This is a genomic window from Streptomyces triticirhizae (genome assembly GCF_003696235.1).
In the GTDB taxonomy this organism is placed as follows: Bacteria; Actinomycetota; Actinomycetes; order Streptomycetales; family Streptomycetaceae; genus Streptomyces; species Streptomyces triticirhizae.
This window is the reverse complement of the sequence record NZ_RFFJ01000018.1, coordinates 1-49822: the sequence shown is the minus strand read 5'-3', so window position 1 is coordinate 49822 and position 49822 is coordinate 1. Positions and strand designations below refer to the sequence as shown.

The following is a 49822-nucleotide window of genomic DNA, read 5'->3' as shown; positions in this document are numbered from 1 at the left end:
GGCTGGCCGCCAACTTCGCCGCCGTGGTGCGCGCCAGCGCGGGCGCCCGCGCGCGCTGAGCGACCCGCGCCCGCGCACGCCCCCGGCGCGGGCGCCCCAACGCCCGGCGATAGCCTTGCCGCCATGGAAGAGACGCGCGGTGACCTGCGAGGACCGGGTCCCGGGCCCGGCGTTCCGGCCGGCCGGCGATGACCGTCGAACTCGCCCTGACCGACGCCCTGGTGGCCGGGGGCAAGGGGGCCGCGATCCTCGCCGCCGGCTTCTGGGCCGGGATGATCAACGTCGTCGTCGGCTCGGGCACCCTGGTCTCGTTCCCCGTGCTGGTGCTGTGCGGCTACTCCCCGCTGGTCGCCAACATCTCCAACAACATCGGCCTGGTCGGCGGCGGCCTCTCCGGCACCATCGGCTACCGCAGCGAACTGCGCGAGAACGCCGCCCTGGCGCGCGTCCTGCTGCCCGCCTCCCTGGCCGGCGGCATCGCCGGCGCGCTGCTGCTGCTGGTCCTGCCGGACGAGGCGTTCGGCACCGTCGTCCCCGCGCTGATCGCCGTCGGGCTGCTGATGGTGGTCGCCGGCCCGTTCGTGCAACGGGCCGCCGCCCGCCGCGCGGCGGCCGCCCCCGAAGGCGCGGGGACGGGCACCGCCGCCCCGCCCGCGCGCCGCCTCGGCCTGCTGAGCGGGATCGCCGTCGTCGGCGTCTACGGCGGCTACTTCGGCGCGGCCCAGGGCATCCTCGTCGTCGGCCTGCTCTCCATCCTGACCGCCGAGTCCCTCCAGTCCGTCAACGCCGTCAAGAACCTGCTGGTGACCGGCGTCAACCTGGTCGCCGCCGTCGTCTTCATGGCGGTGGCCTGGGGCTCCATCGACTGGCCGGCCGTCGCGCTGATCGCCGTCGGCGCCACGCTCGGCGGCATGGTCGGCGCCCGCGTCGGCCGGCGCCTGCCCCCACGGCTGCTGCGCGCCCTGATCGTGGTCATCGGCGCGGTCGCCATCGTCAACCTGGTCTTCTTCTGACCGCTCCACGGGCGAGACGCCGCGCGGCCCCGGCCGCCGGCGTCGGTATTGTCCACGCGCAGCCCGGGATAGTGCCACCGCCTGCTCCTACGCTGACCTCCACGTGCCGGTCCCGGGCGGCGCGCTCCCCGCCCCGGACCGTGCGCCCGCCGGGGGCGACCCGTCAGGGAGCCGCTCGCCCCCGCCCGCGCGATGCCGTCGGACGCGCGCCCCCACCCCGGTCCGATGAGGAGATGACCGCATGTCCCTGCCCCGAGTCCCCGCCCGCCGCCGTCGCGTCGCCCTGGCGGTGACGCTCGCCGGCGCGACGACGGCCTGGCTGCTGTCCGGAGCCGTCGCCGGCGCCGACGAGGCGGAGCCGCCCGCCGAAGAGCCCCCCGCCCTGGCCGCCGACGCGCTCTACGCCGCGCCCGACGGCACCGAGGACGCGGCCGGCACCGAGGACGACCCGACGACGCTGACCGCCGCCGTGGACCGGGTCGCCGCCGGCGGAACGATCTACCTGCGGGACGGCACCTACGACCTCGCCGAGACCGTCACCATCGACCCGGGCAGCGACGGCACCGCCGACGCCCGCACCACCCTGACCGCCTACCCGGGCGAGACCCCGGTCCTCGACTTCTCCGCACAGGAGGAGGACCCCGCCAACCGGGGCCTGGCCCTCAACGCCGACTACTGGCACCTCTACGGCATCGTCGTCCAACACGCCGGCGACAACGGCATCTTCGTCAGCGGCAGCGACAACGTCATCGAGCGCACCGTCACCCGCCACAACCGCGACTCCGGCCTCCAGCTCTCCCGCGCCACCTCCGACACCCCGCAGAGCGAGTGGCCGGCCAACAACCTCGTCCTCAGCGCCGTCTCGCACGACAACGTCGACTCCGACGGCGAGGACGCCGACGGCTTCGCCCCCAAGCTGACCGTCGGCCCCGGCAACGTCTTCCGGCACACCGTCGCACACCACAACATCGACGACGGCTACGACCTCTACACCAAGTCCGACACCGGACCCATCGGCGCGGTGACCATCGAGAACTCCCTCGCCTACGCCAACGGCACCCTCTCCGACGGCTCCCAGGCCGGCAACGGGGACCGCAACGGCTTCAAGCTCGGCGGCGAGGACATCCCCGTCGACCATGTGCTGCGCGACAACCTCGCCGTCGACAACGGCAAGCATGGCTTCACCTACAACCGCAACACCGGCTCCCTGACCGTCTCCGGCAACGTCGGCCTCGGCAGCGCCGAGCGCAACTTCAACTTCGACGGCGGCTCCTCGGTCTTCCGCGACAACGTCTCCTGCGACAGCGGCTCCAACGACCGCACCATCGGCGACGTCGACGGCTCCAACGCGTTCTGGTCCGGCGAGAACGCGCCCGGGTGCGCCGCCTACGAGGGCGCGTTGGCCTGGTCCTTCGCCGAGGACGGCAGCCTCGTCGTGACCTTCGGCGGCACCGCGCTCACCGACTGACCCACGCGCCCCTCACCCCCCACCGCGCGAAAGGCACCCACCATGACCGGAACGACCACCAGAAGGACCGCCAGGACCAGGAGAAGGCTCGGGCCGCGGCTCGCGGTCGCCGCCACGCTGACCGCCGTCGTCGCCGCGACCGGCGTCACGCTCTCCACCACCGGCGCCTCGGCCGCCGCGACCGGCACCGCCACCGGCTACGCCAGCCAGAACGGCGGCACCACCGGCGGCGCGGGCGGCGCGACCGTCCGGGCCACCACCGGCACCCAGATCCACGAGGCCCTCTGTTCCCGCGCCAGCGACGACACCCCGATCACCATCGAGGTCGAGGGCACCATCAACCACGGCAACACCAGCAAGGTCTCCGGCGACAGCTGCAACACCGCCGACGGCGTCATCGAGCTGAAGCAGATCAGCAACGTCACCCTCGTCGGCGTGGGCGACGGCGCCGTCTTCGACCAACTGGGCATCCACATCCGGGAGTCCAGCAACATCATCATCCAGAACGTCACCGTCAGAAACGTCAAGAAGTCCGGCTCGCCCACCTCCAACGGCGGCGACGCCATCGGCATGGAGAAGGACGTCCGCAACGTCTGGGTGGACCACGTCACCCTGGAGGCGTCCGGCGGCGAGGACGAGGGCTACGACGGCCTGTTCGACATGAAGAACAACACGCGGTACGTCACGCTCTCCAACAGCATCCTGCGCGACTCCGGCCGGGGCGGGCTCGTCGGCTCCAGCGAGAGCGACACCTCCAACGGCTTCGTCACCTACCACCACAACCTGTACGAGAACATCGACTCCCGCACCCCGCTGCTGCGCGGCGGCGTCGGCCACGTCTTCAACAACCACTACGTGAGCATCAACGAGTCCGGGATCAACTCCCGCGCCGGCGCCCGCGTCCGGGTCGACAACAACTACTTCGAGGACTCCAAGGACGTGCTCGGCACGTTCTACACCGACGAGGCCGGCTACTGGCAGGTGTCGGGCAACGTCTTCGACAACGTGACCTGGTCCAGCCCCGGCGACGACACCAACCCCGCCGGCCCCGACCCGGAGTCGACCACCACGGTGGACATCCCCTACTCCTTCCCGCTCGACGACGCCAGCTGCGTCCCCGACGTCGTCAGCGACATCGCCGGCGCCGACAACGGCCTCCGCTTCTCCGACGGCAACTGCTAGCACGCCTCCGCCCGCCGGGAGCCGCACCCCCCTCGCTCACCCGCACGGGTGAGCGAGGGGGCGTTCCGGGGCTCCGCCGGGGCCGAACACCCTAGCCTCGGCTGGGCGGTTCGGGCTTCGAGAGGAAGGCGGGCCCACCCATGGCGGACTGGTCCCTGGCGATCGGCGTGCTCGGCGTCCTGATGATGGCGTACTTCCGCTTCGCGCCCGAGCGCTCCGTCGGCCCCGCCCGCAACCGCCTGGCCGGGATCGGCGCGGGCTTCGTCCTGTCCCAGTTCGCGGCCCAGGGCATCGTCCTGCCCGCGACCACGGCCGCCTGGTTCCCGCCCACCACCTACGTCATGTGCGTCCTCGTCGGCGCCACCGGCGTGCTCGGGCCGTGGTCCGACGACCGCGAGCGCGCCAGCGACCGCGCCGCCGACGGGCGCGAGGCGCTGGACCGCTACGCCGGCACCCGCGACCCGGCCACGCTCCAGACGGCCGTCGACCAACTGCGGGCCGCCGTCCGGGCCAACGCCGGACACGCCACCCACCCCGAGCACGCCGCCGACCTGATGCGCGCCCTGCGCACCCGGTACCAGCGGCTCGGGCACCTGCCCGACCTGGACGAGGCCATCGAGGTCGGGCAGCGGGCCCGGGCGACCCGGCTCGGCACCGAGGCCGCGCGCGGCCGGGTGCTGTCCCAGCTCAGCACCGCGCTGCGGCTCCGCCACGACCACATCGGCGCCGCCGCCGACCTGACGCTCGCCCTGGAGGCGGGCGGCGCCGCGCTCCGGCTGATCCCGCCGTCGAGCCCCCACTTCCCGGGCGCGAGCGCCCAGTTCGCCGCCGTGCTGCGCAGCGACCACGCGCGGAACGACGACCCCGAGCCGCTGCGCCGGGCCGTGGCCCTGGTGGGCGCCTCGGTCCGCTGGGCCGAGGGACGCGGCTACCGGCGGCCGGCCGACCAGACCACCCTCTGCCACCTGCTGGTGCTGCTGGCGCGGCGCACCGGCGACCGCGCCGCGATCGACCGGGCCGTGGAGCAGGGCCGGGCCGCCCTCACCCACACCGCCCCCGACGAGGCGCTCTTCGAGACCTGCCTCGGCAACCTCTCCCTCGCCCTGCGCACCCGCCACCGCCTGCGCACGGACGCCGGCGCGCCCACCCCCGACCTCGACGAGGCGATCGAGCTGTGCCGGCGCGCCCTGCGCACCACCCCGGCCGACGCCCCCGAACGCGCCGTCTACGCCGTCGCGTTGGCGCTGGCCCTCCACGACCGGCACGCGGCCGACCCGGCCCGCGCCGAGGACCTGGCCGCAGCGCTCGGCGCCGCCCGCGAGGCCGCCCGCCAGACCAACGCCGACGTGCCGACGCGGATGCGGGCCGGCCTGCTGTGGAGCGACATCGCCGCGTCCGGCGGCCGCTACCGGGAGGCGGTGGCCGCGTTCGAGGCCGTCATCGAGCTGCTGCCCAGGCTGGCCGCGCGCGAGCTGCGCCGCGCCGACCAGGAGGACCGGCTCGGCCGCTGGGGCGGCATCGCGCGGGACGCGGCCGCCCGCGCCCTCGCGGCCGGCGACCCCGAGCGGGCGCTCGCCCTGCTGGAACGCGGACGCGGCGTGCTGCTCTCCCGCGCGCTCGACCTGCGCGCCGACCTGAGCGCGCTGCGCGCCCACCACCCGGCGCTGGCCCGGGAGTTCGAGGAGCTGCGCCGCGCCCCCGACGCGCGCGAACCCCGGGACGAGGACTCCCCGGACCCCGACGCCACCCGCCTGCGGCGCCGCGCCCACGGCGAGCGCTGGGAGGCCCTGCTGCGGGAGATCCGCTCCCTCGACGGCTTCGCCGACCTCGCCGGCGGCCCCGCGCCCGTCCGGCTCCCCACCCGGGGTCCCGTCGTCTACCTCAACGTCAGCGCCCACCGCTCCGACGCCCTGATCGTCACCCCGGCCGGCGTCGACACGGTCCCGCTGCGCGTCACGCCCGACGAGGTGGAACGTCAACGCGCCACACTGCGCGCCGCGTTGACGCCGGAGCGCATCGCCAGCCCCGCGCGGCACGGGCCCGTGCCGCGCGGGGCTGGGCTGGCTGTGGGACGCGGTGGCCTCGCCTGTGCTGGACCGGCTGAAGGACCCCGACGGGCCCGGGCCGCCCCGCGTGTGGTGGGTGCCGACCGGGCCGCTGGCCTCGTTGCCCCTGCACGCCGCCGGCCACCACGACGGGACGGGCGCCTCGCTGCCCGAGCGTGCCGTCTCCTCCTACACGCCCGGGCTGCGCTCCCTGGCCGCCGCCGCGCGCGGCGCCCCCACCGGGCCGAGGAGGCCGCTGGTGGTCGCGCTCTCCGAGACGCCGGGCGCCGGGCGGCTCGGCCACGCGGCGGCGGAGTCCGCGACGCTGCGGCGACTCTTCCCCGACGCCGTCGAGCTGTCCGACGCCGAGGCCACCAGGGAACGGGTCCTGGCGCTTCTGCCACACCACTCCTGGGCGCACTTCGCCTGCCACGGAGTGATCGACCCGGACATCCCCTCGCGCAGCGGACTGCTCCTGGCCGACCACGGGCGGCGCCCGCTGACCATGGCCGACATCTCCGAACTCGACCTGGGGCGACCCGAGTTGGCGTATCTCTCGGCCTGCGAGACCGCCCACACCGGGCCGCGCCACGCGGACGAGGCGCTGCACCTGGCGTCCGCGTTCCAGCTGGCCGGCTACCGCAACGTCGTCGCCACGCTGTGGCGCGTCCCCGACGCCGCCGCCCGCCGGTTCGTCGAGGGCGTCTACGCCGAACTGGCCGCCACGAGCCGGCCCGACGCCCCCCTCGACGTGGCGGGCGCGGTGCGCCGCACGCTGCTGACGGCCCGCGCCGAGTACCCGCATCTGCCGCAGCTGTGGGCGAGCTTCGTCCACCTCGGCGGCTGACCGTTCCCCGGCCGGCGACGGGGCCTCACACCCCGCGCATCCCCTCCGACGGGTCCCGCGCCAACGCCTGCGCCCGCGAGGCCCGCACCCACAGCGTCACCAGCCCGACCGCCGCCGCGACCGCCACCCAGGGCCGCGCCGGCAGCAACCAGCCGTGCACCGCCTCCCGTTGCCCGTACAGGACGGCCAGCAGGCCGCCGCCCGCCACCCACAGCGCGTTGACCAGCCGGCTGGGGGCGCTCATCTCGGCGAGCAGCAGCAGGCCGCCCGCCAGCATCATCACCGCGACGACCAGTTCCGGCGGCTGCTGCCCGACCGCGAGCCGCAGCTCGCCGTAGCAGGTCAGGGCGAGCGCCGTCAGCTTCTTCCGCCCGTCAAAGCCGGTCCTGGGCATCGCCAGAACGGTCAGGCCCACCGCCAGAACGGCCATGTTCGTCTCCGCCACGGTCAGGCCCCCTCGGATCGCACGGACTCGTTCGCACGGAGTCGCCGGGCGCGGGGCGCGCGTTCCCGTGCCGCGAACAGGGGGACCCTAGCCGGGGCGGGGAGCGCCCGCCCGGGAAACGACGGAAGAGTACGCTGAAGAGAAGTTGAAGTTTCAAGGAGGCTTCCGTGGCCGGCTCCGGTTCCTTCGCCGCCCTCGCGCCCCACGCCCCCGCGCGGCCCGCCGCCGGCGGCGAGCGCCGCGCCACGGTGCTGGTCGTCGGCGCCGGCCAGGCCGGCCTCTCCGCCGGCTACCACCTGCGCCGGCGCGGCTTCGCCAGCGCCCTGACCGAGCCGGACGCCGAGCCGGCGGCCGGGCGCACCTTCGCCGTCCTGGACGCCGAGCCCGCCGCCGGCGGCGCCTGGCGGCACCGCTGGGAGTCGCTGCGGATGGCGACCGTCAACGGGATCTTCGACCTGCCCGACTTCCCCCAGCCCCCGATCGACCCCGCCGAACCCAGCAACACCGCCGTCCCCCGCTACTTCGCGGCCTTCGAGCGCGCCACCGGGCTGCCGATCCTCCGCCCCGTCCACGTCACCGCCGTCACCCGCGCCGACGCCGACCCGCACGGCGACCTCCTCGTCGACTCCGACGCCGGACGCTGGCGGACCCGGGCCGTCATCAACGCCACCGGCACCTGGAACAACCCCGTCCTGCCGCACTACCCGGGCCAGGAGACCTTCCTCGGCCGGCAGTCGCACACCCGCGACTACACCTCGGCCGAGGACCTGGCCGGGCTGCGCGTCGCGATCGTCGGCGGCGGGATCTCCGCGCTCCAACAGCTGGAGGAGATCTCCCGGGTCGCCACCACCTTCTGGTACACCCGCCGCGAACCCGCCTTCCGGGACGGCGAGTTCCGCCCCGAGGTCGAGGGCCGGGAGGTCATCGCGCGGGTCCTCGCCGACGTCACGGCGGGCAACCCCACCGGCAGCGTCGTCTCCTACACCGAGCTGCCCTGGACGCCCTACGCCCTCGCCGCCAGGGAACGCGGCGCGCTGGTGCGGCGCCCCATGTTCACCGCCATCGAGCCGAGGGGCGTCCGCGAGGCCGACGGCACCCTCACCGAGGTGGACGCCATCCTCTGGGCCACCGGCTTCAAGGCCGCGCTCCGCCACCTCGACCCGCTCGGGCTGCGCAACGAACGCGGCGGCATCGCCCTGCGCGGCACCCACGTCGCCGACGAGCCGCGCGTCCACCTCGTCGGCTTCGGCCCCTCCCAGTCCACCGTCGGCGCCAACCGCGCCGGCCGCGAGGCGGCCCGCGCCCTCGCCACCCTCACGGCCGGCTGAGCCGCCCAACGCCCGCCCCAGCGATCAGGGCGCCCTGACCACGAACGCCCGGATCGCCGCCACCGCCGCGCCCCGCGCCCACTCGGTGAACGTGTCGGGCTGGAGGGACACTTCGAGCGCCCCGTGGTCGCGGTGCCGGCGCTCGCGGATGCCGCGTGCCACCTCCTGCCGGGCGGCGCCGACCAGTTCGACGCCCTCGCCCGCGGCGATCACGGTCTTCACCCCGGTGAGGTTGGCGATGCTGCCGGCGACCGCGCCCAGCGCCCAGCCGGCCAGGCGGGCCACGCCCGCGCAGAGCGGGTCGCCGTCCCGCGCCAACGCGGCGACCTCGCCGAGGGTGACCCGCCGGCGCAGCCCCTGGGCCGCCGTGGCCAGCACCGAGGGGGTGGAGAGGTAGGCCGCGACGCAGCCCCGGTGCCCGTCGGGGCACAACGGCCCGCCGGGGTCGAGGACATGGTGGCTGAACTCCCCGAGGTCCACGGCGGACAGCGGGTGCGTGTGTCCGTCGAGAACGAGGGCGTAGCCGATGCCGGCGCCGACGGTGACCAGCGCGAAGTCGTGGTGACCGCGTCCCGCGCCGAACCAGTGGTGGGACCTGGCCAGCGCCGCGACGTCGTTGCTGACCACGGTCGGCAGCCCGGTGGCCCGCTGGACGACGCGCGTCACGGGGACGCCGCGCCAGCCGAGGAACGGGGCGTCCCACACCTCGCCCCCGGGCCCGTGCGCGCCGGACCCGTCGCCCGGCCGGGGATGGCCGCCCAGGCCGAGGCCGACGGCCTGGGGCCGGACGTCGTCAGCCCGCAGCCGCTCCAGCAGGTCGCGGGCGAGCGCGGCCACGGCCTCGGGGTCCCGCTCGCCCAGCGGCTCGTCGTGCTCCGCGAGCACCCGGGCCCGCAGGTCGGTCACGACGCCGTACAGGTGGTCGGCGGTGAGCTTGACGCCGAGAAACCGGTGGCCCTCGCCCGCGATGTCCAGCGGTCGGGTCGGCCGACCGTTGTCCGGGTCGTGCGCGACGTTCCGCTCCGCCACCAGCCCGGCCTCGACCAGGGGCTTGGTCAGCCGGGTGAGGCTGCCGCCGGACAGGCCGAGGGCGCGCGCCAGATGGGTGCGGGTCTGCGGCCCGTTGACCACCAGCTCGCGCACCACGGGCCGGGCGGCGGGGGTGACGGTGCCCCAGAGGTCGAGGTCAGGTCGCGGGCTGGCCTGGCGGGCTGCGGACATCCCGGCAGCATAGAGGACCGGACGCCAATCCGACCCCTTGCTTTTGGTGTGCAACCAACTTTCCGCTGCGCTGGGCGTCTTGGGCTGGGTATGTTCCTTTTTCTCCTGCGGCAGAGGGCGTGACAGGCTCGGCCCGGTGCCCTAGGTTGACTCCGGCACGAAAGCAACTGACCCGCCAGGGGCGGTCGTTCGCGCCTGTGTGTCACCGGCGACACGGCCGCGCGCGGTCGTTCCTCCGCGTGGGCACGCTCCACCGAACGCGGGAAGAGAGGGCCATGGCTGATCGACAGCGCACCCGTCGGCGGCTGCCCGCCGCGCTGGTCGGGGCGGCACTGCTCCTGGCCGGCTGCTTCGGGGGACCGGCCGGGGACGACGTGGTGACCCTGGACTACTGGTGCTGGAGCCAGGGACAGGCCGAGAAGGTGGCGGCGTTCAACGCCGCGCACCCGGGCATCCGGGTGCGGCACACCGACGCCGGCGGCGGCACCGACACCGCGACCAAGCTGCTGACCGCCAGCCGCGCCGGGAACGCGCCCGACATCGCGTGCGTGGAGTACCCGACGGTCCCGGCGATGGTGGTCTCCGACGTGCTGAGGGACATCGCGCCCTACACGGCGGAGGTGACCGACGCGTTCTCCCCGGAGATCTGGCGGATGACCCGGTTCGAGGGCGAGGTGTACGGCGTCCCGCAGGACATCGGCCCGATGGTCCTCCTCTACCACCGGGCCCGCTTCGAGGAGTTGGGCCTCGCGGTGCCCGCGACCTGGGAGGAGTTCGCCGAGGTCGCCGAGCAGGTGCGGGAGCGCGACCCGGACAGCCACCTGGCCACGTTCGCGCCCGCCGAGTTCGGCAACTTCGCCGGACTCGCCCAACAGGCTGGCGCCGCCTGGTGGTCGGTCGAGGACCGACGGTGGACGGTGGGCATCGACGACGGGCCGACCCTGCGGGTGGCCGCCTACTGGCAGGACCTGATCGACCGGGACCTGGTGCGGCCCGAGCCCCTGCTCACCCCCGAGTGGAACGCCCGCCTCAACCGGGGCGAGGTGCTCACCTGGCCCTCCGCGCTGTGGGCGCCCGGCGTGATCCACGGCATCGCCGAGGGACAGGCCGGGGACTGGGCCATCGCCCCGCTGCCGCACTGGGAGGGCGAGGGGCCCGAGGTCGCGTTGCAGGGCGGCACCGCCCTGACCGTGACGAAGAACTCCGAACACCCGCGCGAGGCCGCCGAGTTCGCGATGTGGATGAACACGGCACCGGAGGCCGTCGAACTCCAGATCGCCTCCGGCCAGTACCCCGCCTGCCGCAGCGGGCAGGAGACCGCCGCCCACAGCCCGCCGCCCCCGCTCACCGGCGAGCAGGCCGACTACTGGGAGGTGGCCGCCTTCGCCGCCGACCACACGGTGCCCTCCATCTCCTGGGGCCCCAACGTCAGCACGGCGGCCGACGCCTACAACGACGCGGTCTCCGCCGCCGTCCGCGACGGAACGCCGCTCCCGGACGCGCTGCGCGACGTCCACCGCACGGTGCTCGACGACATGACGCGCGTCGGCTTCGACGTCACCGACTGATCCGCTTCGACGTCACCGGCTGATCCGCCGTCACCGACCGACGTCCCGTCGCCACCCGGCTTCCGCCACCGACCGCACCCGGTCACCCCGCAACGGACAGGGCTCCCATGACCTCCACCACCCCCGCCGCCGACCCCGCCCCACCGCCCCGCGCCCCGCGCCGGCGGGCCACCCGCGCGCCGTTCGTCCTCCTGGCGCCGGCCCTGGCGCTCTTCGCCGCCTTCGTGCTCATACCCATCGGCTACGCCCTCTTCCTGAGCACCCAGGGCCTGCGCATCGTGGACGAGGGCGTCTTCGGCATCCGCGACGAGGTCTTCGTCGGCCTGGCCAACTACACCCAGGTACTCGGCGACGCCGACTTCCGGGCCGGCTTCGGGCGCCTGGCCCTCTACGGGCTGATCGCCGTCCCCCTCACCCTGGGCCTGGCGCTGCTGTTCGCGCTGCTCCTCGACAACGCCAGCTCCCGGGCCCGCCGCTTCTCCCGCGTCGCGATCTTCCTCCCCTACGCGGTGCCGGGCGTCGTCGCCTCACTGATGTGGGGCTTCATGTACCTGCCGTCCACCAGCCCGTTCAGCCATCTCACCGAGCGACTCGGGCTGGGCGGCATCCCGTTCCTGGACGGCGGGGCCATCTATCCCTCGCTGGCCAACATCGCCGTCTGGGGCGGCGTCGGCTTCAACATGATCATCATCTACACCTCCCTGCGCGGCATCCCCGGCGAGCTGTACGACGCGGCCCGCATCGACGGCTGCGGCGAGTGGCGGATCGCCTGGCGGATCAAGATCCCGCTGGTCGCCCCCGCCCTGGTGATCACCGGGCTGTTCGCCCTCATCGGCACCATCCAGGTCTATGGAGAGCCCACCATGCTCAGCCCCATGACGTCCGAGATCTCCCAGACCTGGGTCCCGCTCATGCGGATCTACCGGGACGGCTTCGTCCGCGACGACCTGCCGCTCGCGGCGGCCGGCTCGGTGATCCTGGCCGTGGGCACCCTGCTCGTCTCGCTGGCGCTGCTGAGGGTCACCCAGCGGCGGGCCTTCGGAGGTGTCCGATGAGCGGGGCCACCACGCCACGCCGCCCCAGGCTCCTGCCGCACCAGCGGGCCCGACTCCTGCCCACCGTGGTCCTGTTGATCGGCGCGTTCTACGCCCTCGTCCCGGTCGCCTGGATCGTCGTCGCGGCCACCAAGTCCAACGCGGAACTCTTCTCCACGTTCACCTTCCGGCCCGGCAGCGGCCTGTTCGACAACCTCGGCGACCTCTTCGCCTACGGCGACGGCCAGTTCGTCCGCTGGGCCGCCAACAGCCTGCTCTACGCGGGGCTCGGGGCCCTGCTGTGCACCGTGATCTCCACCATGGCCGGCTACGCCTTCGCCAAGTACGAGTTCCCCGGCCGCACCGGGCTGTTCTACGCCGTCCTCGCCGGCGTCCTGCTGCCCGGGATGACGCTGGCCATCCCGCAGTACCTCATCATGACCAAGACCGACCTGGTCGGCAGCTACTGGTCCGTCCTGCTGCCCGGGCTGATCTCGCCGTTCGGGATCTACCTCGCCCGGGTCTACGCCGACGCCTCCGTGCCCGACTCGACCATCGAGTCCGCGCGGCTGGACGGGGCCAGCGAGTACCGCGTCCTGACCTCCATCGGGCTGCCCATGATGTTCCCGGGCATGGTCACCATCTTCATGCTCCAGTTCGTCGGCAGCTGGAACAACTTCCTGCTGCCGTTCATCATGCTCTCCGACGAGGACAGATACCCGATCAACCTCGGGCTCTACACGCTGCTGGCCAAGGGCTCCGGCGAGCCCGCGCTCTACGGCATCGCCATCGTCGGCACCGCCGTCTCCGTGGTCCCCCTGATCTGCCTGCTGCTCTTCCTCCAGCGGTTCTGGCGGCTGGACATGATCAGCGGTGGCCTCAAGGGATGACGCCTCCGGCCCCGTCCGGACCCGGACCGGCCCCGTTCGGACCCGCGGTCAACTCCGGCCCGGCGCCCGGCCGATGACGCGGTCGAGATACGGGTTGGCGAAGACGCCGCCCGGGTCGAGGCGGTCGCGGACCGCCAGGAAGTCGTCGAAGCGCGGGTAGCGCCCGCGCAGCGCCGCCGCGTCCAGCCAGTGCAGCTTGCCCCAGTGCGGCCGGCCGCCGGCCGCGTCCGCGATCTCGGCGACGGCCCGGAAGTACCGCTCGTACGGCAGCCGGTGGTACTGGTGCACGGCCACATACGCGGTGTCCCGGCCGTGGGCGGTGGACAGCCACACGTCGTCGGCCGGGGCGAAGCGCACCTCCACCGGGAACGCGACCGGCTCGCCGCTCCGCGCGACCCAGCGGCGGACCGCCGACACCACCTCCGTCACCGCCTCGCGGGGCACCGCGTACTCCATCTCGCGGAAGACGACCCGGCGCGGGGAGACGAACACCCGGTGCGAGGCCGCGTCATAGGCGCGCGCCGACAGCGCCCGGCCGGCGAGCGCGTTCAGCCGGGGAACCGCCCGGGGCACCGCCGTGCCGAGCCGACACACCGCCTCGAACGCGGTGTTGGACAGGAACTCGTCCTCCCACCAGGCCCGCGCCCGGCCCAGCGGGCGCGGCCGCTCGCCCGGCGGCAGCCGGTTGTTCCGCTTGGTGAGGGTGCGGTCGGTGTGCGGGAACCAGTAGAACTCGAAGTGCTCGTTGGCCGCGAGCAGTTCGTCCAGCCCGCCGAGGACGTCGGCCAACGGCATCGGCCCCTCCTCGGCCCGCAGCACGAACGCCGGCTCGCACCGGAGGGTGACGCTCGCGACGATCCCCAGCGCGCCCAGGCCGACGCGGGCGGCCGCGAACACCTCAGGCTCCGTCTCCGCCGAGCACCGCAGCGACGAGCCGTCCGCCAGCACCAGTTCGAGCGCCCGCACCTGCGCGGCCAGGCTCCCCGAGCGGGCGCCCGTGCCGTGCGTCCCCGTCGAGATCGCGCCGGAGAGGGTCTGCCGGTCGATGTCGCCCAGGTTGGTCATGGCCAGGCCGTGCGCCGCCAGCACGGCGTTCAGCCGGTGCAGGGGAACGCCCGCCTCGACGGTGACCAGGCCCGAGCGGGCGTCCACCCGGATCGGCGCGTCCAGGGCGTCCATCCGCAGCAGCACCCCGTCGGTGACCGCTATCCCGGTGAACGAGTGGCCGCTGCCCACCGCCTTCACCCGCAGCCCCTCGCCAGCGGCCCGCCTGACCGACGCCGCCAACTCCTCGACGCTGGCCGGCCGTTCCACCCGCGCCGGGCGCGCGCTCGCCGTCCCCGCCCAGTTCCGCCACGCGGTCATCGCGTCCCCTCCCTCGCGCCGTCCCTTCGCCCCCACGCCGTCCCCGCGCCGTCCCCGCGCCGTCCCCGTCGTTCTCGCGCCGCCGCGCGGGGGCTTGCGCCGGGCGGCGGCCCCGTTACGGTGGTCGGCACCCGGCCGGCGGCGCCGGCGGACCGACGCACCAGGGGGTCACCGTGGGCGCACCCGTCACTATGGCGCAGCGCGCCGCCGACGACGAGACCCACGCACGGCTGGAACGGGCCACCGCCGCGCTCGACCCCCCGTTCGCCGTGGTCGACCTGGCCGCCTACGACGCCAACGCCGCCGACCTCGCCCGCCGGGCGCTCGGCAAGCCGCTGCGGGTGGCGAGCAAGTCGCTGCGCTGCCGCGCCCTCACCCGGCGGGTCCTGGCCCGGCGCGGCTTCGCCGGCGTCCTCGCCTACACCCTGCCCGAGGCGCTGTGGCTCGCCTCCGACGACATCGAGGACGTGGTCGTCGGCTACCCCACCGCCGACCGGGCCGCCCTGCGGCGCCTGGCCGACGACGAGCGGCTGGCCCGGCGGGTGACCCTGATGGTGGACTCCGTCGCCCACCTCGACCTGCTCCGCGAGGCCGCCCGCCCGTCCGCCGCCCGCCCGCTGCGGCTGTGCCTCGAACTCGACGCCTCGCTGCGGCTGTTCGGCGACCGCCTGCACATCGGCGCGCGCCGTTCCCCGGTCCGCAGCCCGGCCACCGCGCTGGCGCTGGCCCGGGCGGTGGCCGACCGACCGGAGTTCCGCCTCGTCGGGCTGATGGCCTACGAGTCGCAGACCGCCGGCGTCGGCGACGCCCCGCCCGGCGCGCCGCTGCGCGGCCTCGCGGTGCGCGCCACGCAGCGCGCCTCCGTCGCCGAACTGCGCGAACGCCGGGCCGAGGCGGTGGCCGCCGTGCGCGAGGTCGCCGACCTGGAGTTCGTCAACGGCGGCGGCACCGGCAGCGTCGAACGCACCGCCGCCGAGCCGGCCGTCACCGAGATAGCCGCCGGCTCCGGGCTCTACGGCCCGGTCCTCTTCGACGGCTACCGGTCCTTCCGGCCGCGCCCGGCGGCCTACTTCGCGCTGCCCGTGGTGCGCCGCCCGGCGCCCGACGTCGCCACCGTGCTCGGCGGCGGCTGGATCGCCTCCGGCCCGCCGGGCGCCGACCGGCAGCCGCGCCCGGTCTTCCCGCCGGGCCTGCGCCTGCGGGGCATGGAGGGCGCCGGCGAGGTGCAGACCCCGCTGCTCGGCCGCGCCGCCCACCGGCTGCGGATCGGCGACCGGGTGTGGTTCCGCCACGCGAAGGCGGGCGAACTCGCCGAACACGTCCGGACGTTCCACCTGGTGGACGGCGAGCGCGTCGTCGCCGAGGCCCCCACCTACCGGGGCGAGGGCCACGCGTTCCTCTGAACCAGCGAACGCCGGCCATGGCCGGGAACGCCGGCCGGCGAGTCGCGGAGCCCAGGCCGGCGAGTCGCGGAGCCCAGGCCGGCGGCGCCTCGTTCTCCAGGGCGGGCCGAAGGCACGCGCGAGAGGGCGGGGGAACCATGACGGGGCAGGACGACACCCCGCCGCCGCGGGCGGCCGGCCGGGGGCCCGGCTGGTACCGAGGCGACTGCCATGTGCACTCCACGCACTCCGACGGCGGCGAGCTGACGCTGGGGGAACTGGCCGCCGAGGCCCGCCGGTTGGGCCTCGACTTCCTCGCCACCACCGAGCACGCCTCCACCGCCACCCACGGCGCGTGGGGCCGGCACGCCGGCGACGACCTGCTGGTGATCCTCGGCGAGGAGGTCACCACCCGCGACGGGCACTGGCTCGCGCTCGGCCTGCGCCCCCACCAGACCATCGACGCGCGGTACGGCGCCGGCGACGCCGCGCACGACCGGCACCTCGCCGAGGTGCACGAGGCCGGCGGGCTGTGCGTGGCCGCCCACCCGCACGCGCCCTACCCCACCGGCACGCTCCGCCACCCGTACCGGGGCTTCGACGCCGTCGAGGTGTGGAACGGGCAGTGGGCCTCCGACCTGCCGTGGAACGCCGACAACGAGGCCGCCCTCGCCGACTGGGCGCGCGCCCTGGCCGCCGACGTTCCCCGAGGGCGGTGGCGGCCGGCGATCGGCGACAGCGACGTCCATCTCCGGGGCCAGCTCGGCACCCCGGCCACCGTCGTGTACGCCGACGAGTTGGGCGTCGACGCGGTCCTCGCCGGCCTGCGCGCCGGCCGCTGCTGGATCGCCGAATCGGCCGCCGTGGGACTGACGTTCACGGCGCGGGCCGGCGACGCCGAGGCCGGGGTGGGGGAGCGGCTGGCGACGCGGGGGCGGGTCGCCGTGGCCCGGGCCGAGGTCCACGGCGTGCCCTCGGGCACCGTCGGCCTCCACACCGAGGCGGGCCCGGTCCACCACGCGGCCCTGCCGGCCGAAGGCTCCGGCGCCGTCGAGTGGGCTGCCGACGCGCGCCGCCCGGGCGCCTTCGTCCGCGTCGAGGTGCGCCACGCCGACGGGCGGATGGCGGCGCTGAGCAACCCGATCGTCCTCGACTGACCCCCGCCACGCCACTTGGTAGGGCGCCGGCATGGAGATCGAGGTCGACAGAATCTAGCCACCGAACCGCCGGTGGCGCCCTCACTCACCCGGGCCACGCCCGCACCGACGAGTGACCAGTGACCCCCCGCACGCGGCGGCGTGCGTCCGCCTCCCCACGAGGCGTTGACACCTCCGCGTGAACTCCCGGCACGTTCGCACCGCACCGACCCCGGTTCTTCGCGCACCGCTGCCGCGTCTCGCGCCTCCCGCCACCCCGGCCCCACGCCCGGGTGGCCGGCGTCCGCCCGTGGTCGGGTCCCTCCCCGTCAACCCGGCCGGCGGCCACGAAGCCCCGCCGCGCCCCAGGTCACGCCGGAGAGCCCATCCCGGCTGACCGGAAGTGGAAGGAACCCCATGCCCACCCCCTCCGCCATCACCCTCCGCGACCTCGCCTTCGAATGGCCCGACGGCACCGTCGCGCTCGCCAACGTCAACGGCACCTTCCCCACCGGCCTCATCGGCCGCAACGGCACCGGAAAGTCGACCCTGCTCGAACACCTGGTCAACGGCACGGCGCCGCTGCCCGACCGGCCCCACGGACGGCTGCTGACCGAACGGGTCGGATACCTCCCGCAGCGCCTCGACGGCCTCGACGAGGACGCCAGCGCGATGGAGAACGTGCGGGCCGTCGCCCCCGACACGCCCCAGGGAACCGTCCGCAACCAGCTCGCCCGCCTCCTGCTGCGCGGCGCTGCCGCCGACCGCCCGGTGCGCACCCCCTCCGGCGGCGAACGGTTCCGCGTCTCCCTCGCTCGGCTCCTCCTCGCCCAACCGCCCGCCCACCTGCTGGTGTTGGACGAGCCGACCAACAACCTGGACATCGTCAGCGTCGAACAACTGGTGGAGGCCCTCGACGCCTACCGGGGAGCGCTCCTCGTCGTCAGCCACGACGCCGGCTTCCTCGACCGGATCGGCGTGGACACCGTCATCGCCCTCGACCCCGACGGCCGAATGCGCCAACGCCGCGACCTGTCCGCCTGACCCGGCGCGCCCCGCCCCGCGCGGCGGGCCGCACCCGGCTGGCCGCACCGGCGGTGGGCCTGTCGCGCGCCGGCGGAGACTCACGGGCTCGCATCAGACAAGGGCACCTCCCTTCGCGCCGACCGACGCCGCGACCGCCCCTCGGGCAGGCGGAGGACAGCGTGCAGCGGGGTGCCCAACTCGGCCCAGTGGCGCAGCCTTTCCCGGTCCAGCCAGTGCACCTGGTGCCGGTCGCCCCAGGCCTTGGCGTCCCGGGTGAGGTCCGCGTTGGTGACGACGACCGCCGTGTCGGCGCCGTGCACCGGACCCGCCGTGCCCTTCACCTGGTACATCACCGACGACCTGACCTTGTTCCCGACGCGTGTGTGCTTGGCCTGAAGCACGATCCGCCCGCGCCGCTCCTGGTCCGCGATCACATCCGCCGCCTGGTCCCCCTTTCGCCCGACGACCCGGGCCGCCCACCCGTCCCGGATCAACAGGTCGCGCAGCGCGAACTCGAAGGACTTGTCGCCCATCGCGTCCAGGTCGTCGAGACGTATGCGTAACGTGGCCAGCGCCGCCGCCCGTTCCCGTTCCGCTCTGGCACCGCGCCAGGCGCGCCAGCCTCCGCAGAGCGAGCCGCCGAGAGCCGCTGCCAGCGACACCGGCCAGCTACGCACCAGCAACTCGGCCGCCGCTGCCGCCAGTTCGACGAGGGCCGTCAGGAGCGCGACCGCCACCAGCGCCGCCGCCAGCCACTCGCCGCCACCGCGCGGCCAGCGCGGGCGCGGACCCTTCATCGCCGGTCCGCCGACTCGCTCACCGAGGTCTCCGACGTTGCCGGCTCCTCTGCCCCGGCGTCACCGAATCCGAAGACCTGTCCCCACAGCCACACGCCAGCGATGAGCGCGGCGATCGTCCAGCCGCTGAGTCCCCTTTTCGTGTTTCCGCCACCTCGCGCCGTCGGCAGGCGCCGAATGTGTGACCTGACGCGGACGAATCCGTCCGGTACGTGCTTTCCCTGCGGCATGTGCCGTGCCCTCTCCTCCGACGGTGGCACCACCCGGCGCGGCGCCACCTCGAGATCCGGTCTAACAAGCGGCACTGACAGTTCCCGGCCCACGGGCGCCGGTGGGCCGGCCGAGAAACCGCATATGGCCGGCGCCGGCGTGACAGCAGTGGCCGAATTCCACGGAGATCACACACCGAGGAACGCCGCCGAGTTGCCGAAATGAAAGAAGTAGACCGGCTGCGACCATTTGTTCAAGGGAACTGCCGCATGCTTATCGAATGCCCAACGGTCGAGGAGCGGATCAGGACATCCTCGTCTGGCTGAACGGCGGCCGGCCCGGACGTCCGCGTGGCGGGTCGGTGCGCACGCTCCAGCGGCTGTCGGCGCGGCTGAGGCGCGGCTCGGCGTCTCGCTGCGCACCAACCGCCGGCGGGTGGCCGAGCTGGTGGCCGCGCTCGACGCGGACTCCCGCTTCCAGACCGGACTCCGCGCCGGCTCCTGGGGCCTCTCCCGCTGAACGAACGCCTCGGCCCGGCCCGAGAGTCCAGGCCCGACGCCGACCCGAGGGCCCGATCTCCGACGCCGACCCGAGGCCCCGATCTCCGACGCCGACCCGAGGCCCCGGGTGCCGTCCGTCCGGGCCCCGACCGGGGTCCCGTCAGGGCGCCTCGTCCGGCGCCATGGCGAGCAGCGCGATGGCGGCGAGGACGCGCTGGGCGGCGTCGTTGGTGGCGACGGTCCGGCCGTTGGCCGTCCGGATCTCGTCGACGGGCGTGAGCACGGCGTCGCCCTCGACACGCACCGGCGCGCCCCAGGGTCGGCCCGCCGGGTCGTCGAGGAAGGCGCGCCAGGCGCGTGCGCGGAGGGTCGGGTCGTCGAGCTGTTCGCCGGCCCAGGCGGTCACCTTCGCGTAGATGGTGGGGAAGTGGTTCGGGTCGAAGTCGCGGCCGTAGCGTTCGATCCTCTCCTCGGCCGGCGCCTGGGCGAGCCGCGCGAAGTCGAGGAGCGCCCGGCGGAACTCGGGCACGTCGACCAGCTCGATCGTCTCGAACATGATCTGCTCCCCGAGGAAGGCCATGGCGAGGTTGCGGTCGCCGTCGAGGTCCGGCTGGTCGAGCCGGGGCAGATGCCCGTCGGCCGTGCTGTCCCAGCCGACGTGGCCGCCGCGCTCGCCGGTGTAGAGCCCGGCGGGGAAGGAGGCGATGTCCCGCATCCCGTTGACGATCCGGTCGCGCCACCGGGTGTCGCCGGTGCGTTCCCACTCGGTGAGCCAGTTGCTGACCAGGGCGAACCAGTCCGGCCCTATGCGCAACTCGCCGCGCTGGTCGAACGTCGCGTCCGCCTGGAGCGAGGCGCGCATCAGGTCGCCCAGCAGCTCGTCGGCGGTCAGGTAGTAGAGGAAGCGGCGGGTGTAGGACTCGGAGACGCGGGCCTCCTTCGCGCCGTCGCCCCAGTGCAGCACGTTGTGCCGGACGCCCCGGCCGGCGAACCGGCCCGCCACACAGGTGTCGGCCTCGCTCAGGTGCCGGGTCATCGCGGCGGCCAGCCGGAAGGCGTCCGGGTCGCCGGAGCGCAGGAAGGCGTACCAGAGCATGGCGTCGGTGCCCAACTCGGCGTTGTCCCAGGCGAACCCGCCGACGTCGTAGCGCCACACGTGCCGGTCGGAGTCATAGGTGTGCATCACGTCGCCGTAGTCCCAGAAGCCGTACCAGGAACGCTGCTCGACCTCGTGCGCGTAGAAGGCGACGGTGCCGGCGATGTCGTCCTCCATCGCGCGCCGGGCCCGGGTGGAGCGGTCCGGCAGGCTCCACCTCCCGAACTGGCCCGAGGCGTGGTAGGTCTCCGGCGACGCCACCACCTGCGGCCGGCCGGTGAGCGCCCGGGCCAGCTCGGCGACGCGGGAGCGGGAGGGGGTGGCGGAAAACGCCCAGACCTCCATGTCCGTGGAGCGCGAGATGCCCCGGGGATCGCCCCAGCCGTCGCGGTTGTCCTCGTAGGCCAGCCCGCCCCCGTGCCCGCCGTCCGCGTACGGCCGCATGTCCATGGCCTCGCCGGCCGGCGACCAGGACCACAGGGTGACGTCGGCCTCGTCGGTGGCGGCGCCGGTGATGTCCAACGCCCGGGGATACCGCTGCCAGAAGTCGCGGATGCCGAAGCCCAGCCCGCCGCTCACGCCGCCGACGTAGCCGAGGCCGGGGGCGCGGTCGCCGTGCGCGGCGTTGCGCAGCCAACTGACGCCCTCCCTGGTGCGCTTGGCGATCGAGAAGTGCGTGGCCGAGTCCTGGGCCAGCCGGAACTCGTTCCACAGCGGCAGCTCCCGGTAGCCGTCGCGGACCCGCTCGTCCCACTCCGCGAGCGGCGGGGTCGCGGTGCCCGCGACCTGCGCCCGGCGCACGGCCTCGCCGGCGTCCCTCCTCAGGCCGGTCAGGACCCGCACCGGCTCGCCCCAGACCCCGCCGTCCGGGCCAGCGAACCGCACATGGCGGTCGTGCGCCTCGTCGACCATCGGCACCGTGAACCGCAGGCCGAGACCCGCGACGAAGTCCGTGGCCGGATCGCCGTCCCAGACGAAGCTGTGCACCAGCCGGATCGACTCGGCCCCGGCGGTCAGGGAGAGCCGCACCGTCCATGGGAACAGCGTGCGGTCGTCCCCGTCGTCGTCCCCGTCCACGGCGTAGTGGCCGCTCGCCCTCACCACCGCCCGCACCGGACCGGTCCGCTCCACGGCGACCTCGGAGGCCACCCCGGTCCAGAACGTCTGGCGCAGCACGCGGTTGTCGCCGTCCGCCCCGTCCTGGAGCGCGAGCACCAGGCGACCGTCCGTCGCGGTGGTCCGGCCGTCCCGGCTCAAAGAGCGCACCAGGGTGCGGCCGCCGCGCGCCACCCTGACCTCGACCGTGCCGTTGCCCAGGACCAGTTCCCCGTCGTCCTCCCGCACCGTGACCGGCTGTTCCGGCTCGGCCGGCCTGCCGGGCCGGATGCGCAGACGGTCGGCCAGCCCGGCGTCCGCGCCCAGGCAGTGCCCGCTCCACTTGAGGCTGCCGTCCGGCCAGTAGGCCAGCGGCCAGCTCTGCACCGGGACGGCGCGGTCGCGCGAGTCGGTGAGCGCGAAGTCGCTGTCGCCGGCCACCCGGCCCCGTGGCCAGGGAACGCCCCAGCAGGTGCCCGTGGTGGTGTCGGGGACGCCGTCGAGCCAGTGCAGTTCGACGAGGTCCGGGCCGTCCGGCTCGGCTCCGGCGGCGGGGGAGCCGAGGGCCAGGCCGGCTCCGCCGGTCGCGGCCGTGGCCGTGGCGGCGGCCAGGAACGACCGGCGCCCGGGATGCTGGTTCGCCGACATCGGCGCGTCCTCTCAGACGGGGCTCGGGACGGGGTTCGGACGGGGTGGACTGGCGGAACGCCCGGGAGAAACGCCCAACGAAATGTTTCCGCAACCCTGATGCAACCACGGGCGTGGAAGAGGGACAACCCCAAACGTCAGAGAAACAAAAGGAAACTACGCGCGGGCGCCGGGCGGGGCGACGGCCGTCGACTCGCGCGGCACGAGGTCGCACTCGACGGTCGTGACCCCGGGACGAGGCGCCGCCCCCCGCAGGATCGCCTCGATCATCCGGTCCGCCGCCACCGCGCCGACGTCCGGGAGGTTCAGGTCGACACTCGACAGCCGGGGACGGCTGGCCTCCACCATCACCGCCCAGTTGTCGAACCCCATCACGCCGATGTCGTCGGGGACCGAGACGCCCAGCGTCCCGAGCGCGCTGGTGACGCCCCGGGCGATCACGTCGTTCCCACACACCAGCCCGTCGAGGCGCACGCCGCTGTGCACCAGCCGCATCGCGGCCTGCCGGCCCCACTCCTCGCTCCAGGGGCCGTGCAGCGGGTCGACGGCCTGGGCGAGCCCGTGCTCGGCGAGCACCTCGCGCGCTGCGGCTACCTTGACCCGGGCCGCCTCCTCGCGCCGGGGCCCCAGCACGCAGGCGATGTGCCGCCGGCCGGTCGCGACCAGGTGCCGCACGGCGGCCTCGGCGCCGCCCCGGTCGTCCGGCACCACGGAGACGTCGCGCGGATCGGTTGAGGCGCTCGTCGTGTAGACCACGGGCACGCCGACGGCTCCGCGCAGCGGCGGCCGCGTCAGGCGCCCGGCGCCGCTGCCCGCCACGAGGACGCCGTTGACCCGGCGCCGGAGCAGCGACTCCACGAAGTGCTGCTCCCGGATGGGATCGCCGCGGCCGTCGCAGAGCAGGAAGGCGATGTCGTGCTCGGCGAACCGCTCCATGGCCCCGAGCAGCAGCGGCGACGTGCGCCGCATCCCGAAGGGCTCCTGGGTCACTAGGCCGACCGTCAGGTCCCGCGCGGGCGTCGGCTCCAGGGGCGCGCGGGCGGTCCTGAGGCCCAGCTCCCTCGCGGCCCTGAGCACGCGCTCCCGCGTGTCGGGGTGGACGGCGCCCCGGCCCGACAGCGCCTTCGACACCGTGCCGGGCGAGACGCCGACCAGCGCGGCCACATCGCGAGCCGTGACACGCTTTCCGTTCGTCATGGGGGCACCCTACGCCAGGTTTCCGGAAGTTTCCCCGGCGTGTTCGGGACGGGAAATTCCGCTGCGCGGCCGCCGGCCCCGGTCACGGTGGGGACGCGCGCTCGACCGGATCGACACCGTCCACTTCCGCCGGGCCGCTTTCCGGCCCCCGGCTGTCGCCCGCCGCAGGTGGCGCGCACCAACTCCCAGGCGCTGCGGCGCCGTTCCAGACAGCTCTCCGGGCCTCGGCGCACGGACAGGGAGACCCGAACGGGCGCCGTCGGCCGGCGTGCCCCGCCGGGACCATCCCCACCCGTGCGGGTACGGATTCGGGAAAACCCGCCTGAGAGCCCTGGCGCGGGCGGCAGGATGACCCCATGGACCGTGAGGATATGAGGTCGGGCGAGGCGCGGCCGGTGCTGGTGCGGGTTCCCGTGGAACCGGTCGAGGCCGCCGTGGAGGCGGACGCGGTTGACGCCGCGACGCGGGCCGGCGACATGGCGGTCCGTGGGCCGCTGTTCGGCGTCGCGGCGCAGGACGCGAACGACGGACCACGGTGGCGGGTGGTGGTCCCGGTGACCCACGGCTGCCCGCAGACGGCGCGCGACGGACTGAACTCGCTGCTGTGGTTCCGCGCGAAGGACGAGGCCCGGGACAGGGCGGAGCGCCGCGCCCTGTTGGCGGCGGTCAACCGGCTGGAGAACGAGCCCGTTGACGAACTCACCGTGCTGGGAACCCGCTACCGGGTCGTGCGCGCTGAGGAGTACGCCGGCATGGGCCCCGACGGCTTCGAGGGGCCACGCCCGACCGATCCGGAGCCCCTCGTCCCCGACTGGAGCCCGAGCGCCAGGGAGGCGGAGGCCGACAAGGGTCTGGTCCTGGACCCGGACGCGCCGGTCACGCCCACCCAGGCCTCGGAACGGCTGTCGCTGCGCGGTATGACCTACGCCGGTTCCCAGTACCCCGAACACGTGCTGCGCGACTCGCAGCGCGCGCCGCACACCCATCCCGACGTGCTGCTGCTGCCGGTGATGTTCAAGATCGTGAAGCGGACCGGCACGGGATGGGAGTCGGACAGCGGCCTGTTCGTCAGCACGCAGGGCGCCCGCAGGTCGTTGGACTTCTCGCTGACCTACTGGGAACCCCGCAGCCGTGGCCTCATCCCCCTGGACGCCGATCGCCGCGTCGATGCCCGCACGCTGGTCGCCCAGGGAGCCGACTCCGCGGCCGGGGAACTGACCGCCTACGCCGAGGCCGCCGATCGGCTGCGCGAGGGTCGGGTCAACGAACTGGAGGTCCTGGGAACCCTCTACCGGATCGGCCGCATCCGCCGCCTGCTGCGCTGGGGCCCCGACGGCCCCGAGGGCCCGCGCCCCTCCGACGTCAGCCGTCACGAACCCGGCTCCATCCACCCGGTGCTCGACGAGGACGGAAACGTCCACTTCGAGGACGACGAGGACGAGGACTGAGCCGCCTCGGCCAGCCGCGCCGGCGGGATCTGTGGGCGCCGAGGCCGCCTTCGGCGTCCGCCCCTGGCCCGCCGTCGCCCATGGAGGCCGGCCGGTCCCCCGGCCGGCCCCTCGGGCCGCGTCGCGATCAGCGCTCGATCTGCTCGTTCATCACCGATGCCGTCGGGCTCCGCCGTTGGCGCCGAAGCGGGGTGAGCCGCACCTCGCCCGGAGGGTGGCGCCGTTCGACAGGGTCCAGGTAGTCGACGCTGAGCCGTGCGCGAGTGAGGCTGTCGCCGAGACAGGCGACGCGTGTCGTCACGGCGCCTGGGGGCCGGGCGTGCCGACGTGCTCGGTCGGGCAGGTGTCGGTCCGGGGACGGTGGTCGGTGCCGAGGCCGGGAGTGATGGTCAGGATGGACGCCGGCCCCGCCATATCGACCGCGTGCCATGCCCCGGCCGGGTTGACGGTGGCTTCGCCCGGCCCCAGCACGACGCGCTCGGACACCCCGTCCACGTCGCGGGTGACCGTCACCGACCCGCTGAGGCAGACGACCATCTCATCGCCGGAGGGGTGGCGCTCCCAGTGGTCGCCGAGGCCGTCGCCGTCGATGATCGTCACCATCCGGCCCTCGGCGCCGTCCGCCGCGACCGCAGTGCTGTAGGCCCGGAGCACCTCCGGGGCCCAGGCGAAGCCCTCGATGGGGTTCGCTCTCGATCCCAGCCCGAGGTGCACGGGGGTGGTCCGCAGGTCGATGGCACGGTGTTCGTGGTTGACAAGTCTCATGCCGACGATCGTCACGGGTCAGCGCTCGGGTGGTCTTGAAGAAAAGGGAACGGAATCCGACGCGACGGCCGGCCGGTGACTACCCGGCCCTGAGAAGGACTTCGCCGCGACGCCAGACCGTCGGTGACCGGCCCGTGAACTCGCGCCAGTCCCGGACGAGATGGGCCTGGTCGGCGTAGCCGGAGGCGGTCGCCACATCTGTCCACGGGAGCGTGACGTGCGCCGTCGCCAGTTCGTGCGCGTGCTCGAAGCGCAGAACTCGGGCGAAGGTCTTCGGCGACAGACCCGTCTCGCCGCGAAACCGTTCGGTGAGGTACCGGCGGCTCCAGCCCAGCTCCGTGGCCACCGCCCCCACCTGGACGCGGCCCCGCGCGGCGACGAGGAGACGCCACGCCTCGGCCACCTCGGGGCGAACCCGCGACCGGGGGTCGCCGCCGACGCGACGGCCGACGGCTCGCAGGAGCAACGCGTCCAGCACGGCGAACCGCGCGGCCCAGGACGTCACCGCCCGGAGCCGATCGACCAGCTCGGTGCCGAGCGCTCCGAGAAGTTCGTCGAGTGGGACCAGCCGTTGGGCGAGCGCGGCGGCGGGCATCCCGTAGACGGCCCGAGCCCCGAGCGGCGTCAGCGACACCTGCACGCCTTGCTGGCGTCCGTCGTGGTGGATCGCGACGGACCGGCGCATCAGGCCGCCGGCCACGCTGCCGAATCGGGTGACCGGTGACCCGTCGTCCACGCCCGCAGCGACCTCCAACGGGTCGGAGAGACTGATCACCGCGGTGAGCACGTGGCCCGGCGGACCGCAGTGCACCCCCGCCGGGAACCCGCGAAGGTCGAAACCGGCATACGAGCGGACGTACCGCCGCAGGGCGGGGGCCGGACGCGCCTCGATCATGGTGGTCGTAGGGTCCTCCACCGTTGCCAGTGTACGAACCGGCCGCCGGTGGGCTCTCCTGTTCGGCTGTCGCCGGAGCACGGCTGGGTGCGCGTGCGCCGCGGAAGACCGCCGGGCACCGGTCGCCGGCCACCCCGCGGCGCTGCCCGCACCCGAGCGACGAGTCGATCCACGCCGCTGGGGAGGTTCTCAACGATCATCTGACGGGGAGTCGCCTGGGCACGGCCCTCTGGCCCCCTGGTCCCCACGACGGAATCACGGGGGCATCCGAGGGTCGTGCGGTGATCCACGGTCCAGCACGGCAGAAGGCCCGCCGAGTTGGGGGATTCCCCTACTCAGCGGGCCTTCAGCACCGTCGGGACGGCGGGATTTGAACCCACGACCCCTTGACCCCCAGTCAAGTGCGCTACCAAACTGCGCCACGTCCCGGTGCCCGTCTGATCTGGGGCTTCGCCCTCGATCAGCGCGCGGTAGAACCATACCGCATGGCCGGGGGTGCTTGCTCAGCCCCCGGGGCGGGGTCGGGGCGGGAGGTGTTCCCCGGTCGGCTCGGCGTGCCACCAGGCGCCGGTGGCGCGGCGCTCGCGCCAGGTCGTGAAGCGGTAGCGGAGCACCCGCGCCCGCACCCACCTCGGGGGTTCGTCGGGGAACGGGTTGTGGCGCAGCAGCCGCAGCGTCGCGGCGTCGCCGGCCAGCAGCCGGTCGACCAGCTCCCGCATCCACGGCCGGGGAAAGCGCGGGGAGAGCGCCGCGAACCACATCGCCCAGTCCAGCCGCAGATGGAACGGCGCGAACTGGCGTGGCCTGCGCCCGACTTCCCCCGGCTTGCCGTGGAAGCCGTACGGCAGCCACACCGTCTCCGGCCCGATCTCCGCGTCCGCCGTGCCCTCCAGGACGATCTCGTGCCGCAGCCGCGTCACGCTCGCGAAGGCGCCGTAGCTGTTGACCAGGTGCAGCGGGTTGTAGATCACGTTCATCCGCTGGCGCGGGGAGAGCAGGTTGCGCACCGGGTGCCGGCTCAGCGCCGCGACCAGCGCCGCCACCGCCCACGTGGTCGCCGTGAACCAGGTGGGCGCCGCCGGCTGGTCGGCCGGCGGCGCCGGCAGCGGCAGGTGGCGGGCGGCGAGCGCGCCGTCCACGGCGGCCAACGCCAGCAGTATCGTCAGCCAGTTGAGCCACGCGAAGTTGCCCGAGGCGATCAGCCACAGCTGGGTGACGATCACCGCCAGCGCCACCCAGGTGGCCACCGGCCCCGGCAGGAACAGGCCCAGCGGGAGCACGATCTGGGTGACGTGGTTGGCCGCCACCTCCACCCGGTGCAGCGGCCTGGGCAGCCGGTGGAAGTACCAGCTGAACGGGCCCGGCATCGGCTGTGTCTCGTGGTGGTAGTCGAGGCAGCTCAGCCGCCGCCAGCAGCGGTCCCCGCGCCACTTCACCAGACCGGCGCCCAGCTCGACGCGCACCACCAGCCAGACCACCAGGAGCAGGGTGAGCGTCGGCGGGGCGATGGCGGCGTTGCCCAGGAAGACGGCCAGGAAGCCGGCCTCCAGCAGCAGCGACTCCCAGCCGAACGCGTACCAGTGCTGTCCGATGGTGACGATCGACAGGTAGAGCACCCACAGCGTGGCCCACAGCGCCATCGAGCCGGCCAGCGGCACCGCGTCGGCCGCGCCCAGCGCGATCGCCCCGGACAGCGCCGCGCCCAGCCAGGCGACGCCGGCCAGCAGGCGGTCCGAGTAACGCCAGTGGAAGAGGCTGGGCGCCTGGCGGAACGACACCCGCCGCAGCAGCGCGGGCGCCGGGGTGAGCCCGCGTTCCCCGGCCAGTACCCGGAACTCGCGGACGGCGGCGAGGAAGGCGAGCAGATAGATCACCGCCAGCCCGCGCTGGAGCACCAGCCGGGGCAGCCAGGCGTCGGGATCGGCGGCGAGGTCCACGGCGAGATCCATGGACCGTGGTTACCACAGCCGACGGGGCACCCTCGCGAAACGGCCGTTGACGTGCGGCGAAGCGCGACGTAGCTTTCCGCCGTTGATCATTGGGCCGCTCCCGGGAACGGGCGCGGTCAGGAACTGAGGAGGCCGGCCGTGGCGCTGACCGATCTTTCGTTGGACGAACTGCGACGCTATGACTCGGGCGTCGAGCGGCCGGCGGACTTCACCGCGTTCTGGTCCGCCACGCTCGACCAGGCGCGGGCGGCGGGCGAGGGGCGCGAGGTGGAGTACCGGCCGGTGACGGACGTCCGGCTGGCCTCGGTGGACATCTTCGACGTGCGGTTCCCCGGCTGGGACGGCCAGCCGGTCGCCGCCTGGCTGCTGCTGCCGAGGAACGCCCCGGGGCCGCTCCCCGCCGTCGTCGGCTTCCAGGGCTATGGCGGCGGTCGCGGCCTGCCCGTGGACCAACTGCTGTGGAGCGCCGCCGGCTACGCCCACCTCGTGGTGGACAGCCGGGGGCAGGGCCACGACACCCCCGACCCCGACCCGGTCTCGACCGCCCAGTGGTTCGGTGGCTTCATGACCCGTGGCATAGGCAGCCGCGAGGAGTACTACTACCGCAGGCTGATGACCGACTGCGTGCGCGCCGTGGAGGCGCTGCGCGAGCACCCCGCCGTCGACCCGGCCCGCGTGGTGGTCGCCGGCGGCAGCCAGGGCGGGGGACTGGCGCTGTCCACGGCCGGCCTGCTCGGGGACGCGGTGGCCGCCGCGCTGGTGGACGTGCCGTTCCTGTGCGACTACCGGCGCGGCGCCGACCTCGCGGGCCGGGGCCCCTACTCGGAGCTGGTGGCCTATCTGGGGCAGCACCAACGGGTGGAGCCGGCCCGGGTGTTCGACGTGCTGGCCTACTTCGACGGCCAGCACTTCGCGCCCGACGCCACGGCGCCCACGCTGTTCAGCGTCGCCCTGATGGACCCGGTCTGCCCGCCGTCCACGGTCTACGCCGCCTACAACCGCTACGCCGGCGAGAAGGACATCACCGTCTGGGAGTTCGGCGACCACGGCGGCGGGCTCTCCACGCAGTCCGTCCGGCAGCTGGAGTGGCTGGCCCGGCACGGCCTCGGCGCCACGGACTGAGGCGCGGAGGGCGGCACGGCGAGGCCCTTGACCAGGGAGTGGGCACCCCTGGACAAGCCCACCCGATCACCTGTTTTAATTGCGAGCGGTTCGCAACAACAAGTTGGTGACGGCGCGCTCGGCGCTGGGCAGGGGTGTGGTGATGACGGTCCGCAGGCTGGTGCGCGGTGGTGCCGTGGCGGGGGCGGTGGCCGCGTTGGTGGCGACCGCCGGGTGCTCGACACCCGGTGACGACGAGGGCGGCGGGTCCGGCGGCGGAGGCGGCCGGAACAGCGTGGTGGTGGGCATCGCCAACGAGCCGGAGACGCTCAGCCCGCTGCTCGGCTACGGCAAGGACGGCAACTCCAAGATCTTCGACGGACTGCTGCGCCACAACGACGAGTTGGGCCTGGAGCCGGCGCTCGCCACCGAACTGCCCGAGGTCAGCGAGGACGGGCTCACCTACCGCTACCCGCTGCGGGAGGACGTCGCGTTCAGCGACGGGACGCCGTTCACCTCGGCCGACGTGGTCTTCACCTACGAGACCATCCTCGACGAAGGCACCAACAACCCCAACAAGGGCGAGCTTGACCCCGTCGAGAGCGTCGAGGCCGACGGCGAGCACGCCGTCGTCTTCACCCTGAAGTACCCCTACGCCCCGTTCGCCGAGCGCACCGTGCTGCCCATCGCCTCCGAGGAGGCGGCCGGCGACCAGGACGTCAACACCGGTTCGTACAACACCGAGCCGGTCGGCACCGGCCCCTACGTGCTCACCGACTGGTCGGCCGGCGAGCGGATCTCGCTGGAGGCCAACCCCGACTACTGGGGCGGCGCGCCCGAGGTCGAGCGGGTCACCATGGCCATCATCCCGGACGACGACGTGCGCGCCACCCGGCTGCGCTCCGGCGACCTGGACGCGGCCGTGCTGCCGCCCAACCTCGCCGAGGGCTTCGCCGACGAGGAGGGCCTGACCACCATCACCGCGGAGAGCGCCGACTTCCGCGCGGTCACCCTGCCCTCGGACAACCCGGTCACCGGCGACATCGCCGTCCGCCGGGCCCTGGACCTGGCCGTCGACCGCGAGCTGATGGTCGAGTCCATCCTGCTGGGCGCCGGCCACCCCGCCTACAACGCCATCCCCACCGCCAGCCCCTGGTTCGCCGAGGGCACTGAGCGCGCCCACGACCCCGAGGAGGCCGCCCGCATCCTGGAGGAGGCCGGCTGGGAGGAGGGCGAGGGCGGCATCCGCGAACGGGACGGGCAGCGCGCCGAGTTCACCCTCTGGTACCCGGCCGGCGACCGGCTGCGGCAGGAGCACGCCCTGGCCTACGCCTCGGACGCCAAGGACGTCGGCGTCGACATCACCGTCGAGTCCGGCTCCTGGGAGGTCATCGACGGCCGCCTCGCCGAGGACGCGGTGCTCTCCGGCGGCGGCGACCCGGCCGACCCCGACTTCCAGCTCTACAACCTGCTCTACTCCGAACTGGCCGGCAACGGCTACAACAACATGGCCCACTACCGGAACCCGGCCGTGGACGAGCAGTTGGACCTCGGCCGGCGCAGCGGCGACCAGGCCGAACGGGCGGCCGCCTACGAGGCCGTGCAGCGGGAGCTGGCCGAGAACCCCGGCTACACCTTCCTCACCCACATCGACCACGTCTATGTGATGGCCGACGCCTGGGACGGGGTCACCACCCAGGTCGAGCCGCACGACCACGGCCTCGGCCACGGCCCGTGGTGGAACGTGGAGGACTGGCGAGTCCGCTCGTGAGCGCGCCCTGGCCGGCCGTGGCCCGGCTCGTCGGACGGCGGCTGCTCGCCGCCGTCCCGGTGCTGGTCGTGGTCACGCTGGGGATGTTCGCGGTGGCCGCCGCCTCGCCGTTCGACCCGGTCCGGCGCTATGTGGGCGACGGCTCCAGCGCCTCCCAGGAGACCCTGGACGCGCTCCGCGAGAACCTCTCGCCTGACGGGACCTTCGTCGAGCAGTGGTGGAGCTGGCTCACCTCGGTGCTCGGCGGCGACCTCGGGCAGTCGTTGGCGCTGCGGCAGCCGGTCTCCCAGGTGATCGCGGAACGGGTCGGCTGGTCGCTGCTGCTGTGCGCGGTCGCGTTCGTCGGCTCGGTGCTGCTGGGCTGCGCGCTCGGCGTGCTGGCCGCGCGGCGCGAGGGCGGCTGGCTCGACCGGGCCGTCTCCTCGCTCAGCTACACTCTCCAGGCGGCGCCGCCGTTCTGGCTGGCCCTGCTGGCGATCTGGCTCTTCGCGCTCCAACTGGACGTGCTGCCGGCCGGCGGCCTCACCGAGGCCGGCGAGGACACGGTCACCGCAGGCTCCCTGCTGCGCCATCTGGCGCTGCCGGCGGCCGTGTTGACGATCTCGCAGGCGCCGTGGTTCGTGCTCTACGTCCGGCAGGGCGTCGCCGACGCGCTCCACGAGGACCCGGTGCGCGGGGCGAGGGCGCGCGGGGTGAGCGAACGGACCGTGCTCCTCGGCCACGCGCTGCGCTCCGGGCTGCTGCCGGTGCTCACCCTGGTCGGCACGCGCATCCCGGAGCTGATCACGGGCGCGCTGCTGGTGGAGACGGTCTTCAGCTGGCCGGGCATCGCCTCGGCCACCGTGCGCGCGGCGACGTCCACCGACTTCCCGCTGCTGGCCGCGCTCACCGCCCTCTCGGCGCTCGCGGTGCTGGCGGGCAACCTGCTGGCCGACCTGCTCTACGGCCTCGCCGACCCGCGCGTCGACCTGAACGAGATGTGAGTGCCATGCCTCCGGAAGTGTCCCCAGCGATGTCAGAAGAGCCGGCCCGGGAGCCGGCGGGCCGGGAGGTTCGGCCGGCGACCGTCGAGGCGGCGCGGGCGCCGGTGCCCGCGCAGGGCGCGGGCTCCCAGGAGCGTTCCCCGGCGGGCGAAGCGTCCGAGTGGCGTGCGGCCGGGAACGCGCGCCGGGGCACGCGCCGCGTGCGCGCGGTGGCCTCCGTCTCGTTGGTCGGGCTCGCGGCGCTGGCCGTGCTGCTGGTCCCGGCGTTCTTCCCGCTCGACCAGCAGGCCGTCGACCTCACCGCCAAGCTGCTGCCGCCCTCGGTCGAACACCCCTTCGGCACCGACGACATGGGCCGCGACCTGCTGCTGCGCAGCGTCTACGGGCTGCGCGTCTCGCTGCTGGTCGGGCTGGTCGCCGCGCTGGTGGCCAGCGTCCTGGGGCTGGCGCTCGGCTGCCTCGCCGGGGCGGTCGGCGGGCGCGTCGACCGGCTGTTGATGCGGCTGGTGGACACGTTCACCGCCGTGCCGCACCTGCTGATGGGGATCTTCATCGTGGCCATGTTCCGGCCGGGCGTCTGGCCGGTGGTGGCCTCGGTCGGGCTGACCCACTGGGTCTCCACCGCCCGCATCGTGCGCGCCGAGGTGCTGTCGCTGCGCGCGCGGCCCTTCGTGGACGCCGCGATATCCGGCGGCGCCTCCCGGCTGCGGGTCGCCAGCCGCCACCTGCTGCCCGCCGTCCTGCCGCAGGCGGGCCTGGCCGCCGTGCTGATGGTGCCGCACGCGGTGTGGCACGAATCGGCGCTGTCCTTCCTGGGGTTGGGCATCCCGGCGCACCAGGCCAGCCTCGGCACCATGATCAACGGCGCCCGTGGCTCGCTGTCGGCCGGCGACTGGTGGCCCACCCTCTTCCCCGGCCTGTTCATCGTGGTCACCACCCTCGCCATCGCCGGCGTCGCCGGGCTGTGGCGCGAACGGATCAATCCACGCCGCCGATCGGAGCTGGTCCTGTGACCGAGGCCACCGCCGCCGCCACCACTACCACCACGCCGCCCGCGCCGGCCCGGCGGGCGCCGGACGGCGAGCCGCTGCTGACCGTGACCGGCCTGTCGGTCCGGTTCCTGATGCCCGGCGGGCGCGACGTGGCCGCCGTCAACGACGTCTCCTTCGACATCGCGGCCGGCGAGTGCCTGGCGCTGGTGGGGGAGAGCGGCTGCGGCAAGTCGGTCCTGGCCTCAGCCCTGTTGGGGCTGCTGCCGGCCAACGCCCGCACCCGGGGCAGCGCCCGGCTGCGGCCCGAGGGGCCCGACCTGCTGACCGCCTCCCAGGCCACGCTCTCGCGCACCGTGCGGGGCCGCCGGCTGGGGCTGATCCCGCAGAGCCCCTCGGCCCACCTCACCCCGGTGCGCACCGTGCGTGCCCAACTGGAGGAGACCGTCCGCGAGGTCACCGGCACCCCGCGTGCCGGGCTGCGGGCCGCGACCCAACGGGCCGCCGAGCGCGCCGCGTTCCCCCTCGACCACCTGGACCGCTATCCGCACCAGCTCTCCGGCGGGCTGGCCCAACGGGCCGCCACCGCGCTGGCGCTGGTCGGCGAGGCGCCGCTGCTGATCGCCGACGAGCCGACCACGGGCCTTGACCGCGACCTCGTCGACCGCACCGTGGACGAGCTGCGTCGACATGTCGATGACGGGCACGGGCTGCTGGTGATCACCCACGACCTGGCCGCCGCCGAGCGGATCGCCGACCGGGTCGCGGTGATGTACGCGGGCCGCATCGTCGAACTCCGCTCCTCCGCCGCGTTCTTCGGCGAGCCGGGGCCGCGACACCCCTATGCCGCCGGGCTGTTGGACGCGTTGCCGGAGCGGGCGTTCGTCCCGATCCCCGGGCTGCCGCCCGAACTGGACGCGCTGCCGGCCGGCTGCGCCTTCGCTCCGCGCTGCCCGGCGGCCTCCGACACCTGCGCCACCCTGCCCGCCTTCGACGGCGGCCTGGCCTGCCACCACCCGCGAGAGGCCGCCGCCGATGACTGAGCCGAGGTCGTCAGTGTCCGAGTCGATGCCTGAGTCGGAGTCGTCGATGTCCGAGCCGGAGCCGCAGGCGCTCGAAATCGAGCCGCCGATGCTCGAACTGGACGGGATCACCGCCGGCTACGACCGTCGCGCCCCGGTGGTGCGGGGGATGTCCCTGACCGTCGCCGACGGCGAGGCCGTGGGCCTGCTCGGCCCCAGCGGCTGCGGCAAGTCCACGCTCGCCCGCGTCGCCGCGCTGCTGCACCGCCCCTACGCGGGCACGGTGCGGCTCGCCGGCCGGCCGGCGACGGGCTTCCGCTTCCGCGCCGCGCGTGAGCAACGCACCAGCGTCGGCATGGTCTTCCAGCAGCCACGGCTGGCCGCCGACCCCAGGATGACGCTCCGTCAACTGATCGCGGCGCCCGCCCACGCCACCGGCCGGGGCGAGGAACTGCGCGGGCGGGTGGACGAGTTGGCGACCACCGTGGGGTTGACGCCCGACCTGCTCACCCGCCGTCCACACCAGGTCAGCGACGGGCAGCTGCAACGCGCCTGCGTGGCACGCGCGTTGCTCCTCACGCCCCGGCTGCTGATCTGCGACGAGATGACCGCGATGCTGGACGCCTCCACGACGGCCGCGCTGGTCGCGGTCGTCGAGGAGTACCGGTCGACGAACGGGGCGGCGCTGCTGGCTGTCGGACACGACCGGGTGCTGCTGCGCCGCTGGTGCGACCGGGTGGAGGACTTCCCCTCCTTCGCCGAACGGGCCGCCGGCTGAGGCGCCTTCGCGGGCGGTGGGGGCCCGGGCCAGCGAACGGGGCGGGTGGCGCGGCGCCATCAGCCCCGGGAACGCCATCAGCCCCGGGAACGTCATCAGCCCGGGGAATGCCATCAGCCCGGGGAACTACGACCCCGGGCTAGGTCGGGGTGCGGGAGATCAGCCCGTGGTCCGATGACGGATACCGTGTGTGACCGGCACCGTGGGGGCATGAGCACCAGCCCGGCCGCAGCGGCCGTCACCAGCCGTCAATCACCCTCCCGCTTCGGCCCGTTGGGCCGCCGACGCCGCGCCCTGGCAGTGCCGGCGGCGCTGGCCGTGTTGGCTGCCCTGCTCGCCGCCCCGCTCGCGGCCCTGCTGGTCCCGCCCGTGGTGACCGGTGGCCCCGGGCGCCCCCCGGGGAGCCCCGCCGCGCGCCGCGCTATGCCCCGAAGCGTTCGGCCACCCCACCCACCAGCACGCCCAGGACCAGCAGCACCACGGAGGCGAAGACCTCGTAGCCGTCGAGAAGACCGATCCGGTGCACCAGGGTCCACACCTCGAACCGGTCCCAGAAGTAGTGCACCAGGCCGCCGGCCCCCTGGGACAGCAGCACGAAACAGAGGAGTCCAAGAAGCTTGCTCATGCCGAGGACGCTAGGGACGACGAAGGCGCACCGCGTCCTGCGGAGGTCGCCGGCCGCCGCGACCCTGGTCGCGCGTCCCGACGACCAAGGGATGACGTGCGACGACCAAGGGATGAGGCGCCGGGGAACGGTCCCGCCCGGACCGCGGGCCGGGTACCGTCGGGAGGCGTGAACGAACGCACCCCGCCGGGCGGTCGGGACCGGGACCGGGGCCGACGACAGCTGACCGTCGACCTCGCCATGATCGGCCTGGCCGCCGTCGCCACCGTCCTCACCTCGGGCGTGCTGGCCGGGGAGACCCACGAGGACCCCGACCTGGTCGTCATCGACCAGGTCGTCTCGGCCCTCGCCTGCGGGCTGCTGTGGTGGCGCCGCCGCCACCCGGTGGCGATCGCCCTGGTCATCCAGGTCCTCTCGCTTCCCTCACACGCCATGGCGGGCCCGGTGCTGGCGTCGTTGTTCACCGTCGCCGTGCACTGCCGCACCCGCACCCTGGTGCTGCTGGTCCTGCTGAAGCTGACGCTGATGCCGGTCAACGTCGACCAGCGGCCCGAGTCCAGCGTCTCCGACGCCGCCTCGGTCGCCTTCATGCTGGTCGTGATGACCGCCGTGGTCTCCTGGGGCCTGTCCGTGCGCTACCGCAGGCGGCTGCACGAGACCCTCTACGAGCAGGCGCAGCGCCGCACCCGGGAGGCCATCGCCCGCGAGATGCACGATGTGCTGGCGCACCGGCTGTCGCTGCTGAGCGTGCACGCCGGGGCGTTGGAGTACCACCCGGACGCCTCGCCCGAGCAGGTCAGGGACGCCGCCGCCGTCATCCGCTCCAGCGCCCACCAGGCGCTGGAGGAACTCCGGGACGTCATCGGGGTGTTGCGCGCCGGCCCCGAGGGACCGGCGGCGGAGCGGGCCGGCTCGACGCGCCCCCAGCCGACCCTCGCGGACCTCCCACAGCTGGCCGAGGAGTCCCGCAGGGCAGGCACCCCCGTCCAACTCGACACCGCCGTCCAACGCGACACCGCCGTCGGTCCCGGCGGCACGGTCGGGCCCGACCGTGGCGCCGCCGAGCGGCCCGCGTCGCCGCCCGAGGCCCTGGGGCGCACCGTCTACCGCGTGGTCCAGGAGGCCCTCACCAACGTGCGCAAGCACGCCCCGGGCGCGAAGGCCCTCGTCCATGTCGCGGGCGCCCCGGGCGACGGCATCACCGTCCGGGTCAGCAACCGCGTTCCCGCCCCCCAGGCCGCCCGCGTTCCCGGCGCCCGGGTCCCCGGCGCCGGCGCCGGCCTGACGGGCCTGCGGGAGCGGGTGACCCTGGCCGGTGGCCGGCTGGAGCACACCAGGGGGCGCGATGACTTCGTCCTCACCGCCTGGCTACCGTGGCCGGCATGACAATCGGCGTGCTGCTGGTGGACGACGACCCCCTCGTCCGCTCCGGGCTCCGCCTGATGCTGGGGGCCGCCGAGGACATCGCCGTCCTTGGCGAGGCGTGCGACGGCCGCGAGGTGCCGGCCCTGGTCGCCGAACACCGACCCGACGTGGTGCTGATGGACATCCGGATGCCCGGCATGGACGGCCTGGCCGCCACCGAGCGGCTGCGCCAGCGCGACCCGGCGCCCGAGGTGATGATGCTCACCACCTTCCACGCCGACGAGCACGTCGTGCGCGCCCTCCGCGCCGGCGCCGCCGGCTATGTCCTCAAGGACACCCCGCCACAGGAGATCGTCGCGGCCGTCCGCCGGGTCGCCGCCGGCGAGCCGGTGCTCTCCGCCGACGTCACCCGGCGCCTGATCGCCCAGGTCGCCGGCTCCGGCAGGGAACGGCGCCAGGCCCGTCGCAGGGTCAACGCCCTGCCCGAACGGGAGCGCTCCGTCGCGCTGCTGGTCGGCCAGGGCAGGTCCAACGCGGAGATCGCCGCCGCGCTGTACCTGTCGGTGCCCACTGTGAAGACCCATGTCTCCCGGCTGCTCGCCAAGCTCGACCTGGCCAACCGCACCCAACTCGCCCTGCTGGTCCACGACGCCGGACTCCTGCCCGACGAGCCGCGCTGAGGTCCGGCCCGCCCTCCGTGCCTGCGCGCGCCCGGGCGCCTCAGGGCTTGCGGGCGATGCCGCCGTACATGCCGATGTCCTCGTCCCTGATGCCGGCCGGCTCGGTGCCGTCCGGGCGCCACTTGTGGATCTGGACCACGCCGGGTTCCACCAGCTCCAGCCCCTCGAAGAACGCCTCCGCCTCCGGCAGGTTCCGCAGCCGCATCGGCATCCCCCGGGCCGCGTACTCCCGCGAGACGCGCGCGATCTCCTCCGGCGCGAAGTCGGCGGTGCCGATGGTCATCGCCAGATAGCTGCCGGAGGCCAACGGCTCCAGCAGCCGGTTGACGATGCCCACCGCGTCGTCCTCGTCCAGCACGAAGTGCACGATGGCGATGACCGTCAACGCGACGGGCTGGCCGAGGTCGAGCGTCGCGCGCAGCTCCGGGGCGGCCAGCACGCCGGCCGGGTCCCGCATGTCGGCCTCCACATAGGCCGTGCGGCCCTCCGGCGTGCTGGTGAGCAGCCCGCGCGAGAGGGAGAGCACGATGGGGTCGTTGTCCATGTAGACGACGCGCGCCTCCGGCGCCACCTCCTGGGCGATCTCGTGCAGGTTCGGCGAGGTCGGGATGCCCGTTCCGATGTCGAGGAACTGCCGGACGCCGGCCTCCGCCGCCAGGTAGCGCACCGCCCGGTGCATCCAGTCGCGGTTGGCGCGCATGTGGATGGGCAGCGCCGGCCACTCCACACACATCGCGTCGCCTGCCTCCTTGTCGGCCGGGTAGTAGTCCGCCCCGCCCAGGATGTAGTCGTAGATGCGGGCGGAGTGCGCGCTGCCGGTGTCGATGCGGTCGGCAGGCCAGCCGTTCTCGGACATCTCGGGTCCCTTCCGCCGGCGAGTCCTTCTCGCCGGCTCACAACCACCCCGCCACGCCGGGGAGTTCGTCCCGGAGTTCGCTCCCGAGTCCGGTCTCGGGGTTCGCTTTCGAGTCCGGTCCCGGAGTCCGGTCCCGGAGTCCGGTCCCGGAGTCCGGTCTCAGAGTCCGGCGCGGAGCGAGGCGAGGATCTCGGGGGTGCGGGTGTCGGGCGACGCCTGGGCGCCCAGCCGGTCCAGGGCTTCCCGGTAGACGAGGACGTCCGCCCGGTCGTCGAGGTAGACCGCGCCGATCAGGCCCGCCAGATAGACGACGTCGGGGAGTTCGCGCGCGCTGAACCGGAACAGGTGGAACGCGCCCGCGCCCAGCGCCGGGTGCGGCCCCCGCCCGAACCGCATGATCTGGAGCGTCACATGCGGGAGTTCGCACAGCTCCAGCAGGTGGTCGAGCTGCTCGCGCATCACCGCCCGGCCGCCCACCGGCCAGCGCAGCGCCGTCTCGTCCATCACCACCCACAGCCGGGGCGGGTCGGCGCGCCCCAACAGCTCCTGTCGGCGCATCCGCAGCGCCACCCGCCGTTCCAACGCCGCCGGCGCGGCGTGCGGGTTCTCCGTCTCGATCAACGCCCGGGCATAGGCCTCCGTCTGGAGCAGACCGTGCACGAACTGCGGCTCGTAGGCGCGGATCTGACGGGCCGCCTGCTCCAGGTTGAGGTAGGCGGCGAACCAGTCGGGCAGCGCATCGCGGTAGGTGTGCCACCAGCCGCGCTTGTTGGCCTCGCGGACGGCCTTGAGGAAGGTGTCGACCTCCTCGCGGTCGTCGACCCCGTAGGTCTCCAACAGCTTCTCGACATCGCCCAGTCGGAGCCGGGCGACCTTGGCGGCCTCGATCCTGCGGATCGTCGAGTGGCTCACGCCCAACGCCTCGCCCGCCTGGTGGTAGGAGAGCCCGGCGCCGCGGCGCAGCTCCTCCAGCTGCCGGCCCAGGATCACGCGCAGCACGGCCGGTGCGCCTCCCCAGTCCGTTCCCTGGATCAAACTGACGCCTCCTCGACCGTGCGCGACGCGTCCCACGGCGTCCACTCGTGAACCCACCCTAGAGTCATGGCAGTGGCGATATGCAAATTGCAACTTACCTGTTGCGGACTGAACTTGGCAGTGCCAGAGTGACTGGGAGCGTTTACTTCCGGCATGACCCGTGGCCGGACGCGGGGGAAATACCCCTTTCTGTCCGGTTGTTGGCGGGTTCTGTGCGCGCATCAGCAGAGAAAGGCAGCGCCATGCTCTCCCTCGCCGCCGCGGCCACACAGCGATCCTCGCGACCCGCCCGTGGTGAGCTTCGCTTCCGGCTGCCCGCCGAGCTGAGAGCCGCCGGCCAGGCGCGCCGCCGGGTCCGCTTCGCCCTCGCCGCCTGGGGCGTGAGCGACGAGACGGCCGAGACGGTGGAGCTGGTGATATCCGAACTCACCGCCAACGCCGTCCGGCACACCGAGAGCGCCACCGTCGACTGCCGGCTCTGGGACGCCGGCGACCGGCTCGGCGTCGAGGTCACCGACGAGCACGCCGGCTCCCGAACGCCCCGCCCGCGCGCGGCCGGGGTCGACGAGGAGTGCGGGCGCGGGCTGGCCCTGGTCGACGCGCTCAGCCTCCGCTGGGGCGTGGCCCCGGCGCGGCTCGGGATCGGGCAGCGCGTCTGGGCCGAACTGCCGCACGACGCACGGGAGAACGACGCGGCGGCCCCGGCCGGCCGTGGACCGAACCGCCCCGCCGAGCAGAGGTTCTGACGCCGCCTTATGGTTCAGTTCACCCACCCCACGCCCCGCCCGCGTCACCTGCGGGTGGTGCACAGCCGCCGTCCCGGCTGGCTGGAGAGCGATGTCGTCGAGATGCCCAGGGAGCACGGCCACCGCGTGCTGGCCGGCCTGCCCCGCCCGGGCGCGATCTTCGCGGTCGGCCCCAGCTGGTGGTGGCCCGTTCCCAGCGGCTCCCAGACCGGCATGTGCTGGCCGGCACCCACCCGCTACCTCACCGACGTCCGGCTCGCCATAGCCGCCCCACCCGAGTGGGCCGGCGAGGGCCTGTGGGCCCCCCGGCTGATCCACTGGCCGCACCACGGCATTCCCTACAGCCAGCCGCTGTTCCTCTTCATCTCCGTCTGCCGCCTGGCCGGCGTCGACCCGGTGGCCACCACCACGGCGGGCGACCTCACGGCGAACTAGGCGTGTGGTCCCGGGACGTTGGTGACGCGTGTGGTCGGGGGTTCGGGGCGATGGGCCCCGCCCCGTCGGAACGACTGGAGCGCCGCTCCGTCAACGCCCGCCCGGCGAGCCGGAACACCGTCGCGTCCCGCGCCGCCTCGTCCACCACGACGTCCTCGACCCGGGCGCGCGGCCCGGGGAACAGCGGAAACATCACCAACGTCACCACGCGACCACCCTGCCCTCCCAACGAGCCGTCAGCACCGTGACCGCCTCGCCGGCACGCACCCGCTCCACCGCATCACGATCCAACGCCCCGGCCTTCCCGGAGAGTTGGGGCAACAGGCGGGCCAGCGCCCCGACCAGCTCGTCGTCCGCCGCACGCACCACCGCGACATCGACGCTCACGGCCGGAGACCACCCCCACCACCCGACGACGGGCCGGGCCCGGCGGCGGTGCCGGTTCTCACGCCGCCGGAGCCCACGCCGGCAGCGATTCCGCGCGGCGCAGCCACTCCTCGGGGGCGGCGGCCACGCCGATCCGTGCCGCGACCACGCCGCCGGTGATCGCGCAGGTCGTGTCGACGTCCCCGAGCCCCTCGGCGACGCACCACAACGCGTCGGCCAGATCGTCGAGATGCCGCGCGGCCGACCAGAGCGCGAACGGCACCGTGTCGTCCGCCCGCATCCGGGCGCCGCTGCCCAGCGCCTCGGCGGCCGCGCCCGGAGCCGTCGCCGCCGGCAGCGCCGCCGCCCGTTCCAGCCCCTCCCGCACCAGGCCCGGCGGCGTGAACCCGGCGACCCGCCGCAGCAGGGAACCCGCGTCCACCGGCCCGCGCGCCGTGACCGCCAGCGCCGCCGCCACCGTCACCGCGACCGCGCCGGCCACCCCCTCCGGGTGCCGGTGGGTCACCTCAGCCGCGAGCACGGCCCGCTCGGCGGCCAGCCCGGGATCGTGGGCCAGCAGCGCGCCCAACGGGGCGGCCCGCATCGCCGCCCCGTTGCCCAGGCTGCCCTCCCCGCCGAAGAGCGCGCGCGAAGCGGCCCGCCAGGCCGCCGGCTCCTCGGCCAGCCGAGGCAGCAGCTCGTGCATCCCCGAGGCGTAGCCACGCCCGTCGTCCGCCCGGTACGCCAGCCCGAACTCCCGCGCCACGGCATCCGGTTCGACCGCGCCGTCCGGCCAGGCCGCGCGCAGCAGCGCCGCCGCGAGCGCCGTGTCGTCCGTCCACGCCCACCGGGGCGCCTCGGGCGTGCGCCGCGCCCGGATCAGCGCCAGCGCGTCCCCACCCGCGCGCAGCACCGGGAACCAGGTCTCGCCGAACGCGTCTCCCAGGGCCAGACCGCGCAGGCTGTCCAGGGCCGCCACCGTGCCACGTCGCATCCCCCCATCCTGCGCCACCGCCGCCGGGCGGGGCCATGCGCCGCCGGGAATCCACCGGGAATCCGCCGGGCGGCGCCCGCGTTCCAGCAGAACATGAGCACCGCCCCCGTCGCAGTCCCCGTTGGCCCGCCCGCCGTCCTGGCCAGGACCCGCTGGTCCGTGCTGGACCGCGCCCAGGTCCGCGCCGGGCAGACGCCGGCCGAGGCGCTGCGCGCCACGGTCGACTTCGCCCGCGAGGTCGAGCGGCTCGGCTACCACCGGTTCTGGGTGGCCGAGCACCACGCGGTGCCCGGCGTCGCCGGGGCCGCGCCCACCGTGCTGGCCGCCGCCGTCGCGGCCGCCACCGAACGTGTCCGGGTGGGCACCGGCGGCGTCATGCTGCCCAACCACCGGCCGCTGGTGGTCGCCGAGCAGTTCGGGGTGCTGGCCTCCCTGCATCCCGACCGCATCGACATGGGCCTGGGCCGGTCCGTCGGCTTCACCGGCGCCGTGCGCCGCGCGCTGGGCGCGGAACGGGAGGCCATGGACGGCTTCGCCGACCAACTCGCCGAACTGCTCGACTACTTCGCCGGGCGGGGCCCGGTGCGCGCCGTTCCCGCGCAGGGCCTCGACGTGCCGGCCTTCGTGCTGGCCACGGGCGCCGGCGCCGACATCGCCGCCGATCTCGGCCTGCCCCTGGTGCTGGGCGCCTCGGCCGACGCCGCCCGCACCCGCGCGACCGCCGAGCGCTACCGGGACCGCTTCACGCCCCGCGCGCCCGGGGGCGCGCGCCCCTACCTGGTGCTGGCGGTCAACGTGGCGGTCGCCGAGACCGACGAGGCCGCCCGGCGCCGCCAGCTGCCGGAGGCGTGGGCCGTGGCCCACTCCCGCACCCGGGGCGACTTCCCGCCGCTCCAGCCGCCGGCCGCGATCGCCGAGCGGCGGCCGACCGAACGGGAGGCCCGTTATCTGGCGGAGGCCCTGGCCGGGCAGGTGCACGGCGACGAGGTCACCGTCGTCCGGCAACTGACCGAGCTGGTCACCACGACCGGCGCGGACGAGGTGCTGGTCACCTTCGCGACCCACGACCCGGCCGAACAGCTCGACTCCTACCGCAGGTTGGCCCGGCTGGCCGGCCTCTGACCGGCCCTCGGTTCATCGTGGAACGCGATCGATGAGCTGACGAACATGTGTTGGACTCATCGATCGTCCCGGGCCGAGACTGCCCTCATGACAACTCCGGTCACACCAGGGGCAGATCCCGTCGGCGGGGGCCTCCTCGGGCGCACCGCCCTGACGGCGCTCGCGCCGGCCGTGTGGGGCACCACCTATGTGGTCACCACCGAACTCCTCCCGCCGGGGCACCCGCTCTTCGCCGCCCTGCTGCGCGCCCTGCCCGCCGGGCTGGTCGCCGTGGCCATCGGCCGGGCGCTGCCGCGCGGCGCCTGGTGGGGGAGGGCCGCCGTGCTCGGGGTGCTCAACATCGGCCTGCTCTTCCCGCTGCTGTTCGTCGCGGCCGAGCGCCTGCCCGGCGGCGTCGCCGCGACCCTCGGCGCCGTCCAGCCGCTGGGCGTCGCCCTGTTGGCGGTGGTGGTCCTCGGGCACGGCCTGAGCGCCCGGCGCCTGGCCTGGGGCGTGGCCGGGGTGGTGGGCGTCGGCCTGGTGGTGATCGGGCCCGACGCCGCGTTCGACGCCGTGGGCATCGCGGCGGGCCTCCTCGGCGCCCTCGGCATGGCGCTCGGCGTCACGCTCACCAAGCGCTGGGGGCGGCCGCCCGGCGTCGGCCCCACCGCGTTCGCCGGCTGGCAACTCACCGCCGGTGGACTGTTCCTGCTGCCCCTCACCCTGCTCGCCGAGGGCGCGCCGCCCGCCGTCGACACCCGGGCGGTCGTCGGCTACCTCTGGCTCGGCGTGATCGGCGGGCTGGTCACGTTCGCGCTGTGGTTCCGGGGCATCGGCATCCTGCCGGTCACCTCGGTCGCCGTGCTCGGCCTGCTCTCGCCGCTGGTCGCCGCGCTGCTGGGCGCCGCCCTGCTCGGCGAGACCCTCGGGCCGGTGCAACTGCTCGGCTTCGCGCTCGCCCTGGCCGCGATCGTCGCCGGTCAACTCCCCGGCCGCGCCCGCCCCTTGCCCGGCACGGCGACCCGCACCGAGTCCCGCACCGAGTCCCGTGCCCCGACCCGCGAACCCGCACCGTCGCCCGATCCGGGAACTGAGCCGGGTGCCGGGCCGGTCACCGGGCCGGGACCCGAACGGGCCACCCGCTGAGACCGCCGAGCCCCCGGGCGCGGCGACGGGCCGCGTTCAGGGGCGCGGCGAGCCCGACTCGTCGTACCGGGCCCTGGCCGCGTCGACCTGGTCCAGGTGGGTCCCCGCCCACTCGGCGAGGTGGGCGAAGAGCGGGGCGAGGCTGCGCCCGAGTTCGCTGATCTCGTACTCGACGCGCGGCGGCACCTCCGGATGGTAGGTGCGGACCACCAGCCCGTCGCGCTCCAGCTGGCGCAGGCGCTGGGTGAGCACCTTCGGCGTGATGCCCCCGATCCGCCGCTCCAACGCGACGAACCGCTGGCGGCCGAACGCGTGCAGCGACCAGAGGATCGGCGTCGTCCACCGGCTGAACACGATGTCCACGACCGGGGAGATGGGGCAGGCCGACTCCGGGTCGGCCGTGTCGGCCAGGGCTTCGGGGACCCAACGACCCGCCTCGGTCGCCATGCGCCACATCCCTCCGGGGTAGTCACTTTCTCCTGGGTACCTACTATATTGAGGCTGTTAACGTCCCGGTCGTCGCAACAGAGAGCGCCGACAAGGGAGTTCAGAATGATCGTGGTGACCGGAGCGACCGGGAACGTCGGACGGCCGCTGGTGCGGGCCCTCGCCGAGGCGGGGGAGCGGGTGACGGCGGTGTCACGGGGCCGGGCCCCGGTGAACCTGCCCGACGGCGCCGACCACGCGTCGGCCGACCTGGCGGACCCCGAGACCCTGCGGCCCGCCCTCGACGGCGCCGAGGCCCTCTTCCTGCACGACGGCGGCGCCGGCGGCCAGGGACTCGACCCGCGCGCCGTTCTGGCGGTGGCCGCCGACGCGGGGGTGCGGCGGGTGGTGCTGCTGTCCTCGCAGGGCGTGGTCAGCCGGCCGGACTCGGTCTCGCACGGCGGCGTGCTGCGGGCCGTCGAGGAGGCGGTGCGCACCTCGGGCCTGGCCTGGACGATCCTGCGACCGGGCGGTTTCGCCTCCAACGCCCTCGCCTGGGCCGGCTCGGTGCGCGCCGAGCGAACCGTCGCGGCGCCCTTCGGCGACGTCGGTATCCCGGTGATCGACCCGGCCGACATCGCGGCGGTCGCGGCGGTGGCCCTGCGCAAGGACGAACACGCCGGCCGGATCCACGAGTTGAACGGGCCCGCGGCCGTCACGCCCCGGCAGCAGGCCGAGGCGATCGGCGCCGCCCTCGGCGAGCCGGTGCGGTTCGTCGAGCTGACCCGGGCCGAGGCGCACGCGCGGATGGCCGCGTTCCTCCCGGAGCCCGTGGTGGAGACCACGCTGGCCGTCCTGGGCGAGCCCAACGCGACCGAGCTGCGGCTCAGCCCGGACGTCGAACGGGTCACCGGCCGCCCGCCCCGCTCCTTCGCCGACTGGGCGCGCGGCACCGTCGAGGCGTTCCGTTAACGGAGAACCGCGCCAGGGGTGTCGGCGGCGCGTCAGCCGACGATGCCCCGGGCCAGGCCCATCGCCACCAGGTCCTGGGGCCGCAGCCGCAGCCGTTCGGCGACCTCGGCGACCGCCGAGGGATCGGACACGTCCCGCTTCAGCACGGCGGCGGCCGGCTCGGGGGCCAGCACCGAGTAGTAGCTCCCCGGCGTCACCCAGATCCGGTCCGGCGCGGTCAGCGCGACCGCGCCGCCCGAACCGCCCTCGCCCACCACCAGGGTGGTCACCGGGACGCGCGCCGCCGCCAGCGCCGTGATCGTCTCCGCGACGGCCGCGCCCACGCCCTCCCGCTCGGCCCGTTCGTCGTTGGCCGCGCCCGGGGTGTCCACCAGGGTGAGCACCGGGATCGACAGCCGGTCGGCGAGCCGGATCAGCCGGGTCGCGGAGCGGAACCCGGCCGGCGTGGTCCGCGTCCCCAACTGCGCCACATAGCCCGCCGAACGCCCCTCCGCCTCGCCGAGCCCGACCAGCAGCCCAGGATCGGGGCAGGCCAGCGGCGCCAACCGGTCGAAGGCGACGGCCAGATGGGCCCGCGCGCCCGGCCGGTCGGCCGACCTGGCCCGTGCCACCGCCTCCCAGCCGGTCGCCGGCGGCGCGCCGCCGCCCGGCACCGGGGGAGGGGGCACCGGCCCCTTCGCCGGGCGGGTCAGCAGCGCGAGCCAGCCGGCCACCGCGCCCGGCAGTTCCTCCCACCCCACCAGCGCGTCCACCTGCCCGGCGGCGGCCTGCGCCTCGGCGGTGTAGGCCGCCGGGTCCGCGCCCTCCGGCCGCACCCGGGCACCCGAGAAGCCCACCTGCGTCCCGGGCAGCGCCAGCCGCACATCGGCACCCGCGCCCAGCGTCGCCCAGCCGCCACCCGTCACCGGCCCGGCCAACACCGCCAGATGCGGCAGCCCGGCCGCCCGCAGCCGAACCATCTCCCGCGCGATCACCTGGAGCTGGGTCAGCGCGTGCATCCCCTCCTGCACCCGGGTGCCGCCGGACGCCAGCAGCGAGACCACTGGAAGCCGCAGGTCGCGCGCGGTGCGCAGCGCCGCGCCGATCCGCGCCCCGGCGGCGCGGCCGATCGAGCCGCCGAGAAAGCCGAACTCGAAGGCCAGCAGCACCGCCTCGCAGCCCCCGACCCGACCCACCCGGGCCACCACCGCCTCCGCCTCACCCGAGCGCGCGGCGGCCCGCGCACGGGCGTCGTCATAGCCAGGCCAGCCCAGCGGCCCGTCGGCGGGACCGGCCTCGAACCCGACCGGCAGCGGCGTCGACCCGGGCGCCACCGCGTCCAGCAACTCCCGGGCGGGACGGGCCGGTTGACTCACACCAGCTCCCGCTTCAGCACCTTGCCCAGGTCGTTGCGTGGCAGCGCGGCCAGGAACCGCACCTCGCGCGGCCGCTTGTGCGCGGCCAACTGCCCGACCACATGGTCGCTCAGCTCCTCCAACGTCGGCGGGTCCGCCGGGTCCCTCGGCACCACCCAGGCCACCACCCGTTCCCCCAGGTCCGGATCCGGCGCGGCCGTCACCGCCGCCTCGGCCACGCCCGGGTGGGCCAGCAGCACGTTCTCGATCTCGCCCGCGCCGATCTTGTAGCCGCCGCTCTTGATCAGGTCGGTCGAGCGGCGCCCCACGATCCGGTAGCCGCCCGTCGAGTCCCGGGTGGCCATGTCGCCGGTGCGGAACCAGCCCCCCGCGTCGAACGCCTCGGCCGTCGCCTCCGGCCGGTTGAGATAGCCGCTGAACAGGTTGGGCCCGCGCACCTGGATCTCGCCCACCGTCTCGCCGTCCCCGACGTCCAACGGGCGCCCCGCGTCGTCCACCAGCCGCACCTCGACGCCCGGCAGCGCCACGCCCACCGTCCCGGTCGCTGGCGGGCCGTCGGCGCGGACGCTGGTGTTCATCAGCGTCTCCGTCATCCCGTAGCGCTCCACCACCCGGCGCCCGGTGGCCTGCCACAGCCGCTCGTGGTCGGGCAGCGGCAGCGGCGCCGACCCCGACACCAGCAGCCGCGCCCCGGCCAGCGCGTCCGCCAACGCCCGGTCCCCGTCCACCGCTTCGGCCAGCCGGTGGTACATCGTCGGCACCCCGAACAGCACCGTGCCGCCCGAGGTCAGCGCCTGGCGCACCCCGTCCGGCGAGAAGCGGCCCAGGTGCCGCACCGTGCCGCCGCGCCGCAACGGGCCCAGCACACCCAGCACCAGGCCGTGCACGTGGAACAGCGGCAGGCCGTGCACCACCACGTCCCGCTCGGTCCAGCCCCAGGCGTCGGCCAGCGCGTCCAGCGTGGCGGCCACCGCCCGGCGGGAGATCAACGCGCCCTTGGGCGGCCCCGTGGTGCCCGAGGTGTAGACGACCAACGCCGGCTGCTCGGGGTCGATGGCGGAGGCGGCGGGCGGCTCCTCGGCCCCCGCGTCGAGGGCCACCTCGAGGACCGGCAACCCGGCCAGCTCCGGCGGCAGTTCGGCGGCGCCTGGCGGGGTCAGCAGCAGCGAGGGCTCGCTGTCGTTGACCACGTGAGCCAGCTCGCGCGCCCCGCTCTTCGGATTCAGCGGCACCACCGGCACGCCGGCCAGCAGCGCGGCGACCACCCCGACGGCGGTGTGCGGGGTCGGGGTCGCCCAGACCGCGACCCGCGACTGGTCACGCAGCGCCCCGGCGAGCGTGAGGGCCACCGAACGCAGCGTCGGGTAGTCGAGTATCTGGTCACCGAAGTGCAGCGCGGACTTGGCGGGCGCGTTGTCCAAGGCCGGGAACAGGGAACTCATCCGCTCATGCTAAAGGCTCGGCCGGCCCCCGGAAGGGCCGGCCGAGGTCACACGGCTCAGTCCCCGCCGGCCACCCCGGGGAAGAAGTTCTGGAACGCCTCGGTCGAGTCGCCCAGGGCCCGCGCGTAGGGCGCGTCGAAGTACCAGATGAGGAAGAGGAGAAAGGTGATCAACGCGCTGAACAGCCCCGCCAGCAGCAACTCCCGCCCCGAGCGCTGGATCTGGAGCGTGAACAACATGCCCACCGTCACCGCCCCGCCCGCCAGCAGCCCGAACCACACCACCGCCGGCATCGTCGACTCCGCGCTCTGGCCACGCCCGGCCCGCGCCTCGTCCACGGCCGCCGCCTCGTCCAACAGCGCCTGGTAGGCGGTGATCTCGGCGACCGTCGTCGGCTCGCGCTCGGCGATGGTGGCCCGCAGCTCGGTCAGCGACTCCTCACCCTCCTCGGTCAGTTCGCCCGCGTCCAGCATGTGGTCCCACTCCGGGCCCACGACGTGCGCGACATAGGACTCCACGGCGGAACGGATCTCCGCCGCCCGCTCGGGCGCGAAGACGGCCGCCCGCTGGTCCATCTCGTGCAGCGCCTGGGCCTCCTGCCGCACCCACTCGTCGGCCGCCGAACGCTCCTCCCACACCCCGGCGATGGCCAGGCCGAGCACGATCGCGTAGACCACCCCGATCATCATCGTCATGTACTCGATGACGTCGGGCGTCTCGGTCGGGTCGTCCTCCTCGCCCTGACGCCGCTGCCGCAGCACGGCGACGAGCAGCACCACCGAGCAGGTGGCGAGGACGGCGAAGGTGAGCACCAGCCATTCGGACATCGATCGGTCTCCTGGGACGGATCAGGCCGCGCCGGAACGGGCACGGGAACGGGGACGCAGCACGGCGGCTGCCAGCACGGCCGGCGTGACGACCAGCACCATCCGGCTCACCAACGACCCCTCCCGCGCGACGGGTTCGGAGTTGGCGGCGGCGCGCGGAACGGCCGGCGGCGGCCACGCGACGGGCGGGACGGGGGACGGGGGCGGCTGCTCGGGCGGCTCGGCGTCGTCCGGCGGCGCCGGGTCGGCCGGCGGCC

The 49822-nt window shown here is 74.7% G+C and carries 43 protein-coding genes, 1 tRNA gene and 3 pseudogenes; 25 read left to right on the top strand and 22 right to left on the bottom strand.

What is annotated here, in order from left to right:
- Positions 1 to 188 precede the first annotated feature (188 nt).
- The 3 genes and pseudogenes from EBN88_RS06045 to EBN88_RS06035 form a co-directional block, all read left to right on the top strand.
- Positions 189 to 1013 carry a sulfite exporter TauE/SafE family protein gene (locus EBN88_RS06045; protein WP_122182752.1) on the top strand — a complete coding sequence of 275 codons (825 nt, stop codon included), beginning with the start codon at positions 189 to 191 and terminating at the stop codon, positions 1011 to 1013.
- A 241-nt stretch (positions 1014 to 1254) separates the two neighbouring features.
- A complete protein-coding gene (locus EBN88_RS06040; RefSeq protein WP_122182751.1) occupies positions 1255 to 2481 on the top strand; it encodes a right-handed parallel beta-helix repeat-containing protein in 1227 nt (408 codons plus the stop codon).
- A gap of 42 nt (positions 2482 to 2523) precedes the next feature.
- A pseudogene (locus tag EBN88_RS06035) lies at positions 2524 to 3660 on the top strand (pectate lyase family protein); the annotation flags it as partial.
- On the opposite strand, the gene EBN88_RS06030 reads toward EBN88_RS06035, so the two are convergent.
- Positions 3660 to 5642 (bottom strand): thioesterase domain-containing protein, encoded by a 1983-nt coding sequence (locus tag EBN88_RS06030; RefSeq protein ID WP_122182750.1) that lies wholly within the window; start codon positions 5640 to 5642, stop codon positions 3660 to 3662. The pseudogene EBN88_RS06035 and the gene EBN88_RS06030 sit on opposite strands and share 1 nt — an antisense overlap.
- Positions 5643 to 5718: 76 nt before the next feature.
- Here EBN88_RS06030 and EBN88_RS06025 point away from each other — a divergent pair, with 76 nt between their 5' ends.
- The gene (locus EBN88_RS06025) at positions 5719 to 6555 is read left to right on the top strand and encodes a CHAT domain-containing protein (RefSeq protein ID WP_122182749.1); all 837 of its coding nucleotides are present in this window, start codon (positions 5719 to 5721) and stop codon (positions 6553 to 6555) included.
- 25 nt (positions 6556 to 6580) lie between these two features.
- On the opposite strand, the gene EBN88_RS06020 is transcribed toward EBN88_RS06025, so the two are convergent.
- The gene (locus EBN88_RS06020; RefSeq protein WP_122182748.1) at positions 6581 to 7000 is read right to left on the bottom strand and encodes a hypothetical protein; all 420 of its coding nucleotides are present in this window, start codon (positions 6998 to 7000) and stop codon (positions 6581 to 6583) included.
- 248 nt (positions 7001 to 7248) lie between these two features.
- Here EBN88_RS06020 and EBN88_RS06015 point away from each other — a divergent pair, with 248 nt between their 5' ends.
- Positions 7249 to 8328, top strand: a complete 1080-nt coding sequence (locus EBN88_RS06015; RefSeq protein WP_122182762.1) for a flavin-containing monooxygenase — start codon at positions 7249 to 7251, stop codon at positions 8326 to 8328.
- 24 nt (positions 8329 to 8352) lie between these two features.
- Here the strand turns inward: EBN88_RS06015 and EBN88_RS06010 are convergent, their stop codons facing one another.
- The gene (locus EBN88_RS06010; protein WP_122182747.1) at positions 8353 to 9549 is read right to left on the bottom strand and encodes an ROK family transcriptional regulator; all 1197 of its coding nucleotides are present in this window, start codon (positions 9547 to 9549) and stop codon (positions 8353 to 8355) included.
- 275 nt (positions 9550 to 9824) lie between these two features.
- On the opposite strand from EBN88_RS06010, the gene EBN88_RS06005 reads away from it, so the two are divergent.
- From EBN88_RS06005 to EBN88_RS05995, 3 genes are all read left to right on the top strand, one after another.
- Positions 9825 to 11117 carry an ABC transporter substrate-binding protein gene (locus EBN88_RS06005; RefSeq protein WP_122182746.1) on the top strand — a complete coding sequence of 431 codons (1293 nt, stop codon included), beginning with the start codon at positions 9825 to 9827 and terminating at the stop codon, positions 11115 to 11117.
- Positions 11118 to 11224: 107 nt separating this feature from the next.
- A complete protein-coding gene (locus EBN88_RS06000; protein WP_122182745.1) occupies positions 11225 to 12172 on the top strand; it encodes a carbohydrate ABC transporter permease in 948 nt (315 codons plus the stop codon).
- On the top strand, positions 12169 to 13041 hold the full coding sequence (locus EBN88_RS05995; protein WP_122182744.1) for a carbohydrate ABC transporter permease: 873 nt from the start codon (positions 12169 to 12171) through the stop codon (positions 13039 to 13041). The genes EBN88_RS06000 and EBN88_RS05995 overlap by 4 nt, the downstream gene beginning before the upstream one ends.
- A 48-nt stretch (positions 13042 to 13089) precedes the next feature.
- On the opposite strand, the gene EBN88_RS05990 is transcribed toward EBN88_RS05995, so the two are convergent.
- Positions 13090 to 14406: a D-arabinono-1,4-lactone oxidase gene (locus tag EBN88_RS05990; RefSeq protein ID WP_122182743.1), complete on the bottom strand. Its 1317-nt coding sequence runs from the start codon at positions 14404 to 14406 to the stop codon at positions 13090 to 13092.
- A gap of 191 nt (positions 14407 to 14597) precedes the next feature.
- On the opposite strand from EBN88_RS05990, the gene EBN88_RS05985 reads away from it, so the two are divergent.
- The 3 genes from EBN88_RS05985 to EBN88_RS05975 all read left to right on the top strand — a co-directional run bounded on the left by EBN88_RS05985 (position 14598) and on the right by EBN88_RS05975 (position 17968).
- A complete protein-coding gene (locus EBN88_RS05985; RefSeq protein ID WP_122182742.1) occupies positions 14598 to 15809 on the top strand; it encodes an amino acid deaminase/aldolase in 1212 nt (403 codons plus the stop codon).
- Positions 15810 to 15946: 137 nt separating this feature from the next.
- Positions 15947 to 16945 carry a CehA/McbA family metallohydrolase gene (locus tag EBN88_RS05980; protein ID WP_199742271.1) on the top strand — a complete coding sequence of 333 codons (999 nt, stop codon included), beginning with the start codon at positions 15947 to 15949 and terminating at the stop codon, positions 16943 to 16945.
- Between the two features lie 396 nt (positions 16946 to 17341).
- Complete coding sequence (locus tag EBN88_RS05975) at positions 17342 to 17968, top strand: ATP-binding cassette domain-containing protein (protein WP_199742270.1); 627 nt, start codon at positions 17342 to 17344, stop codon at positions 17966 to 17968.
- An 80-nt stretch (positions 17969 to 18048) separates the two neighbouring features.
- On the opposite strand, the gene EBN88_RS05970 is transcribed toward EBN88_RS05975, so the two are convergent.
- From EBN88_RS05970 to EBN88_RS05950, 3 genes are all read right to left on the bottom strand, one after another.
- The gene (locus EBN88_RS05970) at positions 18049 to 18747 is read right to left on the bottom strand and encodes a restriction endonuclease (RefSeq protein WP_122182741.1); all 699 of its coding nucleotides are present in this window, start codon (positions 18745 to 18747) and stop codon (positions 18049 to 18051) included.
- Positions 18748 to 19617: 870 nt separating this feature from the next.
- The gene (locus tag EBN88_RS05955) at positions 19618 to 22296 is read right to left on the bottom strand and encodes an exo-rhamnogalacturonan lyase family protein (RefSeq protein ID WP_122182739.1); all 2679 of its coding nucleotides are present in this window, start codon (positions 22294 to 22296) and stop codon (positions 19618 to 19620) included.
- Between the two features lie 156 nt (positions 22297 to 22452).
- A complete protein-coding gene (locus tag EBN88_RS05950) occupies positions 22453 to 23493 on the bottom strand; it encodes a LacI family DNA-binding transcriptional regulator (protein WP_122182738.1) in 1041 nt (346 codons plus the stop codon).
- Between the two features lie 356 nt (positions 23494 to 23849).
- Here EBN88_RS05950 and EBN88_RS05945 point away from each other — a divergent pair, with 356 nt between their 5' ends.
- Complete coding sequence (locus EBN88_RS05945; protein ID WP_199742269.1) at positions 23850 to 24941, top strand: DUF5954 family protein; 1092 nt, start codon at positions 23850 to 23852, stop codon at positions 24939 to 24941.
- A 171-nt stretch (positions 24942 to 25112) separates the two neighbouring features.
- Here EBN88_RS05945 and EBN88_RS31605 read toward each other — a convergent pair.
- From EBN88_RS31605 to EBN88_RS05920, 5 genes and pseudogenes are all read right to left on the bottom strand, one after another.
- Positions 25113 to 25242: pseudogene (locus EBN88_RS31605) on the bottom strand (SGNH/GDSL hydrolase family protein); the annotation flags it as partial.
- Positions 25239 to 25706: a cupin domain-containing protein gene (locus tag EBN88_RS05935; protein WP_122182759.1), complete on the bottom strand. Its 468-nt coding sequence runs from the start codon at positions 25704 to 25706 to the stop codon at positions 25239 to 25241. The gene EBN88_RS05935 and the pseudogene EBN88_RS31605, both read right to left, overlap by 4 nt.
- Before the next feature lie 79 nt (positions 25707 to 25785).
- The gene (locus EBN88_RS05930) at positions 25786 to 26601 is read right to left on the bottom strand and encodes an AraC family transcriptional regulator (RefSeq protein ID WP_407703376.1); all 816 of its coding nucleotides are present in this window, start codon (positions 26599 to 26601) and stop codon (positions 25786 to 25788) included.
- 355 nt (positions 26602 to 26956) lie between these two features.
- Positions 26957 to 27030, bottom strand: a tRNA-Pro gene (locus EBN88_RS05925).
- Positions 27031 to 27104: 74 nt separating this feature from the next.
- Positions 27105 to 28550: a lipase maturation factor family protein gene (locus tag EBN88_RS05920; RefSeq protein ID WP_122182736.1), complete on the bottom strand. Its 1446-nt coding sequence runs from the start codon at positions 28548 to 28550 to the stop codon at positions 27105 to 27107.
- 138 nt (positions 28551 to 28688) lie between these two features.
- Between EBN88_RS05920 and EBN88_RS05915 the strand changes: the two genes are divergently transcribed.
- The 6 genes from EBN88_RS05915 to EBN88_RS05890 all read left to right on the top strand — a co-directional run bounded on the left by EBN88_RS05915 (position 28689) and on the right by EBN88_RS05890 (position 35194).
- Positions 28689 to 29672, top strand: coding sequence for an acetylxylan esterase (locus tag EBN88_RS05915; RefSeq protein ID WP_122182735.1), 984 nt, complete (start codon positions 28689 to 28691; stop codon positions 29670 to 29672).
- Between the two features lie 142 nt (positions 29673 to 29814).
- Complete coding sequence (locus EBN88_RS05910; protein ID WP_122182757.1) at positions 29815 to 31422, top strand: ABC transporter substrate-binding protein; 1608 nt, start codon at positions 29815 to 29817, stop codon at positions 31420 to 31422.
- On the top strand, positions 31419 to 32405 hold the full coding sequence (locus tag EBN88_RS05905; protein WP_233580487.1) for an ABC transporter permease: 987 nt from the start codon (positions 31419 to 31421) through the stop codon (positions 32403 to 32405). The genes EBN88_RS05910 and EBN88_RS05905 overlap by 4 nt, the downstream gene beginning before the upstream one ends.
- A 29-nt stretch (positions 32406 to 32434) precedes the next feature.
- On the top strand, positions 32435 to 33418 hold the full coding sequence (locus tag EBN88_RS05900; RefSeq protein WP_122182734.1) for an ABC transporter permease: 984 nt from the start codon (positions 32435 to 32437) through the stop codon (positions 33416 to 33418).
- Between the two features lie 110 nt (positions 33419 to 33528).
- Positions 33529 to 34437: an ABC transporter ATP-binding protein gene (locus EBN88_RS05895; RefSeq protein ID WP_122182756.1), complete on the top strand. Its 909-nt coding sequence runs from the start codon at positions 33529 to 33531 to the stop codon at positions 34435 to 34437.
- A gap of 88 nt (positions 34438 to 34525) precedes the next feature.
- Positions 34526 to 35194, top strand: coding sequence for an ABC transporter ATP-binding protein (locus EBN88_RS05890; RefSeq protein ID WP_122182755.1), 669 nt, complete (start codon positions 34526 to 34528; stop codon positions 35192 to 35194).
- A 421-nt stretch (positions 35195 to 35615) separates the two neighbouring features.
- Here EBN88_RS05890 and EBN88_RS05885 read toward each other — a convergent pair whose 3' ends face one another.
- The gene (locus EBN88_RS05885; RefSeq protein WP_122182733.1) at positions 35616 to 35819 is read right to left on the bottom strand and encodes a hypothetical protein; all 204 of its coding nucleotides are present in this window, start codon (positions 35817 to 35819) and stop codon (positions 35616 to 35618) included.
- A gap of 168 nt (positions 35820 to 35987) precedes the next feature.
- Here EBN88_RS05885 and EBN88_RS05880 point away from each other — a divergent pair, with 168 nt between their 5' ends.
- A complete protein-coding gene (locus EBN88_RS05880) occupies positions 35988 to 37205 on the top strand; it encodes a sensor histidine kinase (RefSeq protein ID WP_233580486.1) in 1218 nt (405 codons plus the stop codon).
- Positions 37202 to 37864 (top strand): response regulator transcription factor, encoded by a 663-nt coding sequence (locus tag EBN88_RS05875; RefSeq protein WP_122182754.1) that lies wholly within the window; start codon positions 37202 to 37204, stop codon positions 37862 to 37864. Before EBN88_RS05880 ends, EBN88_RS05875 begins: the two co-directional genes overlap by 4 nt.
- 40 nt (positions 37865 to 37904) lie before the next feature.
- Here EBN88_RS05875 and EBN88_RS05870 read toward each other — a convergent pair whose 3' ends face one another.
- Positions 37905 to 38720, bottom strand: a complete 816-nt coding sequence (locus tag EBN88_RS05870; RefSeq protein WP_122182731.1) for an SAM-dependent methyltransferase — start codon at positions 38718 to 38720, stop codon at positions 37905 to 37907.
- A 159-nt stretch (positions 38721 to 38879) separates the two neighbouring features.
- Positions 38880 to 39755, bottom strand: coding sequence for a helix-turn-helix domain-containing protein (locus EBN88_RS05865; protein ID WP_199742268.1), 876 nt, complete (start codon positions 39753 to 39755; stop codon positions 38880 to 38882).
- A 242-nt stretch (positions 39756 to 39997) separates the two neighbouring features.
- On the opposite strand from EBN88_RS05865, the gene EBN88_RS05860 reads away from it, so the two are divergent.
- Positions 39998 to 40501, top strand: a complete 504-nt coding sequence (locus tag EBN88_RS05860; RefSeq protein WP_122182729.1) for an ATP-binding protein — start codon at positions 39998 to 40000, stop codon at positions 40499 to 40501.
- A gap of 9 nt (positions 40502 to 40510) precedes the next feature.
- Positions 40511 to 40936: a hypothetical protein gene (locus EBN88_RS05855; RefSeq protein ID WP_122182728.1), complete on the top strand. Its 426-nt coding sequence runs from the start codon at positions 40511 to 40513 to the stop codon at positions 40934 to 40936.
- A 201-nt stretch (positions 40937 to 41137) separates the two neighbouring features.
- Here the strand turns inward: EBN88_RS05855 and EBN88_RS05850 are convergent, their stop codons facing one another.
- Both EBN88_RS05850 and EBN88_RS05845 read right to left on the bottom strand, forming a co-directional pair.
- Positions 41138 to 41323 carry a hypothetical protein gene (locus EBN88_RS05850; protein ID WP_122182727.1) on the bottom strand — a complete coding sequence of 62 codons (186 nt, stop codon included), beginning with the start codon at positions 41321 to 41323 and terminating at the stop codon, positions 41138 to 41140.
- A 58-nt stretch (positions 41324 to 41381) separates the two neighbouring features.
- Complete coding sequence (locus EBN88_RS05845) at positions 41382 to 42296, bottom strand: ADP-ribosylglycohydrolase family protein (protein WP_122182726.1); 915 nt, start codon at positions 42294 to 42296, stop codon at positions 41382 to 41384.
- A gap of 93 nt (positions 42297 to 42389) precedes the next feature.
- Here EBN88_RS05845 and EBN88_RS05840 point away from each other — a divergent pair, with 93 nt between their 5' ends.
- Positions 42390 to 43418 (top strand): MsnO8 family LLM class oxidoreductase, encoded by a 1029-nt coding sequence (locus tag EBN88_RS05840; protein ID WP_122182725.1) that lies wholly within the window; start codon positions 42390 to 42392, stop codon positions 43416 to 43418.
- Positions 43419 to 43505: 87 nt separating this feature from the next.
- Entirely contained in the window at positions 43506 to 44543 is a 1038-nt protein-coding gene (locus EBN88_RS05835; protein WP_122182724.1) for an EamA family transporter, read from the top strand.
- A 36-nt stretch (positions 44544 to 44579) separates the two neighbouring features.
- On the opposite strand, the gene EBN88_RS05830 is transcribed toward EBN88_RS05835, so the two are convergent.
- Complete coding sequence (locus tag EBN88_RS05830) at positions 44580 to 44990, bottom strand: winged helix-turn-helix transcriptional regulator (protein WP_122182753.1); 411 nt, start codon at positions 44988 to 44990, stop codon at positions 44580 to 44582.
- A gap of 105 nt (positions 44991 to 45095) precedes the next feature.
- On the opposite strand from EBN88_RS05830, the gene EBN88_RS05825 reads away from it, so the two are divergent.
- A complete protein-coding gene (locus EBN88_RS05825; protein ID WP_122182723.1) occupies positions 45096 to 45941 on the top strand; it encodes an NAD(P)H-binding protein in 846 nt (281 codons plus the stop codon).
- Positions 45942 to 45973: 32 nt separating this feature from the next.
- Here the strand turns inward: EBN88_RS05825 and EBN88_RS05820 are convergent, their stop codons facing one another.
- The 4 genes and pseudogenes from EBN88_RS05820 to EBN88_RS30435 form a co-directional block, all read right to left on the bottom strand.
- Entirely contained in the window at positions 45974 to 47296 is a 1323-nt protein-coding gene (locus EBN88_RS05820) for a carboxyl transferase domain-containing protein (RefSeq protein WP_122182722.1), read from the bottom strand.
- On the bottom strand, positions 47293 to 48738 hold the full coding sequence (locus tag EBN88_RS05815) for an acyl-CoA synthetase (protein WP_122182721.1): 1446 nt from the start codon (positions 48736 to 48738) through the stop codon (positions 47293 to 47295). Before EBN88_RS05815 ends, EBN88_RS05820 begins: the two co-directional genes overlap by 4 nt.
- A 56-nt stretch (positions 48739 to 48794) precedes the next feature.
- Positions 48795 to 49565: a bestrophin-like domain gene (locus EBN88_RS05810; RefSeq protein ID WP_122182720.1), complete on the bottom strand. Its 771-nt coding sequence runs from the start codon at positions 49563 to 49565 to the stop codon at positions 48795 to 48797.
- 21 nt (positions 49566 to 49586) lie between these two features.
- A pseudogene (locus tag EBN88_RS30435) lies at positions 49587 to 49822 on the bottom strand (hypothetical protein); the annotation flags it as partial.

Coding starts and splice junctions, on each gene's coding strand:
- EBN88_RS06045 (WP_122182752.1), top strand. CDS start 189: ATGACCGTCGAACTCGCCCTGACCGACGCCCTGGTGGCCGGGGGCAAG.
- EBN88_RS06040 (WP_122182751.1), top strand. CDS start 1,255: ATGTCCCTGCCCCGAGTCCCCGCCCGCCGCCGTCGCGTCGCCCTGGCG.
- EBN88_RS06010 (WP_122182747.1), bottom strand. CDS start 9,549: ATGTCCGCAGCCCGCCAGGCCAGCCCGCGACCTGACCTCGACCTCTGG.
- EBN88_RS06005 (WP_122182746.1), top strand. CDS start 9,825: ATGGCTGATCGACAGCGCACCCGTCGGCGGCTGCCCGCCGCGCTGGTC.
- EBN88_RS06000 (WP_122182745.1), top strand. CDS start 11,225: ATGACCTCCACCACCCCCGCCGCCGACCCCGCCCCACCGCCCCGCGCC.
- EBN88_RS05995 (WP_122182744.1), top strand. CDS start 12,169: ATGAGCGGGGCCACCACGCCACGCCGCCCCAGGCTCCTGCCGCACCAG.
- EBN88_RS05990 (WP_122182743.1), bottom strand. CDS start 14,406: ATGACCGCGTGGCGGAACTGGGCGGGGACGGCGAGCGCGCGCCCGGCG.
- EBN88_RS05985 (WP_122182742.1), top strand. CDS start 14,598: ATGGCGCAGCGCGCCGCCGACGACGAGACCCACGCACGGCTGGAACGG.
- EBN88_RS05980 (WP_199742271.1), top strand. CDS start 15,947: ATGACGGGGCAGGACGACACCCCGCCGCCGCGGGCGGCCGGCCGGGGG.
- EBN88_RS05975 (WP_199742270.1), top strand. CDS start 17,342: ATGCCCACCCCCTCCGCCATCACCCTCCGCGACCTCGCCTTCGAATGG.
- EBN88_RS05970 (WP_122182741.1), bottom strand. CDS start 18,747: ATGAAGGGTCCGCGCCCGCGCTGGCCGCGCGGTGGCGGCGAGTGGCTG.
- EBN88_RS05955 (WP_122182739.1), bottom strand. CDS start 22,296: ATGTCGGCGAACCAGCATCCCGGGCGCCGGTCGTTCCTGGCCGCCGCC.
- EBN88_RS05950 (WP_122182738.1), bottom strand. CDS start 23,493: ATGACGAACGGAAAGCGTGTCACGGCTCGCGATGTGGCCGCGCTGGTC.
- EBN88_RS05945 (WP_199742269.1), top strand. CDS start 23,850: ATGGACCGTGAGGATATGAGGTCGGGCGAGGCGCGGCCGGTGCTGGTG.
- EBN88_RS05935 (WP_122182759.1), bottom strand. CDS start 25,706: ATGAGACTTGTCAACCACGAACACCGTGCCATCGACCTGCGGACCACC.
- EBN88_RS05930 (WP_407703376.1), bottom strand. CDS start 26,601: ATGATCGAGGCGCGTCCGGCCCCCGCCCTGCGGCGGTACGTCCGCTCG.
- EBN88_RS05920 (WP_122182736.1), bottom strand. CDS start 28,550: ATGGATCTCGCCGTGGACCTCGCCGCCGATCCCGACGCCTGGCTGCCC.
- EBN88_RS05910 (WP_122182757.1), top strand. CDS start 29,815: ATGACGGTCCGCAGGCTGGTGCGCGGTGGTGCCGTGGCGGGGGCGGTG.
- EBN88_RS05900 (WP_122182734.1), top strand. CDS start 32,435: ATGTCAGAAGAGCCGGCCCGGGAGCCGGCGGGCCGGGAGGTTCGGCCG.
- EBN88_RS05895 (WP_122182756.1), top strand. CDS start 33,529: ATGCCCGGCGGGCGCGACGTGGCCGCCGTCAACGACGTCTCCTTCGAC.
- EBN88_RS05890 (WP_122182755.1), top strand. CDS start 34,526: ATGCTCGAACTGGACGGGATCACCGCCGGCTACGACCGTCGCGCCCCG.
- EBN88_RS05885 (WP_122182733.1), bottom strand. CDS start 35,819: ATGAGCAAGCTTCTTGGACTCCTCTGTTTCGTGCTGCTGTCCCAGGGG.
- EBN88_RS05875 (WP_122182754.1), top strand. CDS start 37,202: ATGACAATCGGCGTGCTGCTGGTGGACGACGACCCCCTCGTCCGCTCC.
- EBN88_RS05870 (WP_122182731.1), bottom strand. CDS start 38,720: ATGTCCGAGAACGGCTGGCCTGCCGACCGCATCGACACCGGCAGCGCG.
- EBN88_RS05860 (WP_122182729.1), top strand. CDS start 39,998: ATGCTCTCCCTCGCCGCCGCGGCCACACAGCGATCCTCGCGACCCGCC.
- EBN88_RS05855 (WP_122182728.1), top strand. CDS start 40,511: ATGGTTCAGTTCACCCACCCCACGCCCCGCCCGCGTCACCTGCGGGTG.
- EBN88_RS05845 (WP_122182726.1), bottom strand. CDS start 42,296: ATGCGACGTGGCACGGTGGCGGCCCTGGACAGCCTGCGCGGTCTGGCC.
- EBN88_RS05840 (WP_122182725.1), top strand. CDS start 42,390: ATGAGCACCGCCCCCGTCGCAGTCCCCGTTGGCCCGCCCGCCGTCCTG.
- EBN88_RS05835 (WP_122182724.1), top strand. CDS start 43,506: ATGACAACTCCGGTCACACCAGGGGCAGATCCCGTCGGCGGGGGCCTC.
- EBN88_RS05830 (WP_122182753.1), bottom strand. CDS start 44,990: ATGGCGACCGAGGCGGGTCGTTGGGTCCCCGAAGCCCTGGCCGACACG.
- EBN88_RS05825 (WP_122182723.1), top strand. CDS start 45,096: ATGATCGTGGTGACCGGAGCGACCGGGAACGTCGGACGGCCGCTGGTG.
- EBN88_RS05815 (WP_122182721.1), bottom strand. CDS start 48,738: ATGAGTTCCCTGTTCCCGGCCTTGGACAACGCGCCCGCCAAGTCCGCG.
- EBN88_RS05810 (WP_122182720.1), bottom strand. CDS start 49,565: ATGTCCGAATGGCTGGTGCTCACCTTCGCCGTCCTCGCCACCTGCTCG.